30 protein-coding genes and 2 pseudogenes are annotated in these 43366 nt (G+C 67.2%); 15 read left to right on the top strand and 17 right to left on the bottom strand.

Annotation, left to right across the window (positions count from 1 at the left end; genetic code table 11):
* Positions 1-140 precede the first annotated feature (140 nt).
* The 6 genes and pseudogenes from AIIKEEIJ_RS32770 (at position 141) to AIIKEEIJ_RS31000 (ending at position 8623) form a co-directional block, all read left to right on the top strand.
* On the top strand, positions 141-1625 hold the full coding sequence (locus tag AIIKEEIJ_RS32770; RefSeq protein WP_050036188.1) for an amino acid permease: 1485 nt from the start codon (positions 141-143) through the stop codon (positions 1623-1625).
* A 158-nt stretch (positions 1626-1783) separates the two neighbouring features.
* Complete coding sequence (locus AIIKEEIJ_RS31020) at positions 1784-3244, top strand: AMP-binding protein (RefSeq protein ID WP_161996507.1); 1461 nt, start codon at positions 1784-1786, stop codon at positions 3242-3244.
* An 87-nt stretch (positions 3245-3331) separates the two neighbouring features.
* Positions 3332-5130 (top strand): annotated as a pseudogene (locus AIIKEEIJ_RS31015) (DUF3556 domain-containing protein).
* The gene (locus tag AIIKEEIJ_RS31010; RefSeq protein ID WP_161996506.1) at positions 5127-6554 is read left to right on the top strand and encodes an FAD-dependent oxidoreductase; all 1428 of its coding nucleotides are present in this window, start codon (positions 5127-5129) and stop codon (positions 6552-6554) included. Before AIIKEEIJ_RS31015 ends, AIIKEEIJ_RS31010 begins: the two are co-directional and overlap by 4 nt.
* A complete protein-coding gene (locus AIIKEEIJ_RS31005; RefSeq protein ID WP_050036186.1) occupies positions 6547-7842 on the top strand; it encodes a PucR family transcriptional regulator in 1296 nt (431 codons plus the stop codon). Before AIIKEEIJ_RS31010 ends, AIIKEEIJ_RS31005 begins: the two co-directional genes overlap by 8 nt.
* A gap of 61 nt (positions 7843-7903) precedes the next feature.
* Entirely contained in the window at positions 7904-8623 is a 720-nt protein-coding gene (locus tag AIIKEEIJ_RS31000; RefSeq protein ID WP_161996505.1) for a haloacid dehalogenase type II, read from the top strand.
* Positions 8624-8675: 52 nt separating this feature from the next.
* Here AIIKEEIJ_RS31000 and AIIKEEIJ_RS30995 read toward each other — a convergent pair whose 3' ends face one another.
* The 4 genes from AIIKEEIJ_RS30995 to AIIKEEIJ_RS30980 form a co-directional block, all read right to left on the bottom strand.
* Entirely contained in the window at positions 8676-10751 is a 2076-nt protein-coding gene (locus AIIKEEIJ_RS30995; RefSeq protein WP_161996504.1) for an alkaline phosphatase PhoX, read from the bottom strand.
* A gap of 193 nt (positions 10752-10944) precedes the next feature.
* A complete protein-coding gene (locus AIIKEEIJ_RS30990) occupies positions 10945-11952 on the bottom strand; it encodes a VOC family protein (RefSeq protein WP_029546735.1) in 1008 nt (335 codons plus the stop codon).
* Positions 11949-12812, bottom strand: a complete 864-nt coding sequence (locus tag AIIKEEIJ_RS30985; protein WP_161996503.1) for an alpha/beta fold hydrolase — start codon at positions 12810-12812, stop codon at positions 11949-11951. Before AIIKEEIJ_RS30985 ends, AIIKEEIJ_RS30990 begins: the two co-directional genes overlap by 4 nt.
* Positions 12809-14407 carry a bifunctional 3-(3-hydroxy-phenyl)propionate/3-hydroxycinnamic acid hydroxylase gene (locus AIIKEEIJ_RS30980; RefSeq protein ID WP_161996502.1) on the bottom strand — a complete coding sequence of 533 codons (1599 nt, stop codon included), beginning with the start codon at positions 14405-14407 and terminating at the stop codon, positions 12809-12811. Before AIIKEEIJ_RS30980 ends, AIIKEEIJ_RS30985 begins: the two co-directional genes overlap by 4 nt.
* 149 nt (positions 14408-14556) lie before the next feature.
* Between AIIKEEIJ_RS30980 and AIIKEEIJ_RS30975 the strand changes: the two genes are divergently transcribed.
* Positions 14557-15183 (top strand): TetR family transcriptional regulator, encoded by a 627-nt coding sequence (locus AIIKEEIJ_RS30975; RefSeq protein ID WP_161996501.1) that lies wholly within the window; start codon positions 14557-14559, stop codon positions 15181-15183.
* A gap of 70 nt (positions 15184-15253) precedes the next feature.
* On the opposite strand, the gene AIIKEEIJ_RS30970 is transcribed toward AIIKEEIJ_RS30975, so the two are convergent.
* The 6 genes from AIIKEEIJ_RS30970 to AIIKEEIJ_RS30945 all read right to left on the bottom strand — a co-directional run bounded on the left by AIIKEEIJ_RS30970 (position 15254) and on the right by AIIKEEIJ_RS30945 (position 22491).
* The gene (locus AIIKEEIJ_RS30970; protein ID WP_065923277.1) at positions 15254-15997 is read right to left on the bottom strand and encodes an amino acid ABC transporter ATP-binding protein; all 744 of its coding nucleotides are present in this window, start codon (positions 15995-15997) and stop codon (positions 15254-15256) included.
* Between the two features lie 3 nt (positions 15998-16000).
* Positions 16001-17803, bottom strand: a complete 1803-nt coding sequence (locus AIIKEEIJ_RS30965; RefSeq protein WP_050036180.1) for an ABC transporter substrate-binding protein/permease — start codon at positions 17801-17803, stop codon at positions 16001-16003.
* Between the two features lie 50 nt (positions 17804-17853).
* Positions 17854-18795 carry a winged helix-turn-helix transcriptional regulator gene (locus tag AIIKEEIJ_RS30960; protein WP_202917376.1) on the bottom strand — a complete coding sequence of 314 codons (942 nt, stop codon included), beginning with the start codon at positions 18793-18795 and terminating at the stop codon, positions 17854-17856.
* Between the two features lie 10 nt (positions 18796-18805).
* Complete coding sequence (locus AIIKEEIJ_RS30955; protein WP_161996500.1) at positions 18806-20323, bottom strand: carotenoid oxygenase family protein; 1518 nt, start codon at positions 20321-20323, stop codon at positions 18806-18808.
* A gap of 10 nt (positions 20324-20333) precedes the next feature.
* Positions 20334-21560: an acetyl-CoA acetyltransferase gene (locus tag AIIKEEIJ_RS30950; protein WP_161996499.1), complete on the bottom strand. Its 1227-nt coding sequence runs from the start codon at positions 21558-21560 to the stop codon at positions 20334-20336.
* Positions 21561-21696: 136 nt separating this feature from the next.
* Positions 21697-22491: an LLM class F420-dependent oxidoreductase gene (locus AIIKEEIJ_RS30945; RefSeq protein ID WP_029546728.1), complete on the bottom strand. Its 795-nt coding sequence runs from the start codon at positions 22489-22491 to the stop codon at positions 21697-21699.
* A gap of 92 nt (positions 22492-22583) precedes the next feature.
* Between AIIKEEIJ_RS30945 and AIIKEEIJ_RS30940 the strand changes: the two genes are divergently transcribed.
* Positions 22584-23087 carry a nitroreductase family deazaflavin-dependent oxidoreductase gene (locus tag AIIKEEIJ_RS30940; protein WP_161996498.1) on the top strand — a complete coding sequence of 168 codons (504 nt, stop codon included), beginning with the start codon at positions 22584-22586 and terminating at the stop codon, positions 23085-23087.
* Here the strand turns inward: AIIKEEIJ_RS30940 and AIIKEEIJ_RS30935 are convergent.
* Complete coding sequence (locus AIIKEEIJ_RS30935) at positions 23068-23706, bottom strand: TetR/AcrR family transcriptional regulator (RefSeq protein ID WP_006932215.1); 639 nt, start codon at positions 23704-23706, stop codon at positions 23068-23070. The genes AIIKEEIJ_RS30940 and AIIKEEIJ_RS30935 overlap by 20 nt on opposite strands.
* Positions 23707-23909: 203 nt before the next feature.
* Here AIIKEEIJ_RS30935 and AIIKEEIJ_RS33415 point away from each other — a divergent pair, with 203 nt between their 5' ends.
* A complete protein-coding gene (locus AIIKEEIJ_RS33415) occupies positions 23910-24482 on the top strand; it encodes an acyl-CoA dehydrogenase family protein (RefSeq protein WP_161997251.1) in 573 nt (190 codons plus the stop codon).
* Positions 24483-24505: 23 nt separating this feature from the next.
* On the opposite strand, the gene AIIKEEIJ_RS30925 is transcribed toward AIIKEEIJ_RS33415, so the two are convergent.
* The 4 genes and pseudogenes from AIIKEEIJ_RS30925 to AIIKEEIJ_RS30910 all read right to left on the bottom strand — a co-directional run bounded on the left by AIIKEEIJ_RS30925 (position 24506) and on the right by AIIKEEIJ_RS30910 (position 32097).
* The gene (locus AIIKEEIJ_RS30925) at positions 24506-27520 is read right to left on the bottom strand and encodes a Tn3 family transposase (RefSeq protein ID WP_039583599.1); all 3015 of its coding nucleotides are present in this window, start codon (positions 27518-27520) and stop codon (positions 24506-24508) included.
* Positions 27521-27669: 149 nt separating this feature from the next.
* Positions 27670-28996, bottom strand: a pseudogene (locus AIIKEEIJ_RS30920) (IS1634 family transposase); the annotation flags it as partial.
* 117 nt (positions 28997-29113) lie between these two features.
* Positions 29114-30685 (bottom strand): IS1634 family transposase, encoded by a 1572-nt coding sequence (locus AIIKEEIJ_RS30915; protein WP_029547282.1) that lies wholly within the window; start codon positions 30683-30685, stop codon positions 29114-29116.
* 218 nt (positions 30686-30903) lie between these two features.
* Positions 30904-32097, bottom strand: a complete 1194-nt coding sequence (locus AIIKEEIJ_RS30910; protein WP_161996236.1) for a cutinase family protein — start codon at positions 32095-32097, stop codon at positions 30904-30906.
* A gap of 323 nt (positions 32098-32420) precedes the next feature.
* Between AIIKEEIJ_RS30910 and AIIKEEIJ_RS30905 the strand changes: the two genes are divergently transcribed.
* The 3 genes from AIIKEEIJ_RS30905 to AIIKEEIJ_RS30895 all read left to right on the top strand — a co-directional run bounded on the left by AIIKEEIJ_RS30905 (position 32421) and on the right by AIIKEEIJ_RS30895 (position 35714).
* On the top strand, positions 32421-33248 hold the full coding sequence (locus AIIKEEIJ_RS30905; RefSeq protein WP_161996235.1) for a hypothetical protein: 828 nt from the start codon (positions 32421-32423) through the stop codon (positions 33246-33248).
* A 302-nt stretch (positions 33249-33550) separates the two neighbouring features.
* Positions 33551-34537 (top strand): transglycosylase domain-containing protein, encoded by a 987-nt coding sequence (locus AIIKEEIJ_RS30900; protein WP_338020972.1) that lies wholly within the window; start codon positions 33551-33553, stop codon positions 34535-34537.
* A 181-nt stretch (positions 34538-34718) separates the two neighbouring features.
* On the top strand, positions 34719-35714 hold the full coding sequence (locus AIIKEEIJ_RS30895; protein ID WP_161996233.1) for an ISAs1 family transposase: 996 nt from the start codon (positions 34719-34721) through the stop codon (positions 35712-35714).
* A gap of 284 nt (positions 35715-35998) precedes the next feature.
* On the opposite strand, the gene mobF is transcribed toward AIIKEEIJ_RS30895, so the two are convergent.
* Positions 35999-40429 (bottom strand): MobF family relaxase, encoded by a 4431-nt coding sequence (gene mobF, locus AIIKEEIJ_RS30890; protein WP_161996243.1) that lies wholly within the window; start codon positions 40427-40429, stop codon positions 35999-36001.
* 249 nt (positions 40430-40678) lie between these two features.
* On the opposite strand from mobF, the gene AIIKEEIJ_RS30885 reads away from it, so the two are divergent.
* From AIIKEEIJ_RS30885 to AIIKEEIJ_RS30875, 3 genes are all read left to right on the top strand, one after another.
* Positions 40679-41113: a hypothetical protein gene (locus AIIKEEIJ_RS30885; protein ID WP_161996232.1), complete on the top strand. Its 435-nt coding sequence runs from the start codon at positions 40679-40681 to the stop codon at positions 41111-41113.
* A 225-nt stretch (positions 41114-41338) separates the two neighbouring features.
* A complete protein-coding gene (locus AIIKEEIJ_RS30880) occupies positions 41339-41647 on the top strand; it encodes a hypothetical protein (RefSeq protein WP_301916389.1) in 309 nt (102 codons plus the stop codon).
* Positions 41648-41932 (top strand): hypothetical protein, encoded by a 285-nt coding sequence (locus AIIKEEIJ_RS30875; RefSeq protein ID WP_161996231.1) that lies wholly within the window; start codon positions 41648-41650, stop codon positions 41930-41932. It abuts the gene before it with no gap.
* 230 nt (positions 41933-42162) lie between these two features.
* Here the strand turns inward: AIIKEEIJ_RS30875 and AIIKEEIJ_RS30870 are convergent, their stop codons facing one another.
* Entirely contained in the window at positions 42163-43167 is a 1005-nt protein-coding gene (locus tag AIIKEEIJ_RS30870; protein WP_161996230.1) for a DUF4192 family protein, read from the bottom strand.
* Positions 43168-43366: the final 199 nt, after the last annotated feature.

Raw genomic sequence — 43366 nt, 5'->3', positions numbered from 1 at the left:
TGACACCGGCCCCTGTACGCGGCGGCCATGCCGTGGGTCACATCACGGCCATAGTGTTCTCCCATCCGAGCGACAGCGCCGCCGTAACGCCGGAACCGGCACACGACGGCGGCCGCACATCAGGTCTCGAAGGGAGTGCCGTGCATACCGATCCACCGGCCGAAAGGTCCGACACCCTGGGCCACGCGCTGAAGAAGCGCCATCTCACCATGCTGTCCATGGGAGGGGTGATCGGGGCCGGGTTCTTCGTGGGGATCAGCGCGATCATCGGTCAGGCCGGCCCCGGCGCCATCCTCACCTGCCTGATCTGTGGGCTCATCGTCTTCCTGGTCATGCGCATGCTCGGGGAGATGGCCGTCGCCAAGCCCTGCACCGGCTCGTTCACCGAATACGCCCGCGACGCCATGGGCAACTGGGCAGGCTTCGCCACCGGCTGGCTGTTCTGGTACTTCTGGGTGGTCGTCGTCGGGATCGAGGCCGTGGTCGGGGCCACCCTGCTCGCCCGCTGGCTCCCCGGCGTGCCGCTGTGGCTGATGGCCGCCGGCCTGCTGCTGATCATGACCGTCGTGAACCTGTTGTCGGTCGGCAACTTCGGCGAGGCCGAGTACTGGTTCGCCGGGATCAAGGTCGCGGTGATCATCGCGTTCCTCGTCCTGGCCGGTCTCTACGTGCTGGGCGTCTGGCCCGGGGCCGAGCTGTCCTTCGGCAACCTGACCGCACACGGAGGCTTCCTGCCCCACGGCTTCACCCCCGTCATGGTCGGGGTGGTCGCCGTCATCTTCTCGATGACGGGGGCCGAGCTCGTCACGATCGCCGCGGCCGAGTCGAAGGAGCCGGCCGCGGCGATCCGCCGCGCCACCAGCACCGTCGTGTTCCGGATCCTGGCGTTCTTCGTCGGCGCGACGTTCCTGCTCGTGACCATGCTGCCGTGGGACAGCTATGTCGTCGGCGAATCCCCGTTCGTGGCCGCCCTCGACGTCCTGGGCATCCCCGGGGCCGCCGAGATCCTCAACTTCGTGGTGCTGGTCGCCGTGCTCTCGTGCCTGAACTCCGGGCTCTACACCGCCTCGCGCATGCTGTTCGTGCTCGGTGCCCACCGCGACGCACCCGCGTGGATGACGGCCGTCAACTCCCGCGGTGTCCCGCTGAAGGGCGTGCTGTCGTGCACGTTCGTCGGATACGTGTGCATCGTTGCGGCCTACGTCTGGCCCGACACGATCTTCCTGTACCTGGTCACGTCGTCCGGTGCGATCTGCCTGTTCGTGTACATCATGATCTGCCTGTCGGAGCTGGTGCTGCGCCGCCGCTGGGAACGCACGTCGCCGGAGATCCTGCAGTTCCGGGTGTGGCTCTACCCGGTCCTGCCGGTCGTCGTCACGGCGGTCATAGTCGCGATCCTCGTCGGCATGTGGTTCACCGGCGCCCGCGCCGAACTGGTGCAGTCGCTGATCGCGCTCGCGGTCATCGTCGCCGCGTACCACCTCAAGACCCGGTACCTGCGCCGGCGCGGCGGCGAACGGGCCACCCCGCCGGAGGAGAGGGCGCTGGCCCGGGCGATGCACGTCGACGCGGAGCCGCGACCCGGCGGGCCGCAGCCCGCGCCCTCGGGCAATCCGGCCCACTGACGATCCGCTCCGCGCCGCCGGCTGCAACGACAGCCGGCGGCGCGGTGTTGTGCTCGGAGGACAACACCCCGTCGGAACTCGAGCCCGCGAGGCCGTAGTCGGGACGTGATCCCCGTCACTACCGTTGTGGTCAGCCGAAGAGAAAAGGACCGACGGTAGTGACGATCGAATATCTGGTGTGGCACCGCGAATCGGACCGGCCCTGCGTGCGGGACGACGACCGGGAACTCACCTACGCCGAATTTGCCTGCAGAGTAGACGGTTTCGCGGCGCAACTCCAGCAGCACGGGATCGCTGCGGGTGACGTCGTCGCGGTGATGCTGCCGAACCGGGCCGAACTCCTCGTCGCCCTCATGGCGGCGTGGCGGCTGGGTGCGACGGCCACCCCCGTCAATCCCGCGTTCACCGCGACCGAGGCCGAGTACCAGATCGACGATGCGGGAGCCGTACTCGTCCTGGGCGCCGGTCCCGACACCCCGTCGGGCGGCCGCCCGCTGATCCACGTGGACGACATGGCTACCGCCCCGCCGGCCGGATGGTCGGCCGGCGCCGATCCCCGTCCCGACGACACCGCCCTGCTGATCTACACCTCCGGCTCGACCGGCCGCCCGAAGGGCGTCCAGCTCGCCCACGCGAACCTGCAGTTCATGGCCGACTCGTTCCGCACGCACCTGCAGCTGACCGAGGCCGACCACTGCCTGCTGATCCTGCCGCTGTTCCACGTCAACGCGATCGCGGTCAGCTTCCTGGCGCCGATCCTGGCCGGGGCGCAGCTCAGCATCACCGGCAGGTTCTCCCCGGCCCGGTTCTTCGACGACGTGGCACGGCTGCGGCCGACCTACTTCTCGGCCGTGCCCACCATCTACGCCCTGCTCGTCTCCCAGCCGCTGGACACCCCGGTGGACACCTCGTCGCTGCGCTTCGCGATCTGCGGCGCGGCCCCGATCTCGAAGGAACTTCTCGATCGGGTCGAGCAGCGCTTCGGCCTGGTCGTGGTCGAGGGCTACGGGCTCACCGAGGGCACCTGCGCGTCGGCGTGCAACCCGATCGACGGCCCCCGCAAGCTCGGCACCGTCGGCCCCGCGCTGCCCGGCCAGCAGATCGCCATCGCCGGACCCGACGGGCGGCACCTGCCGGCCGGCGCCACCGGCGAGGTGCTCATCAAGGGGCCCAACGTGATGCGCGGCTATCTCGGCCGACCCGAGGAGACCGCCCGCACCGTCGTCGACGGCTGGTTGCACACCGGCGACGTCGGCCGGCTCGACGAGGACGGATACCTCACCCTCGTCGACCGCATCAAGGACATGATCATCCGCGGCGGGGAGAACCTGTATCCCAAGGAGATCGAGAACGCCCTGGCCACGCACCCCGCGGTCCTCGAGTCCGCCGTGATCGGCGCGCCGCACGAGGTGTACGGCGAGGTTCCCGTCGCGTACGTCGTGACCTATCCCGAGCGGACCGTCACCGACTCCGAACTGCTCGCCCACCTCGCCGAGCGGCTGACGAGGGTCAAGGTGCCCGCCGAGGTGCACGTCGTCGCCGCCCTGCCGCGCAACCCCGTCGGCAAGATCGACAAACCCGGCCTGCGGCGCAGCCACGGTGCTCCCGTGCACGCCTGACCGCTCCCGAGGACACCACACGCTCCACCCCGACTCGCCGGCCCCGGGCCGGTGGGGCGGCAACCCCTACCCGAAAGGCGAATTCCCATGGGTTTCAAGACCGGCCACTTCCCGGAAGTGGACCCCGCCACGTTCCGCGACCTCCCGTTCCGGGATCGGTTGCGGGCCATGTCGACCCACTGGGTCGACTACGGATTCGGCACGCCGAAAATGGTGCACACCGTCTACATCCTCAAGCTGCTGTTCCTCTACATCGGCGCCGGCACCGCCCTGGCGACGCTGACCTCGGGCCTGTCGTGGCTCGACGTCTCGTCGTGGTGGAATCAGCCGATCGTCTACCAGAAGCTGATCCTGTGGACCGTGCTGCTCGAGGCGCTCGGTCTCGCCGGGTCGTGGGGTCCGCTCGCCGGTCACTTCAAGCCGATGACCGGTGGCTTCCGGTACTGGCTCAAGCCCGAGACGATCCGGCTCCCACCGTGGCCGGGCAAGGTGCCCGGCACGTCCGGTGACCGCCGCACCGTCGGCGACGTGGCGCTCTACGCCCTTCTGATCGTCAATCTGATTGTCGCCGTGGTTCTTCCGGGTGTGCATTCCGCCTCCGTCGACGCGCTCGTCGCCGACAACGCCGGCCTCGTCCGCCCCGCGGTCGTGGCGCCGCTGATCGTGTTGCTGATCGTGATCGGCCTGCGGGACAAGGTCATCTTCATCGCCGCCCGCAGCGAGCAGTACCTGCCGGCGATGGTGTTCTTCACCTTCCTGCCCTTCGTCGACATGATCGTGGCCCTCAAGCTGCTCATCGTCACCGTCTGGGTCGGCGCCGGCGTCTCCAAGTTCGGCCGCCACTTCGCCATGGTGGTCCCCCCGATGATCAGCAACACCCCGTGGATGCTGTCCAAGCGGGTCAAGCGCATGCACTACCGCAGCTTCCCGAACGACCTGCGGCCCTCGCACCTCGGCAGCGGCGTCGCCCACGTCCTCGGCACGTTCGTCGAGATCGTCACCCCGCTGGTGCTGCTGTTCTCCACCAACCGCACGCTCACGCTGCTCGCGGTGCTGCTGATGGTGGCGTTCCACTTCTTCATCGCCTCGACGTTCCCGCTCGCGGTGCCGCTGGAATGGAACCTGCTGTTCGCCTACGCCACGGTCTTCCTTTCTGGGGCTTCCCCGCCTGGGACGGCTACGCCGTGACCGACATGTCGTCGCTGTGGCTGGCGGGCGCGATCACCGCCGCGCTGTGCTTCTTCCCGGTCCTCGGCAACCTGCGCCCCGACCTGGTCTCGTTCCTGCCGTCGATGCGGCAGTACGCCGGCAACTGGGCCTCGGCCACCTGGGCGTTCGCCCCGGGTGCGGAGGAGAAGCTGAACCGGCACATCGTGCGGGCCGCCGAGAACACCCGCACCCAGCTGCTCGCGACCTACCCCGCCGACGTCGCGGACGTCGTGATGCACCAGCTCCTGGGCTGGCGGTCCATGCACAGCCAGGGCCGGGCGCTGATCTCCCTGATGATGCGCCACCTCGGGGACGACATCGACACCTACGACCTGCGCGAGGCCGAGTTCTCCTGCAACTCGATCGTCGCCTTCAACTTCGGTGACGGGCACCTGCACAACGAGCACCTGATCGCCGCGATCCAGCGGCGCTGCAACTTCGCGCCCGGCGAGTTCGTCGTCGCCTGGATCGAATCCCAGCCGATCCACAAGGGCACCCAGGAATACAAGGTGATCGACGCGGCCCTCGGCGTGATCGAACGCGGCACCTACAGGGTCGCCGACGCCGTCGCCGAGCAGCCCTGGTTGCCCAACGGGCCCATCCCGTTCGACGTGGAGTGGACAATGGACCGCGAGGGCGCCCACCGGGCAGCCGCACAGCGGGAGGTCACAGCGTGAGTACGGCGGTCGTGGTCGGTAGCGGACCCAACGGGCTCGCTGCCGCCGTCCACCTCGCCCGCAGCGGCGTGGACGTCCAGGTTCTCGAGGCAGCCGACGAGATCGGTGGCGGCACCCGCTCCGGCGAGCTCACCGTCCCCGGCCTGGTCCACGACCACTGCTCCGCCTTCCACCCCATGGGTGCCGGCTCCCCCTACCTGCAGACCCTCGGCCTCGATCGCTACGGGCTGCGGTGGCGGTGGCCGGAGATCGACTGCGCCCATCCCCTCGACGGGGGCGAGGCAGCCCTGCTGCACCGATCCCTCGACGTCACCGCGGCCGGCCTCGGCGAGGACGGCCCGCGGTGGCGGCGGATGTTCGCCGACCTCGCAACCGGGTTCGACGGGCTCGCCGCGGACCTGATGCGGCCGGTGCTCAACGTCCCGCGGCACCCGCTGCGGCTGGTGGCGTTCGGGCCCCGGGCCCTGCTGCCCGCCACGGCCTCGGCCCGCTGGTTCCGCACCCCCAAGGGACGTGCCCTGTTCGGCGGGGTCGCCGCTCACGCCTACCACCGGCTGGACCGGCCCGCCACGTCCGCCGTGGGTCTGATGATCACCGCCGCCGGCCATCGCTACGGGTGGCCGGTGGCGGAGGGCGGCTCCGCCGCGATCGCGCGGGCACTGACCGCGCAGCTCGCGGAGCACGGCGGCAAGGTGCACACCGGGGTCCGGGTCCGCCGTGCCGCGGATCTGCCGCCCGCGGACGTCGTGCTCCTCGACGTCGCCCCCGAGGCCGCCCTCGGCATCCTGGGCGACGCGGTACCCGCGCGGATCGCCAAGGCCTACCGCAGGTTCCGCCACGCTCCCGGCGCCTTCAAGGTCGACTTCGCGATCGACGGTCCCGTTCCGTGGGCCGACCCGGAATGCGGGAAGGCCGGCACCGTCCACCTCGGCGGCGAGTTCGCCGAGATCGCCCGGGCCGAACGGGACGTCGCGACGGGGCGCATGCCGGAGCGGCCGTTCGTGCTGCTCGGCCAGCAGTACGTCGCCGACCCGACCCGCTCCCACGGCTCCGTGCATCCGCTCTACGCGTACGCCCACGTCCCGGCCGGCTACACCGGCGACGCGACGGACGCGATCGTCGCCCAGATCGAGCGGTTCGCCCCGGGGTTCCGGGACCGCATCGTCGCCACCGCGGTCACCGCGCCCGCCGACCTCGCGCGACAGAACCCCAACCAGGTCGGCGGTGACATCATCGGCGGCGCCAACGCTGACCTGCAGGTGGTGTTCCGGCCGCGAATTGCGCTGGACCCCTACAGCACCGGGGTTCCCGGGGTCTACCTGTGCTCGGCCTCGACCCCGCCCGGGGCGGGCGCGCACGGGATGTGCGGCTACAACGCCGCGGAATCGGCGCTGCGGCACCTGCGGAGCGCCGGCCGTGGCTGAGCCGGTGGTCTCGGGGCGGTCGACGGGCGCACCGTCGGCCGCCGACGAGGTTCAGCGCGTCGTCGCCGAGGTCGCGCGCCGGTTCGACGCCCGCCAGCGGGAGATCACCCGTTCCATGACCGCGATGATGGCGCGGGAGATCGCTCACCTCGACGAGGATCCGCATCTCGTCGAGCTGCTCGAGGCGAGCGTGCACGGCAACATCGCGACGATCATCCACGTGCTCACCAACGAGATCCCCGCCGAACACCTCCAACCCACCACGGCGGCAGTGGAATATGCGTTGCGGCTGGCGCAGCGCGACGTGCCGTCGCACTCGCTCGTCCGTGCGTACCACATGGGACAGAACGACCTCATGCGGCTGTGCTTCGACGAGGTGCGGTCGATGAACCTCCCGCCGCAGGTGACACTCGACGTCATCGAGCACATCTCCGCGGTGGTCTACCGGTACATCGACTGGATCACCCTGTACGTGTTCGACGCGTACGAGAAGGAACGGCGCCGGTGGTCGGCCGTGCGCGGCAACGTGCACTCCGCCCTCATCCACGGCCTCGTCGACGGATCCGAAACCGACGTCGCGGCGTTCGAGGCGGAGACCCGGTACCGGCTCGACCGCTGTCATGTCGGGGTGATCGTCTGGACTACAACCGAATCCGCGGACGGCGCGATCAATCCCCTGGACCGGCTGGTGCGCGCGGTGGCGGTGCACCTCGGGTCGGATGCCCCGCCGATCCTCACCGCCATCGACCGGCGCACGGTGTGGGCCTGGCTGCCGTTCGATCGGCACCGGCCGACGATCGACACGGCAGCACTCGATTCCGTCGTCCGATCCCATCCCGCCGGCCGCCTCGCGCTGGGCCTGCCCGGCTCCGGCCTCGCCGGTTTCCGTCGCTCGCACGAACAGGCCGAGGCCGCGTATTCGATCGCGGTGGCCCAGGCCACGTGCACCCGGCGGGTCATCGGGTTCGGGGATCGCGGCGTCGCCGTGGTGTCGCTGCTCGCCCGCAACCTCGACGCCGCGCGGGCGTGGGTGGGCGAGATCCTCGGCCCGCTCGCCGACGACACCGAGCAGGCCGCGATGCTGCGGGTCACGCTCGGCACCTACTTCGCCACCGGTGAGAGCCACCTGCACACCGCCGAACGGCTGAACCTGCACCGCAACACCGTCAAGTACCGGATCAACAAGGCCCTCGGCGACCCGACCCGCGCGCCCGCGGTGCACGACAAGCTGGACATCGCGCTGGCGTTGCAGGCGTGCGAGTTCCTCGGGGAGGCGGTGTTGCGCTGACGCGCCGGGTATCCCGACTGTGACAACATCGGCACGGTCGGTCGATTCCAGGAGGCACCGTATGAGCATGCCCGGCGTGAAGGCACTCGTCTTCGACGTGTTCGGCAGTGTGGTGGATTGGCGCACCAGCATCGCGCGCGCGGCGGCACCGTTCCTGGTTCGTCACGGGAGCAGTGCCGAACCCGCGGAGTTCGCGGATGCCTGGCGCGCGCGCTACCAACCGGCCATGCAGGCGGTACGCGAGGGCAGGCGGCCCTTCGTGCGCCTCGACGTGCTGCACCGGGAGAACCTGGACGACGCCCTGCGCCGCTGCGGCATCGACCCGGCGGGCATACCGGGGCACGAACTCGATCAGCTCAACCGTGCCTGGCACGAACTGGATCCGTGGCCGGACGCCGTCGAGGGGCTCACGCGGCTGAAGCAGCGCTTCGTCGTCGCGCCGCTGTCGAACGGCAACGTCAGCATGATGGTCGATATCGCCAAGCGCGCGGGTCTGCCCTGGGATGCCATCCTCGGTGCGGAGGTCGCCCAGGCCTACAAACCCATGCCCGAGGCCTATCTGCGCACGGCAGACATCCTGGGCCTGGAGCCGGGCGAGGTGTGCATGTGCGCCGCCCACAACGAGGACCTGGCGGCCGCGCGCGCCTGCGGCCTGAAGACCGCGTTCTTCGCGCGACCCACCGAACACGGCCCGGCCCAGACCACGGACCTGCACGCCGAACACGACTGGGACGTGATCGCCGACGACCTCGTCGACCTCGCGCGCCGCCTGGGCGCCTGACGGCGCCCGTGCGCGCTTCTGGTAGCGGCTACTACCAGAAGCGCGCACGGGGTCAGGCGCCGATCAGGCCGTCGGACTTCCAGGCCGCGACGACGGCCGGGCGCGGTTGGGCGGTGCCACCGTCGGGCCAGCGCGACGACGGGGCGTCCCACGTGGCGTCGTCGGTCTCGCCCGGGTGCTGCACGCACACCACGACGCGGTTCTCCTGCACGATCGGCCCGCACGTCTCCGCGCCGACGGGGACGGTGAGGAACTGCCGGGTCTCGCCGCGGCGCGGACCGTCGAGCACGACGCTGAACAGCCCGTCGTTGGACTTCAGCGCGTTGCCGTCGGTGGAGATCCACAGGTTGCCGTGCGGGTCGAACGCCAGGTTGTCCGGGCACGAGATCGGGCTGACCTGAGCCTTGTCGAAGCCGCCGAAGTAGGTGTCGGCGGCCTCCGGGTCGCCGCAGACCAGCAGCAGGTTCCATGTGAACGACGTGCCCGCGTGGTCGTCGTCGAGTTCGAGCACCTGCCCGTTCTTGTTGTTGTTGCGGGGGTTCGCCACGTCGGCCGCGGCCTTGCCCTCCTCGCCGCGCTTGGAGTTGTTGGTCAGCGCCACGTAGATCTTGCCGGTGACCGGGTTCGGTTCGAAGTCCTCGGGCCGGTCCATCTTGGTGGCCCCGACCTTGTCCGCGGCCAGGCGGGTGAACACGGCGACCTCCTCGGCGGTCATGCCGTCGACCAGGGACTCGCCGCGGCCGTCCTCGGCGGTGCGCAGCAGCGGGATCCACTCCCCCGTGCCGGTGAACGTGCCGGAGGCGGGAAGCGTACCGCTGCCGTCGATCTCGTCCGGCGCATCACCGGTCAGCTTGGCCACGTACAGGGTTCCGGCGTCGAGCAGCGTCATGTTGTGCCGCATCGCGGCCTGCGACGTGCCGCTCTGCATCGTCCGGGAGGAGACGAACTTGTACATGTAGTCGAAGCGTTCGTCGTCGCCGCTGTAGGAGACGACGGTGCCGTCGCCGGTGACGTGGATCGTCGCGGCCTCGTGCTTGAACCGGCCGAGCGCGGTGTGCTTGACCGGCACGGACGTCGCGTCCCACGGGTTCACCTCGACGACCCAGCCGAACCGGTTGACCTCGTTGGGGGTAGCGACGATGTCGAAGCGCGGGTCGAAGCGCTCCCACAGCCGTTCCGAGGCGCCGCCCTCGAGGCCGTACCGGGCCAGTCGCTCGGCGGCCACGGGATCGGTGACGTTCTCGGCGTTCGCGAAGTACTGGTTGAAGTTCTCCTCGCCGGAGAGCACGGTGCCCCACGGGGTGAGACCGCCGGCGCAGTTGTTCAGGGTGCCGAGCACGCGGGTTCCGGTCGGGTCGGCGGCGGTCTTGACCAGGTCGCTTCCGGCGGCGGGACCGGTGAGGGCGAACTCGGTCAGGCCGGTGATCCGGCGGTTGTACGGGCCGAATTCGGGTGTGAGGCGCCCGGATCCGGCCTCGCCCTTGACCTGCACGACGGACAGCCCGTGGTTGGCCCAGCCGATGCGCACCTGCTCCTCGGTGGGGTTCTCGGCGTCGTAGCCGGCGAACATGAACGGCTCGGACGTGTACTCGTGGTTGACCACCAGCAGGTAGGTGTTCGGCACGCCGTCGACGGGCAGCAGCCCGGCGAAGTCGTTGTTGTAACCGAACTGCTTCTCCTGCGCGGCCGCGGTCTGGTTGCCGATGTCGAAGGCCGGCGCGTCGGGCAGCACCGGGTCACCCCAGCGGATCACGACGGCCTGGTCGTAGCCCTCGGGGACGGTCACGGCGTCGTCGGTGTTCGGCGCGACGGCGGTGAAGTCGGTGCCGGTGGGCACGGGGCCGAGGTCCGCCGGGCCCGACGTCGTGGCGCCGCCGGTGCTGCCCGCGTCGTCGGAACACGCGGCGAGCACGCCGCCCGCACCGACCGCGAGAACCGCCATCGCGCCGCCGCGCAGCACGCCGCGCCGGGTCAGGGCGGTGCGCACGATGTCGCCGAAGTACTCGCCCCCGGAGGTGTTGGGCACCGCGTGGGAACACGCGTTGCCGCACTTGTAGCGGCAGGTGACGGCGGCGCGCGACGATGTGCCGTCGTGCGTGACGATCAGCGGCAGGGGCTTCGGACTCACAGGTACTCCCTCGTCGAATCGGTTCAACGCGGGCACCGTAGGAGACCGAAACCAGGTAAAGGGAACGAGAAGGTGAACGGGCGGTGAGCCCGCCCCTCGGCACATCCGCGCCCCGCCCGGTCAGCCGCGACATCGGACTGCTGTCGCGACCGACCGGGAATCGTGCGGATGCGGAACCCTCACCGAGGAGCGATCAGTCGTCGGCGATTCCGGTTCCGCTGAGCGCGGGGACGGTCTGCTCGGGGCGGCGCAGCGACAGTGCGGCCGTCTTGAACTGGACCAGCTTGTCGACGACGGTCTGCCCCTCGGGGGTGTGGCCCCAGATGCTGATGCCGCGATGCGTGGTCGGCTCCCAGGTGGATTCGTCGACCACGATGGGGTTCCAGCCGACCTCCCACTCGAACCCGGACGGTGTGCGAGCGTAGTAGGACAGCTCGCGATCGTTTGTATGCTGGCCGACGCCGAGGGCCATGTCGAAGCCGAGTTCCTTGACACGCTGGTAGGACCGGGTCATGTCGTCGAGCTCGGTGACCTGGATGTTCAGGTGCTGGATCCGGGTGCGGACCGGGTCGACGGGAAGACCGCGCACCGCGGCGATCGCCACCGAGTGGTGGCGTTCGTTGACGCGCAGGAAGCGGATCTTGAGTTTGGCACCGCTGATGGTTTCGTCGATGTAGTCGGACAGCCGGGCGTCGAAGACGGTGCCGTAGTAGCCGTGCAGCGTGTGCGGCCGGGTCGAGGTGATCGCGACGTGTCCCATTCCCGATGCGCCGGTGACGAATCCGGCGTTGCTCATCGCCAGCGGCGTGGTGGTGGTGCGGGCGCGGGTGAAGATCTCCTGGTCGATGCCCTTCGGCCCGGGGAAGCGCAGCAGGCGTTCGACGCCGCGCAGGGCCGCCTCCTCGTCGGTGCCTTCGGTGACCGGGACGCCGCGGTCGCGCACCCGGGCGACGATTCGGTCGAACGATCCGTGATCGTCGATCTCCCAGCCCAGGGCGGTGACGTCCTCCGCGTCGCCGCGTTGCAGCAGGAACCGGCATTCGTGGTCGTCGAGCCGAAATCGCATGGCCTGGGCGGAAAGCCGGTCGGCGTGCAGGCCGATCGCGTCGCGGCCGAAGCGGTGCCAGTCGGCGAACTTGTTCGTCTCGATGACGACGTAACCGAGGTGGACGGAGCCGAACAGCGAGTCCGCGGTGGTCATCGGGTGCTCCCGGTGAGGAAGGCCGTGGTGACGGCGTTGAAGAAGTCGGCGCGTTCCCACTGCACCCAGTGGCCGGTGTTCGCGGCGAGCAGCAGGTCGCAGTTGGGCATGGTGTGTGCCAGCATGCGGCCACCACTCGGACGATTGACCTTGTCGTCGGCGCCCCAGATCACCAGCGTGGGGGTGGCGAGCCGGCGCAGTCGCCGGTCGCGGGTGAAGTCCATGCCCCACAGCGTGCGCAGGGCGCCGGGCCCGGAGGGACGGCGCAGCGGCGGATCGGCCACCACGGCCGGATCGATGCTCGACCGGTAGCGTTCGTCGATCACCTCGTCGGGTACGGTGGCCCCGTCGAAGACCAGGTACTTGCGAATGAAGCCTTCGAGCTTGTCGCGTGAGGGACCGTCGCCGGTGTAGTACGACAGCAGCGATTGCAGGCCGGGAGTGGGCAGCCCGCGCGTGGTGCCGATGCCACCGGGGCCCATGAGCACCATCTTCTCGACCCGTTCCGGGGTGTCGAGAGCCAGGCGGAGGGCGCAGGCACCGCCGTAGGAGTTGCCGACCAGGTGGGCACGGCCGAGGTTCAGGGCGTCGAGCAGTCCGCGGATGTTGTCGGCGAGGTAGCCGAACGGATCGGACCGGTCGACGCCCTTGCTCGAGCGTCCGTAACCGGGCAGGTCCGGCACGATCACCCGGAACTTCCGGGCGAGCTCGTCGATGTTGCGGGAATAGTTGGACGCCCCGGAGGCGCCGGGCCCGCCGCCGTGCAGCAGTAGTACCGCCGGCCCTTCTCCGGTTTCGGCGAAGAAGATGTCCTTGCCGGCGACGGTCACGGTGCGTTCGGTCAGCGCTGTGCGGGTCATGCGAGGGTCTCCGTTTCCTCGGAAAGGCGGATGGATGAGGGGGCTTTCATTCCCGGCGGGGGCGGCGCGAGGTTGGTGTCGGGTCCGGCGGCGGCGTAGACGACCCCGTCCGGCCGCAGGGCCAGGACGGTGGCACCCTTGGCGCGCATCCACCGGATCAGGGTGCCGTTCGTGTCGACGACGGTGTCGGCGGCCGGGGCGGCGCCGGGACCGGCCAGACGCACGGTCGGTACGCCGGCGGTGCGCCAGCCGGGCCACGAGTCCGGCGAGCCGACATGCAGGATCGTCCATCGCCCACCGAGCACGTCGTCGAGGCGTTCGAGGCTGCCCTTCTCGTCCAGCACCCACGGCTGCGGTACGAGCCATCCCACCGCCGCCGACGCGACCGCCTTCGGGCCGGCCAGCAGGCCTCGGGGGTAGAAGGCGTCCGGGATCCACCGATTGTCGCGTAGCCATTCGGGAATCCCCGGTACCCGCATGGCAATCCGGAAGAACCGATCACGCACGGCCGCGAGTACAGGGTGCCGCTGGGTGATGAGCCGGCCCACCTTGACCGCGCGGTCGGTCACCTCCCGCACATGGGGCAGGCGTTCCAGTTGATAGCTGTCGAGGATCGATTCGGGCAGGGTGCCGTCGAGCACTGCGGCGAGCTTCCAGCACAGGTTTGCCACGTCGCGCACCCCGGCGGACATGCCCTGGCCGATCCACGGCGGCATCGCGTGGGCGGCGTCGCCGGCGAGGAAGACCCGGCCGACGCGCCAGCGGTCGGCGAAGCGCACGTGGTGGCTGTAGACGACTGCGCGGAGAATCTTCACCTGCGTGTCGGTGATGCCCTGGTTGTTGAGTACGCGCCAGATCGCTGCGTCGGTGACCAGTTCGTCCTCGTCCTCGTCGTCGCGGACCGGGAATTCCCACCGGTGGTGTCCGAGCGGTGTCGGGCAGTCCACGGTCGGACGGTCGGGGTTGCAGTGGAACCGGAGCCGATCGTGGCCCGGCCACTCCTGCAGCACCTTCGTATCGATGACCACCCACCGTTCGGCGTAGGTCCGGCCCTCGTAGCCGATCCCGAGCTGAGCACGGGTGGGGCTCGCGCCACCGTCGGCGGCGATCACGTAGGACGCACGCACGCGTTCGAAGGCGTCGTTCCGTAGGTCGGCCAGCATCAGCTCGACCCCGGCCGCGTCCTGGAGGACCCGCAGGCACTCGTGCTCGAGCAGGACATCCACGTTGGGGAATCGTTCGACCCCGCCGCGCAGCACTTTCTCGAGTGCGGGCTGGTAGATGAACTGCTGAGGCGGGTGACCGGATCCGTGGGACACCGGTGCGATCTCCGTGAACGGTGCGCCGTTCGCGTCGACGAAGGTAGCGGCGTTGCCGGCGAGCATGTCCTCCTGCAGGCGGTCCGCCAGGCCGACCTGCTGCCAGATTCGCAGCACCTCCTCGTCGGTGGAGATTGCCCTCGCCCTGCCGTAGATGTCCGGATTGCGCTCGATCACAAGCACTTTCAATCCGATCTGGCCGAGGATGTTCGCGGCGGTCACGCCGGTGGGGCCGTAGCCGATGACGGCGACGTCGTAGTGCGGGATGTCGGTCACGTCGAGACCTCTCGTCGAGCGGGGAAGGGTGTCGATCGGCGGGGTGGAATCCGGCCGCCGAAGATCAGGGATTGTTCCTGTAGTGGTCACTACAGTAAGCTGGCGTGCAGTGTGAGTCAATACACACCGTCGCAACCTGAGGAGCGCTCGTGGACGAGCAGAAGAGGACCCGGCAGCGCCGCGCGAACGGCGAGGAGTCCCGTCGCCGGATTCTGGACGCCGCCGTGGAGGTCGCCGCCGAGCGCGGCTACGAGGGCACCAGCATTGCGCTGGTGAGCAAGAAGTGCGGTCTGCCCGCGAGCTCGATCTACTGGCATTTCAAGGACAAGGACGAGCTGATCGCCGCGGTGATCGAGCGCAGTTTCGACACCTGGCTGTCCGGGTGGACCGTACCGGACGGCGACAACCCACGCGAACGCATCGTGGCCCTGGCGATGCAGGTCGCGAAGACGCTGTTGGATTCACCGGACTTCCTGCGGCTGGGGCTGATGCTCACCCTCGAGCGGCGCCCGGTCGAACCGAGCGCCCGCACGATGTTCTTGCAGGTGCGTGAGCAAGCACGCCTCCGCCTCGTCGACGCAATCCGCGACCTCGCGCCCGGCCTGTCGGACGGCTCGGTCGCCCTGCTGACCACGTACGCGATGGCCGGCGCCGACGGTCTGTTCATCGCCAAGGAGATCGGCGGCGACAGCGTCGATCTCGTCGCCCTGTTCGAACTACACGCCCATTCGCTCTACGACGCCGCGCAGCGGTTGAGCACTTCCGAAGGAGACTGACCTCGCGCACCGCCGGTGCGTCCTTTGGGCGGCTGGGGCAACCCGAAGGACGCACCGGCCGCGGAGCGGCCTACAGCACCTGCGACAGGAACTGCTGCAGTCGTTCGGTCTTCGGGGCGTCGAACAGTTCGTCGGGGGGACCGGTTTCCACGACCGCGCCGTGGTCCATGAACACCACCGTGTCCGACGCCGAGCGGGCGAAGCCCATCTCGTGGGTGACGACCACCATCGTCATGCCGCCGGACGCGAGATCGGCCATCAGGGCGAGGACCCCCTTGACCAGTTCCGGGTCGAGCGCCGAGGTGGCCTCGTCGAAGAACATCACCTGCGGGGCCATCGCGAGCGCGCGGGCGATCGCGACGCGCTGCTGCTGCCCGCCGGACAGGTTGCCGGGACGGGAGTCGGCCTTGTGCTTCAGGCCGACGAGATCGAGTTGTTCGAGGGCGAGCGCGCGGGCCTGCTCCTTCGACAGCCCCTTGAGCTTGCGGGGGCCGAGCGCGATGTTCTCGGCCACCGTCTTGTGCGGGAAGAGGTTGAAGTGCTGGAACACCATCCCGATCCGCTGCCGCAGCTCGTCGGGGTTGTCCTTCAGCACCGAGCGGTCGTCGAGGAGGATGTCGCCGGCGTCGGGTTCGTGCAGCCGGTTGAGCACGCGCAGCAGGGTCGACTTGCCCGAGCCGGACGGGCCGATGACGGTGACGGTCTTGCCGGCGTCGACGTGGATGTCGACGCCGCGCAGCACCTTGTTGGTGCCGAAGGCCAGGTGCAGTCCGGTCCCGGTGAGGGACACGCTGTCCCGGATGGTGGTCGGCATCGGTCAGCCCCTCTCCACGACGAGTTCCTGCTCGAGCGGGTCGAGGGTGGCCTCGGGCCGGCCGGTGCGCAGGCGGTGGTCGATGTAGTTCACGAGATGAGTCAACGGCACGGTGAGGATGAGGTAGAACAGGCCCGCCGCGACGAGCGGCGAGAGGTTGCCGGTCTGCGCGTTCAGGTCGCGGCCGACGGCGAACAGTTCGCGCTGGGTGGCCAGCAGACCGAGGAAGTAGATGAGCGACGAGTCCTTGATGAGCGAGATGAACTGGTTCATCAGCGCGGGCAGCACGCGCCGCACGCCCTGCGGGATCACCACCAGTGTCAGCGCCCGGCGGTAGCTGAAGCCCAGGGCCCGGGCCGCCTCCATCTGCCCCGGTTCGACCGACTGGATGCCGGAGCGGAAGATCTCCCCGATGTATGCGGCCGCGAGCAGCGCCAGCGCCGCCGCGCCCAGCCAGTACGGGTTGTTGCCCGTGGCGCCCTGCACCACCGGGCCGAGGCCGAGGCCGACGAGCAGGATGATCACCACCGCGGGCAGGCCGCGGAAGATGTCGGTGTAGACGCGGGCGGGCCAGCGCAGCCAGCGGGTGCGCGATATCCCCGCCATGGCGAGCAGCATGCCGAGGACCGTGCCGGCGAGCCCGGAGGTCAGCGCCAGGATCAGGGTGTTCGGCAGACCGGTCTTCAGCAGATCCGGGAAGGCGTGCCGGTACAGCTCCCACGAGAAGAACGTCTCGCGCAGCTGTTCGAGCGTGGACTTCGGGGCCGTGGCCGCCGGCTCCTCGCCGCTGGCGGTGTTTTCGGCGGCCAGCGCCGCGAAGTCCGGCAGGTCGGGTTCCGGCGCGGCCTTGCTGCCGGGCTTCCAGCCCTCGGGCAGTTCCCGGGGGACCCATTCGGTGTAGAGCTCGGCCCAGGTGCCGTCGGCGATCACGGCGTCGAGCCCGGAGTTGAGCGCGTCGATCAGCGCCTGGTTCTCCCGGGACACGGCCCAGCCGACGTAGTTGTTGAGGCTGAACGTGTTCTGCACGATCGACGTCGGATCACCCGGCGCGATCGCGCCCTCGGCCTGCTGCGACGGCGCCACCCACGCGTCGATCTGGCCGGTCTTCAGGTTCGCGTACGCGGTGTTGTAGTCCGGGAACTTCACCGGATCGAGACCGAGGGTGTTGACGACGTAGTCGTCCTGGACGGTTCCCTGCACGACCCCGATGCGGGTGGACGCGTTCAGGTCCCCGAAGCCACGGATGGGACTGCCGTTCTGCACGACCAGCGAGAAGTAGCCGAAGTCGTAGCCGTTGGTGAAGCCGACCAGCCGGCGACGTTCGTCCGTGGTGGTGATCGACGACGAGCCGACGTCGAAGCGCCGGCCGGCCACCTGGGCGAGCAGGCCCGCGAACTCGGTGCCGACGAACTCCACGCGGAGACCGAGTTTCTCGGCGATGGCCTTCAGCAGTTCGTTGTCGTAGCCGGTGAACTCGCCCTGGGAGTTCACGCAGATGCTCGGTGGCGCGTCGGAGAGCGTGCCTACGGTGAGCACACCGGGGGTGATGAGGTTCAGCCCGGAAACGTCGATCGACTCGAGCGGCACCACGCCCGGGGTGGTGTAGCGGTCCTCCGCGGCGGCGGCCGACGTGTCGAGATTGGTCGGTGCGGCGGAGGCCCCGCCGACCCCGGGCGGGGAACACAGGTCCTGGGGAGCCGACGGTCGACCACCGCCCGAGGAACAGGCCGTCGCAGTCAGCGCCAGGAGCACCGCCAGGAGCAGCGCCGCCACGGTGCTCCGTTTCGCCATCACGGATTCGGGCATGGTGGGAGCCTAATCCGAATCGCGCCGTCCGACGGGTGTGCCGGGGCGGGTCAGCCGCCGGTGGGTTCGATCGAGACCGTGGAGGCCCGCAGCCGCCCCCTGCAGTGACTGCACGTCAGTGCGGGTGCGAAGGTGTGGCCGCAGTGGCGGTGACGCAGGACGATCGCCGGTCCCTCCGGTGCGCGGAACCAGCGCAGCCCCCAGTCGATCATGCAGGCGACGACGGGGAAGAACGCCCGCCCCTTGTCGGTGAGGTGGTAGGTCACCCACGCCGGGCGGTCGGGATTGGGCAGTTCCTGCAGGACGCCCAGCTCGGTGAAGCGCCGGAGCCGGTCGGCCACCACCGTCGGAGGTGCCCCCATGCGCTCGGCGAACTGCCCGTAGCGGGTGGCGCCGAGGAACGCCGCCCCGAGCAGCGCCGCCGACCACCGGTCGCCGAGCAGTTCCATCGTGTGCGGCAGGATCTCCGGCGCGCGAGCACGGCCGGACCGTCGGCGACCGGTCGCGGCCGGCACGCTGCGCGGCCACTGTCCGCTGGGGCCGAGCTGCGCGTCCACGTCGGGTGCGCCGGTGGGCCGGTCGCAGTGGCCGCAGACGAGCACCGGTGTGAACCGGGCGCCGCAGACCGCGTGCCGCCTGGCCGGGAGCTGTCCCCGGTGGTCGGGCGCCCACTGCTGTTCCCACGCCCACATGGTGAGCAGAACCGGCCACACGCCGTGGCCGCGGGCCGTCAACCGGTACTCGTGTCGAGCCGGCCGCTCCTGGTACTGCACCCGCTCGAGGAGTTCCGCGTCGGTGAGGCGGGCCAGGCGCGCGGTCAGCACCGCGTTGGAGATCTCCCCCCGCTCGATCCAGTCCCGGTATCGGCGGTCGCCCTGCAACGCGTACCGCAGAATCCACAGGTTCCACTCGTCGCCGAGGATGCCGAGGGTGACCGCGATCGCGTTGTCACCGCCCGGCTCGAGTTCGGTGACCGTGCCGGAACCTGCCATCGACAGCTGATCATAGGTTCAGGACGTCGCCTGCCCGGTCCGCGTCCCGCCACCCCGGGAGGTCCGAGCCCGCCGCCCAGGTCGAGTGGGTGCCGCTCGAGACCCGTTCGGGGAGTCCGATCCGCGCGAGCGGTCCGTCCCCCGGTTGCCGCGCGTCGAAGACCAGGCATTCGGACCGGTCCCGGTTCATGTCGGTGGTGATCGTGATCAGGTAGCCGTCGTCCTCGGCGGCCGACCCGGTGCGGGGCGCCATCACGGTCTCGCTGCCGAAGACGCCCTCGCCGAACGAGTAGTGCTCCTCCGCCCCCGTCTGCACGTCGTGTTTGACGAGGCCGTCGAAGAGGAACCAGCCCGGCACCCCCGTCGCGGCGTAGGTGTAGCGGTGGCGGACGCCGCCGTGATGCGGATTGATCATCCCGAATTCGGTGACGGACTCGGACAGCCGTTCCTCGGTGAGCGAGCCGGTGCGCAGGTTCAGCCGCCAGCGGTGCAGGTGGGTGCCCATGCGGTCGAGTGCCAGCGAACGGAACAGCCGCCGGTAGATCGGTCCGGTGCCGTCGTCCGGCGGTTCCGGTGTCTCCTGATGGAATCCCTCGAGCACGATCTCGTCGCCGTCTTCGTAGGCGTTGGTCCAGTGCAGCACGTAGGTCGGGTCGGCGTCGAACCAGGTGATCTGGTCGGGACGGCCGCGCCGGGGAATCACGCCGAGCCGCATCGGCAGGTCGGGGTGGTAGCGCGGCACGTACTTGCCGCGCGCGAGGGCCTCCGGGATCCAGAACAGGGGGCAGTCGTTGAGGATCGCGTAGTTCTCGGTGAACGCCATGTCGTGGGGCAGGCGGGGGCCGGGCAGGGGGATGTCGACGTAGTGCACCAGCCGATCGTCGGCGTCGACCACGCCGTAGTGCAGGTACGGGGCGTCGGTGCCGTAGTTGAAGAACAGCAGTTCGCCGGTGCGGGCGTCGACCTTGGGATGCGCGGAAACGCCCCAGTCGGAGGGGAATCGGCCGTCCCACGTCGCCTTGCCGAGGGTCTCGAGCGTGGTCGGGTCGAGGCGGTAGAGGTCCCCGCACTGCCAGAAGCTGGTCAGGGCGACGCCGCGATGCACGGTGACGTCCGTACTGGAGGCATCCTTCATGCGGCCGCGGGCGCCCCAGCCGTCCTGGCGGATCGAGTTCTGCGGCCGTTCGGCGATGCCCGCCCACAACGGGCCACCGGCCTCCTGTTCGGCCAGGAAGCCGTCGGTCTTCACGAATCTGTTGCGGTAGAAGACTTTTCCGTCGCGAAATCCGACGACGTGAATCATGCCGTCACCGTCGAAGGGATGATAGAGACCTTCGAGTGCCGGGTGCGCCGGGTTCTCGGTGTTGCGCAGGTACACGCCGTCGAGATCGGCCGGCAGGTCGCCGATCACCTCGAGGTCGTCGGCGCGCCGCTCCGTGTGCTGCGGGCGCCACGGACCGGTGCGGTACGGGTGGTCGTCGTCCGCGGGCAGGGTGGACAGTGCCCGTCCCAGAATCTCGAGTTCCATGGATGTCCTTTCAGCCGACGACGAAACTGACCGTGGTGGTCGTACTTCCGCCGATGTTCAGGGTCGCGGCTCGCGTGGCGCCGGGGACCTGGTAGTCGCCGGCGCGGCCGGTGATCTGGCGGTGGCAGTCCAGCAGCATCCGGACTCCGGTGGCGCCGACCGGATGCCCCCCGCCGAGAAGCCCCCCGCTGGGGTTCATGGGGATGCGGCCACCGATCTCGAGGTCGCCGTTCTCGATCGCCTGCCAGCTCCGGCCGGGGGAGGTGATCCCGAAGTGGTCGACGGCCAGGTATTCGCTGACGGTGAAGCAGTCGTGTGTTTCGATCAGGTCGAGGTCCCGGACGCCGCCGATGCCGCTCCGCTCGAACGCGTCGACGATCGTGGCGCGCACGTGCGGCATGACGAGGGGATCGTCGCCGTCGCGGGCGAGCTTGCCGGACAAGGACAGTCCGACCGTGCGGTGGCCCCAGCCGAGGATGCGGGACATGTCGTCGACGGTGCGTGGGTGCCGGCTCAGGTAGCGGTTGCTCAGCAGCACCACGCCCGCGGCGCCGTCCGTCAGCGGACTGCAGTCGGTCCTGCGGAGGCGTCCCTCGACCACCGGATTGGCGGCCTCGTCCGGGCCGAAACTGCCGGGTCCGTAGGTCCGGTTGCGGGTCTGCGCATTCGGATTGGCGCGGGCGTTGCGGATGTTCAGTTCCGCGATCGCCCTCAGGTGCTCGTCGTCGAGGCCGTAGCGGCGGTCGTACTCGTCGGCGATCTTGTCGAACATGTACGGCCACATGTACTTCGCGTCGGCGCCTTCCTGTCCCACCCAGGCCGCGGCGTTCATGACCCGGGTGCCGGCGTCGCCGGGGACGCACCGTTCGAGTTCGACGCCGAGCACGAGGGCGCAGTCGTAGCGACCGGCCTCGAGATCGGCCATCGCGGCGAGCACGGCAAGGGAGCCGGACGCGCAGGCCCCCTCGTGCCGGGTGGCCGGGATCCCCCACAGCTCGGGCAGCACGGAGGCCGGCATGCCGCCGAGGTGTCCCTGGCCGGTGTAGAGCTGTCCGAAGGCATTGCCGACGTGGATCACCCCGACGTCGGCGACGTCGATGCGGGCGTCGCGCAGCGTTTCCGTCACCGTCTCCGCGACGAGGTCCGCGATGTTCCGGTCCTCCCGGGTCAGGTTCCGCGCGAAGTCGGACTGGTATCCACCGGCGATCCACACGCCTTCAGGGTTCACGCCGCTCACCGCCTTCCGCGGGGGTCGACCATACGTGGCTTCAACTACAGTAAACAGAGTGACCAGGCGGACGCAACGACGATGTGCGCGCGGGCAGCCGGGAACCGGACCCCGGTTGCCGCGTCCCGGCCCTGGGGTAGCCCGGTCAGGCCAGCCCGGACAGCGGCGGTGCGGAGTTCTCGTCCCGCCACCCGATCGCCTCGAGGAGGCCGCTCAGGTCGTAGTCGGGACCGCCGACACCGACGGTGAACAGGGTGACGCCCGCATCGACGAAGGCGGCCGCGTGCGCGGTTCCGGGCCACGGCACGGACCGCTCGACCTCGTTCGGTGAGCGGCCGGCGTCGGCGCAGCGCGCCGCGAGGATCTCCGCCTTCTCCGTGTGGGTGTCGAGGTCCCCGAAGCTGTGCCAGATGTCGGCGTACTGCGCCACCAGCGGGATGGTCTTGCGGGGTCCGCCGCCGCCGATGAGCAGCGGGATGTGCCGGGTCGGCGGGGGGTTGAGCTTCGCGAGCCGCGCGGTGATCCGGGGCAGGTATTCGCCGAGCAGTTTCAGCCGGGAACCCTTGGTGCCGAAGTCGTAGCCGTACTCGACGTAGTCCTTCTCGAACCAGCCCGCGCCGATGCCGAGGATGAGCCGGCCGCCGCTGATGTGGTCGACGGTGCGGGCCATGTCGGCGAGCAGATCGGGATTGCGGTAGCCGCCGCCGGTGACGAGCGCTCCGATCTCGACGCGCTCGGTCTGTTCCGCCCACGCGCCGAGCATCGTCCAGCATTCGAAGTGGGCGCCGTCCGGGTCCCCGGAGAGGGGATAGAAGTGGTCCCAGTTGAAGACGATGTCGGCGCCGGCGTCCTCGGCGCGGAGCACGGTGTCGCGGATCTTCCCGTAGTCGGGCTGATGCTGGGGCTGGAGTTGAAGACCGATGCGAATGGGACGGTGCATGAGTCAACGGTAGGGCCGTCGCGCCGGTCCCGCAGCCGATCCGTGTGGGCGTCCCGGTGGTGCAGCGGACGGATCGGGCGCACAGTGAAGGAATGCGCATCACCGAGCCCGCCGCACCACCGACCGGACTGCGCCGCCGATTCCTGCGCGCTCCGATCCACCTCTACCGGATCGGGCTGGGGCGGGTGCTGGGCCGCCGGTTCCTGCTGCTGCACCACGTCGGCCGGCGCAGCGGACGGCCGCGGCAGACGGTGCTCGAGGTGGTGAACCACGAGGACACGTCCGGCGGATTCGTCGTGGCCGTCGGCTTCGGGAAGCAGACCGACTGGTACCGCAACCTGCGGGCGCATCCCGCGGCGCGGATCGAGTCGGGCCGCGAACGGGTCGCGGTGGCCGCGGAGTTCCTCGATCCGGAGGAGGCGGCGGAATTCATGGCGCGGTACGGGCGCCGGCACCCGAAGGTCGCGCCGCGGTTGTGCGCGGCGATGGGCTTCGACGTCGACGGCAGCGAGGCCGACTACCGGGCGGCGGGCCGGCATCTGCGGTTCGTGCGGTTGCACCGTACCTACAGACCGGTCAGCGGTCCGCGCCGGTGAGGCTCGCGAACCGCTGCGCCAGGCCCTGCAGGAACGACTCGAGCGCCAGCTCGAAGCCGTCGCGGTCGATCTCGTCCGCGTGCTCGCGCAGCCGGTGTGCCTGGGACAGATGGGGATAGCGCTCCCGGTAGATGGTGAGGTCGTCGAGGAAGCCGCCCGAGAACGAGGCGATGGCCGAGCCGACGACGATGTACTTGATCGACGCGCCGATCAGGGTCGCGGTCCGTGGCGGCCACCCGGCCCGGGTCAGGCCGCCGTGCACGGCGTTGGCCTGATCGAGCGCGACCTCGCGCCGGCCCGGGCTGCGCGCGAGGAACGGTACGAGGTTCGGGTGCTCGGCGAGGGCGGCGCGGTAGGACCTCGCCCAGACGCGCAGCGCCTCCTGCCAGTCGTCGGTGTCGAACCCGCTGATATCGACGGACTCGCCGACCTGGTCGGCGATGTCGTCGAGCAGCTCGTCCTTGTTCGAGTAGTGGCTGTACAGCGACGGCGCGCTGACATGGAGCTCGGCGGCGATCTTGCGCATGGACAGTTCGTCGAGTCCGTGCGCGTCGACGAGGCGCAGGGCGGTCTCGCGGATGAGCGGGCGGCTGAGCAGCGGGGTACGGGGTCGTGCCATCGGCGCTCCTTCCTCGGCGTCGGTCCGGGGGTCGGTCCCGGGGTCGGCCTGGACAACCTAACAGTGTCAAGTTACAGTACGGGTGTACGCAGCACCAGGGCGAACGAGCCCCCATCCCTCCGCGAATCATGCAGCGTGAAAACGGGATCGGGCCGTGGTTCCATGCTGCGCTCGCACAGGCACAACCGTGACGGAAGGCCCCCATGAACCTGAAGCTCACCGACGAAGAGCTCGCGTTCCGCGACGAACTGCGCACGTTCTTCACCACCGAGTTCCCCGCCGAGATCCGAGAGAAAGTGGCTGCCGGCCGGCACCTGGACCGCGACGAGGTCGTCCGGAGCCAGCAGATCCTCAACGCCAAGGGTCTGGCGGTGCCGAACTGGCCCGTCGAGTGGGGCGGCAAGGACTGGACTCCCGTGCAGCGAAACATCTGGCTCAACGAGATGCAGCTCGTCACCCTGGCCTGGCTGGCGATGGGTTCCATCGGCGAGGACCACCCCGACCCGGCCGCGGTCACCTCGCTGCGCGCGCGCGTCATCGAGCAGTACCGCCACCCGTTCGACCAGATCCTCACCAGTCCCGAGGCCCGCGCGATGCTCGGCGAGCTCGACACCACCTTCGCCATCATCGAACTCCTCGGCCCGATCGTGTTCGCCCGTCTCACCGGATTACGCAGCATCGACCACGACGACTGCACCCGGCTCGTCGACAACTTCCTCACCGCCCACCGAACACCCACGCCAGCAGACACCGCTATCGACATCGCCACGCCGTAACCACGGGCCCCGGTTCCGCGCGGTCAGAACAAGGTGTCGCGCACCCGCAGCGGCCGGTACCCGGTCGGGCCCAGCTGGGCCAGCTCGGCGTCGATGTCGACCTCGATCGCGCCGAAGAAGTTGATGTTGGCACTGTGGGCCGGGCTGATGTGGGCCAGGACCTCGTCATCGATACGCTGCCCGGTCCGGCGCATCTGCTCGACAGCGAACCCGTAATACTCTGTGGTCCAGGCGATCACAGCGTTGGTCGTCAAGGTCAGGCACCAGGCCTGCTCGGTCTGGTCCTCGAGGTGGCGCGCCCGGATCATCCCCTCATGGGCATAGAGCAGGTCGCGGCGCAGCGCGTGCAGCGACTCGCCCTTGTTGAGCTGCCGCGAGATCTTGCGCCGGTAGTCCGGATCGGAGAGGTATCTCGCGGCGTAAATGGTGCGCCGCAGCGCCCCGTACTCCTTGAGCGCCGCGGCCAGGGTGTTCTGCCGCCCCGACGCCGACAGCTTGCCGACCAACAGCGACGCGGTGGCGTGCCCGAACTTCAGCGATCCGGCCAACCGCAGCAGATCGTCCCAGTGCTCGGCGATCAAACCCAGGTTGGCCTTGCGGGTCATCAGCGGGCCCGCGTGCGGGAACCGGGCCTCGGCCTCGGCGCGCGGGCCCGGCCGGTACAGGGTGATCCGCCCCAGATCCCGGATCCGTGGCGAGAGCTGCATCCCGAGCAGGTCGAACAACCCGAAGTTGACCAGGGTGACCCCGTGGGTGTCGGTGGCGTGCTCGGTGATCGGCAGATCGGTGGCGTTGCCCAGGATCTCATCGAGCACGTAGTGGGCTTCGCGTTTGGTCGCCACGATGACCTTGGTGCCGTAGGTGGCGTGGGTGTCGCTGACATGGGTGTAGGTCGACAGGCCCTCGCTGGCGAAATAGCGGCTCAACGGCCGCGCCGTGGTCGACTTACCGCGCGTCGGGAAACGCTGCCCGTCGCTCGACGACAGTGTTCCGGCGCCGAACACCGCGGTCAGCGGCAGCCGCTGGTGGTAGCCGACCAGTACCAGGTTGGCCGCGCGCAGGGTCTCCTCGCGCACATACCACTCGTCGGTCCAGGCCAGGATGTCGTAGGTGATTCCGCACGCCTCGGCCATCCGGGTCAACCCCAGGTTCGTCGAGTGCGCCAGCAGTACCGCGATCAGGTTGCGTTTGAGCTCCGGCGTCCGGGTGGCCTGACCGCCGGCGTGGGTGAAGCAGTCCAGGTAGCCGGTGCGTTTGTCCAGCTCGATCAGCAGCGACACGATCGGCGCGAACGGCAGCATTTCGGTCAGCTCGGCCTTGAGCGTGATCGCCTCGGCGGGAACATCTTCCGCGCTCAGCGGCGAGATCACCAGATCCCCGCCCTCGTCCAGCCGGACCGGGCCGTCCCCGCCGGCCAGCACCTCCTCCAGCTCACCGAGAGCGTCGTGCAGTTCGGCGACCACGGTGGCCAGCGCGACGCCAGGATCGGCGGATCGCCCGACCAGGCCGCAGAACTCAACGCGTTGCGGTTCCCACTGCCCGGTGGTGAGCAGGTAGGCGGCCGGGTCGGCGTAACGGCGCGAGCCCGGCACGAACACATCCCCGCTGCGCAACCCGTCACGCAATCCGAGCAGCACACACAACTCCCAGTAGTGCCGATACGCGGTCGCGCTGCCGGATTTGCGGGCCTCGTCGAGGTAGCCGCGCCACTTCATCGGCACGAACCCGGTCGGGGCGTCATCGAAGACCTTGCGCCGCCCGGTCGCGTTCAACTCGCGCAGCATGTTCACCGCGATCAGCAACTCGGTCGCGGCGGTACCGCCGCAGAAGCGCACCGCTTCGAGCACCGCGGGGGTGAACTGACGCAGGTAGTTGTAGGAGGAATCCAACGCCGCCAGATGCCCGTGATCACGCGGCAACCTGGGCTTGGCCTGGGCGATCGCCGCGCGCAGGCGCTCCCACCCGATCTTCTCGCCGCGGATCAGCGCACCGATCTCCTCATCCGGAACGCCGGGGTCGGTGACGATTTCCAACAGATCGTCCAGCAGCGCCTGACGGTCCTCTCCAGTCTTCCCTCGTTCGGCCAGCCGCTGCTGCATCTTCCGTTCGGCAGCACCGAATTTCACCGAGATCGCCTGATCGAACAACGCCACGACCTCATCGAGGACATCGGTGCCGGACTGGGCCAGCACCGTGAGCAGGATCGGATACCGGCGTTGCGGATCCCGACGTTGCAGCGCTTGCGGACTCAGGCGCCGGCCCATCGTGGCCAAAAACCGGCGCCGCTCGGCGGGCAGCACCGACATATCCAGCCGATCAGCGCCCAACCCGCGCAGGAAACCCAGCTTGTCGACCTCGGCGCGGACCGCGGCCGCCGAGGCCTCCACCGGCCCGGTCGACAGCCACCGCAACCGCGAGATCCCCAGCGAAGCGTCGGTGACAAGCAAGCCGTCCAACTCCGCGCACCGCGCCGCAGTGAACTCGTGAGCGAGCCGGTCATAGGTTTCGGTCTGGGCCTGGTGGCGGGCGTGGGCGACCCGCTCGACCACGGTGACCGGGCCTGGCCGGATCACCTTCGCCGAGATCAGATACTCACACGCCAGCCGGAACAGCAGAGTCGGGGAATCGTGCTCCATCGCCCGCGCGAGCAGGAACTCATCGAGCTCCTTGAACTCGAGCGCACCGACCGCACGCCATCCCAGGTACCGCGCGGCCAGGCGCACATGCTCGGTGCGGGTCTTGGCTCGCCTGCCGTAGGCACCGATCACCACCGGATCCAACCGCAACTGCTCGGCGACACGAGCCACCGCCACCGGCGGAGCCGTGACCAGCCGATCCGGCACGAATCCCAGCCACGGCAGCGTACACAACGCGATCGCCAAGCCCAGCCGCTCGGCTGGGCCCCGGCCCCGGCCCGGATCCACGAACGCCAGATCCGCAGGCGTCAGCGTGAAGTACCGGAACAGCTCCTCGCGGCTGATCTCCGGGAATCCCCGCAGTCGTTCCAACTCCTCGTCCGCGAACATCCGCGTCGCCACGACCCCAGCCTCCACCAGCACCGACCAACATCATCATCGGCAGTCAAGCACCAACCAGTCGACAGCGCATGCCGAACTCGAAACCCCGTGCCCACCAGTCGGATACGCCAAATCCGCCCGATTTCCGGCGGATGCTACGGCTACCCCTACTTGCCGATCACCTCACCCGGTTCCATCAGCGTGACCGGAATGTTGGTCACGTATCCCTTCAGGCCGACGAGGGACCGGGCCCTGCCCAGGGCGGCATCATCGAGTTGCTGACCGGCCGTGGTGGTCTTGACGAACCGAGTGGCCTTGGCCTTCTTCGTGCCGTCGACGACCGCCTTCGCCCGCGCTTCCTGCGCATTGAGGGTTTGGTTGTCGCGCACGGCGCGTTTGCGGGTGTACTGCCAGATCGCCCGCCACGAGGTGGGGTGCCGCACCGGATCCCAGACCGGTTCGGCTCGTCTCTTCACGGTGTTGACGACACTGCGTGCGTGCCGGGGTGTGACGGTGTCGATGATCTGCCCATCGGTGAACACATCCGCCGTGCCAATGGAAATGAGATGTCAGATCGCCCGGGGCTTTCGTGACGCGGGATCCGACGATGAACTTCAGACCCGCCTCGTCGAGCGCGGTCAGGTTCGAGGCGGAGAGCATGCCGGCGTCGGCGGCGATAACCATCTCCACACCGTCGATGCCGTGGCGGGTCTGGAACTGGCGCACGATCGGGATCAGGGTGTGGGTTTCGGCCTTGTTGCCCTCGAAACAACCGATCTCCAAGGGGAAGCCGGTGCGGTCGACGAGCAGTCCCACCACGATCTGTGGATCGACCCGCCGCTCCTTGCTGTAGCCGACTTTGCGGAGGTCGTCTTCCTTCTCGGCCTCGAAGTACAAGGTCGTCACATCGAACAGCAACAACCCCAACCCGCCGGTGGCGGCGGCGTACTCGAAGCATCGGTGGGCGATCCGATCCCGGTAGTCACCGGTGAGGATCTGCGCGAGATGGCGTTGAATCGTTTTGTACGACACGGTGTCCGCGCCGAGGTCGTCGAGGACACGCAGGGCGTCGATCTTCGAGGTCGGTTCGACGATGCGTGCGATCACCAGATCCTTGAACACCGCATCGTCGAGGACGTCGAAGCCGAGCCGGTCGTAGACCGAGGCGAGTACGTCGTAGAGCAGCCGGGCGGTGGTGCGCACGGTCCGGCCCGGACCGGCGACCTCCCGACCCGCCGTGGGCGGCGACACGGATAGCTGTCCGGTGCGCCAGTCGGCGACGTCGGTGATCTGCTCGACCGGTGACGGTACGTCGAGCTCGAGCATGCCTTGGTCACCGTGCAGGAGGTTGCGGGATCTTTCGAGGAGGATGCCCAGCTCGACGTCGGTGTGCGCGGATCCGACGTGCGCGATGATCTCGTGCCGGCCCCGATGTTTGCGCACGACCTGCACCGCGACCGCGCCGGATGCGGTGCGCACTTTCCGCACGAATGCCACCGCCCGAACCTACCCGCTTAGTGTCCCGATCGGCTTTCGCGGGATCACGAAGGCGCAGGTGACGAGCCTGCCGAGCTTTCTACTCGCCAGTAATGTCCTAACCTGAGTTGCACCAGTTTAGTGTGCCAACCCTGATCGACGATTCGAGATTTCGAGGGAATCGAGGATGCTCGCGGCGTCGGCGGTGAGTGGATCGAGGGCGGTGTGCTCGTGGCCGGCGATCGAGATTGTGATTTCCTGCAGTGGACGCAGGGTCCGCACGATCTTCCGGATGGACATCCCGGTCTCGTCCTGCAGATAGCGTGAGATCGCCAACGCAGCGAACACGATGGTCAGGTGCGCCTCGATCGCATCCCGGGTGTGACTGAAGATCGGCCGGGCCCGCAGGTCGGTCTTCGACATCCGAAACGACTGCTCGACCTGCCACAGGTCGTGATACTTCGCCATCACCTCATGCGGGTTCATCACGTGCGCAGGAAGGTTCGTGGCGTAGCCTTTGAGCCCGACAAGGGAACGGGCCCGGGCGATGCCCGCCGTATCGAGGGTCTTGCCCTTCGCGGTGGTCTTGACGAACCGCGGCGATCGTGCAGCTCGGGTGCCGTCGATGACGGCCTTCGCCCGAGCTTCCTGAGCGTTCAACGTCTGGTTGTCCCGCACGGCGCGTTTGGCCGAGTACGCCCAGATCGCTCGCCACGCTGACGTGTCGGCGGGGTCCCACACCGGCTCGGCACGACGGTTGACATCGTTGACCACGCTCTTTGCGTGTCGCGGGGTGACCGTGTCGATGACCTGGCCGTCGGTGAACACGTCGCCGTTCCAGTGGAAATGACTGGCCAGATCCGAGGGTGCTTTCATCACCCGGGAACCGACGATGAACTTCAGTCCGGCAGCATCGAGGTCTTTCAGATTCGAGGCGGACAGCATGCCGGCGTCGGCAGCGATGACCATCTCCACGCCCTCGATATTGTGACGAGCCTGGAACTGGCGCACGATCGGCACGATCGTGCGGGTCTCGGCGTGGTTTCCTTCGAAACAACCGATTTCCAAAGGGAATCCGGTGCGGTCGACCAGCAGCCCGACGACGATCTGCGGGTCCACCCGACGTTCCTTCGAGTACCCGACCTTGCGCAGTTCGTCTTCCTTCTCTGCCTCGAAGTACAAGGTCGTAACGTCGTAGAGCAATAGGTTCAGGTCGCCCGCGGCGGCGGCGTGTTCGAAGCAGCGCTGCGCGATCCGGTCACGGTAGCCATGCTCGGTGCAGCGCTGCAGGGTCCGCACGAACGTGTTGCGGTGTGCGGGGACGATGCCGATCTCGCCGAGCACGCGACCCGTGTCGCTGACCGAGGTCGCTTCGACGATGCGGGCTGCCACCAGCTGGAAGAACGCCTCGTTGTCGATCACATCGAACCCGAGGTGCTGCCACGCGGTGTCGATGACCTCGATCAGCCAGCGGGAACGCTTGCCGGTGATCACCGATGCCCCGCCGGTACCCGCCCCCAGGTCGAGATCGAGTTGCTGCTGGCCGGCAAGAAGTTTCTCGCGGGCGGTCTCGAGCAGAGCGGCGAGTTCACTGTCGGTATGCGCCGAGCCGAGGTGCTCGAGCACCTTGTCTCGGCGGCCTTGCTTAGCTGCGATCTGCACCGCGGTCGCGCCCGACGCGGTGCGGACTTTGCGGATGTAGGCAGCCACAGAGCGGGAGTCTACCGAGCCGTTAGTGTGCCATTTCCCGAACCCGCACCGCTGTCACCAGCACAAACGCCGGATCCGTCCCGAGAATCGGCCAACCTGGTGCAACTCAGGCCTAACTCAGGGTAGACATCGGCAAGCGGTACGCAGTCAGAAGTTTAGGGCATATCGGATACATTTGATCTGATATGCCCTAATCTGAGCCTGCGGTTCCCGGCTCGTTAACTTCCGGTGTACGTACTTGCGATCATGCTGCCCGCGAACTGCGCCAGACTCTCAACGCCCCATTCCAGGATCGGTGCGTCGTCGTAGATTCCGTGGACATTCGAAGGCGGACCCTCGCCTTGTGCGCCCAGCATCGCATCCAATGGAGCATGTATGAACACGTGCGTGCCCTCCGCTGGAAGGTTGAGAGCACTCAGGTTGCACACAGGATCTGATTGGATGCATACCGAGAATACACGCGCGTCCGACGGAAATGCGGCTCGAGTTCCCAGGCTTCCAGTTATATCCTGCGAATCCACCGGTGAGTACGACAGCGCTGAGCCATTAGCGACAAATTCTTCCGCTCCAGGGGACGAAGAGTTAAACGCGGGATCAGCGAGTAGCACGACACCAGCGATCCGGTTACGGTCAACGGGTCCGCCCTCGTGGTAAATCGTCTGTGCCACGTCCCCTACGATGTGCGCGCCCTGCGAATATCCGATGAGAAAGAACTTCGAGTTGGGGCATTCCCGAGCGAGAACCTTCAGTAGGTCGTAGGTAGCGCTGTATCCCTTGTCCTTTGATTCCTTGTAGGACGAGAGGTTGTACATAGCCTTGGCGGTAACTGTATTGAGTAGTGCGGGATAGGCGACGGCCGCAACACCGAGCTCCAGGCCCTCGGCCCGCATAGCTTCGACCACAGCGTGAACTTCAGGACCTAGCCGCGACTGCTCGTCGCTAGAGCCCAAGTTCTCCTCCTGCAGTGCTCCTTGATGGGATCCGGGTACGCCCACAACGATGTACGGCACGCATCCCGGTTGGGTCGATTCCTCGTTTGACGTCATCTCGCCGCAGTCGGGTACGTTTGGCGTCCATCCGTCGTAACCGGTGTTGATCCACGCGGTCGGGAGCCAACCGTATTCGGTAAGAGCCCAGACGTCGATCGTTTCCTGCCCGTTGTATACGGGTTCGCCGGCCACCTCACAAATGTGGCTGACAAGGGTTCCGTCCATGAGCGCGGGACCGGCATGCTCCGCGGACATCGCCGGTGCCTGGCGGGGGTGGATGCCGATGTCTGTCCAATCGATCGGAAACCGATTGGCTGGTTCGGCCTGGGCAGGGCCTACGCCGAACAGGACGAAGAGTGTCGCCAGTAGGCTTGAGATCAGGACAAAGGCGACAGTCCGCGTGGCCTGTGGAGCAGCAGTCATTTCAAGTCCCCCTCTATGTAGGGCCATCACTGGGCTAGATGAACTGTCCCTATAGGGAAGTTCGCCAACTGCGGTGCCGAGGAGTAAGGACTCGTCTGCGCCGGTCGTTCTATTGCGAAGGGCTACTGCCGTAGGCTACAGATACTAAATGACGTCTCCAAGTAGGTCAACACCGGACACCGGACACGGTGTCTCAACGAGGGGTATCGATGAACAATCCTATGGATCCCAGTTCGCGTGGCACCAAGCGGCGTAGCTCTGCACAAGTCCGACACGAGATGCTGAGCACTGCAACCGAGATGGTTCGAACCCACGGGCTCACAGTGAGCCTTCAACACATTTCGCTCGACTCGATCGCCTTCAGCGCGGGAATACCAAGGAGTGCTGTTTATCGGGTATGGCCAAATCGTGAGGATTTTTTTAATGAGTTGCTATATGAGCTTGGAGGGTCTCAGTCATCAAACCCTGCCGTGTTCGATGGAGATACGCTCGACGTTGCTCTGGACACACTGAAAAACGAGTTGCGCGAAAACCCTAATATCTTGGAAACTATGCCAGGGCGGTACGCAGTTATGGTGGAAGTATGCCGCCGGGGGGCCACAGTAAACTATAAGAACCTAAAGGAAAATAATCGCTGGAGAACCTATCTCGCCCTCGCCGCGACAGCAATTTCGTACCCTGAACCTGTTAAAACCAATCTACAATCAGCCATTGCCCAGTCTGAGGGTGATTACTTAACAGCACTGGCGACATTCTATGAATCCATAGGGAAAGTCCTTGGCAGGCGCATCCTGCCTGAATTCCAAAGCGACCCCGAATCTGGACGCCACCCATATGCATATCTTTCGGCAACCGGAGCCGCCGCAATGGAGGGGCTAGTAATCAGAGGGGCGAACTTTCCGAAGAATGCAGATGCCGGGCGATCGCCTGACCTGGATATACCCGCACGGATGACCGATCCATTCCATACAGGACGCAAGAAGGAGTGGAACTCTGCCGCAGTGGCATTTACCTCTATATTTATGACCATGACCGAGGCCGTATCTGATGAAGAATTTAGATACAAAACTAATCATATCGACGATATGATCGATGAATTGGAAAATCGTGCGCGCCAATTGAAAAAATCCGAAGCGGTCGGAATCGAATAGTTTTTTTCAAACTTTCAAATCGACACTACCTGCGCTGCTGCGGGTCGATGCATCCTCAGCGAGGCCGGCTCGCTCTCTTCTCGTTCACGCAATATATGAATACAATTGTTCCGCTCACACCTAATCACCTGGTTGAGCGGGCGTTAAATTTTAACTTTTGACCATCAAGTTCGCTACCGGTCCCGGACCTCATTGGAACTATTGTGAATCATTTTCCAGAATCTAACGAGATCCCCCCTTCGCAGCGAGGAGAATTCGACCCGTTCGCTGTCGTTCCTCCCAGAGAAACGAATCCTCTCCCAATGTCTCAACCAGTGGTTCAGGACCCCCCTCGTGAACCACTGAGCCCGTCAACCCCAGATATCCCATACCCGCCAACGGGACAGCGGAGTCGCCTACCTCTGCCAAGGCAGGGAAAGTTTTGGCGAGCAGTCAGAAAAGCTGCTACTTACGCCCTAAAGGCACTATTAATATTCTTTATCGTAATTAGTATTATTGCCGGCTTCTACCGTTATGTGGCGCCGCCGCGCACCACATTTATGCTCTCTGACGAGGCACCCGGAGAAACGGTGTATGAATATGTCCCTTTGGAATACATTAGCAGGTACTATGTGGCAGGCGTTCTATTCCACGAAGATACCGAATTAGGGCATCGAGTAGGACCGTTTCACGTGGGTGACTTCATAGAACGGATTGAGGCGTTCCTGGACGATATCCCCGACAATGACCCGCATGGCTCGAGCATTCCGCAGCAGCTTGTGAAGAATATTTTCATGATCCGCGGCGATTCGACATTTGTCCAAGCTTCAAGGAAAGGCGTTGAAGCCGTACTTTCTTACCCCTTCAACCTGATCCTTGGCGATAAACGACAACTGGAATTGTATCTTAACTACGCACAGTTTGGTCCTAATTTGTACGGCATCTGCGCGGCTTCCTGGTACTATTTCAATAGACCTCCATGGGACGGCAGTGTTAAAACTGCGGCGTGGATTGCCGGCCTACTCCCGGCCGGTGAAGACGCAATTCGCGCGCAAGGCGGGGGAATCGACACTAATATTAACTTTGTCGATATAGACTTACTCGAAACTATATGGCGGGCCCATGCTGTTATTCCATACTCCTTTGAGTATATGGGAGGATGGGAAAACATGACCGCCACAGTAGGAATTACCGATTCGGCGTCCGACAATTACCCGTCCATCCATGAAGACAGTTGTTCGACTATGCCTGAAAGTGTCGCACGCCGTCTTGCCGCAGAAGGCGCGCGTTGGAGCACCGAGTACGAGTAGCCGATAACTGATAATTGACCTGATTACCTAACCCAGGGCGCCGTAGTTGTTGACTACCGGCCCCGTGACCTGGGGGCTTCGGTCTATGGGACGTGCTGTCCGGGCCGGTTGAGCGGGCATGGGGACAGGGATTGATCATGGGTGTGTCTTACGCATCCAGATCGTCCACGAGGAGTCACCCATGCCCGCCGGGACAGTGTCCCCGATCGACCCCTGTCTTGACCAGCTGGCCCGGTCGAGCCGGGTCGTCGCCGACGACATGCGGATGTCGGAATTGCTCGTCGCGCTCGAGGAGGTGCCCGATCCGCGTGCTCGGCGCGGTCGCCGCTACCGGTTGCCGTCCCTGATCGCCGTGGCATTGTGCGCGGTCGCCGCCGGTGCCCGCTCGTTCTACGCCATCGCCGACTGGGCGGCCGCTGCACCCCAGAAGGTTTTGCAGCGGTGCGGTATTCGATTCCGTGTTCCGAGTGAGGCCACGATCCGTCAGGTGTTCGGCCGGATCGACGGTGACGCTTTGGACCGAGTGCTCGGCCGGCACCTGGCCGCAACCGCTGGCACCGAGGGCGGAAGAGTGGTCGTGGCGGTGGACGGCAAGACGGTCCGCGGCGCCCGCACCGCGGACCGGGTGGCTCCGCATCTGGTGTCGGCGGTCACCCACGGCGACACCGTCGTGCTCGGACAGTGCCGCACCGCCGACAAGAGCAACGAGATCCCCACGGTCCGACAGCTGGTGCGCGGACTCGATGTCGCCGGAGCGGTGGTGACCATGGATGCGATGCACACGCAGAGGGCGACCGCCCGGTGCCTGCGTGAGCAGTGCCGGGCCGAGTACGTCATGGTCGTCAAGGCGAACCAGCCGGGCCTGCTCGCCCGGGTTCGGGACCAGCCGTGGGAGCAGGTGCCGGTGGTGTGGTCGGATCCGGTCGAGCGCGGTCACGGCCGGGAGGAGCACCGCAGCTACAAGATCGTCACCGTGACCCGGGGTTTGCGGTTTCCGTACGCGCAGCAGGCAATTCAGATCACTCGGCGACGGCGCGTACTCGGTGGCGGCGTGTGGAAGGTCGAGGTTGGTGTACGCGATCTGTTCACTGCCGTGCGAGCAGGCACCTCCGAAGCTGCTGGCATCGTGGATCCGCGGGCATTGGCACATAGAGAACAAACTCCATTACGTGCGTGATGTGACGTTCGATGAGGACCGGTCCACCGTCCGCACCGGTCATGGTCCGCAGGTGATGGCGACGTTGCGGAACGTGGTGGTCAGTCTGCATCGTCGGGCCGGGCATACGAACATCGCCCGGGCCTGCCGGCGGCTGGCGGCCAACCCTCATCGCGCGGTCGACCTGGTCTTGAGAGCTTGAAGATGCTGGTCACGGCTGCGGAAGTCAACAACTACGGCACCCTGGGCCCCGTACAACCATCCCGGTAGAGCGAGCGGTGCACAACCGCTGGCAGACCTGGCAACTACACCCGTCGCGGACGTTGTTCGACGTGCCCGAGGTCGACCTGCGGTTCGGGTTGCCGACGGCGCCCTACGTACCGCGTGTTCTGCGAACGTTCTTGCTGTTCACGCAGCTGCGTGTGCTCACGCTCGACGTGGACCCAGTCGAGTGCGGCGCGGCGATCCTTCGGTCGACCCCCGGCGAGGGTGTCCTCGTCGGTGACGTGGTGGGCACTGCGGTAGGCAGCCGCGTCCGCGATGGTGGCCCGCCACAGGACAGCGTGCTCGGGATCGTTGGGGCAGGCACCGAGGCTCGAGTGCGCCCAGATCGGTGCGGTGTCGTCGGTGAGCTGGTCGCGGTAGTCGCGGTGGAGTTCGGCGATGGCCTGGTAGTCCTCGCGGATCGTGGCGGCGAGTTCGGGGGCGATTTGGTCGGCGTCGGACACGGGTGCGACGACCCATTTGGGTGCGTCGGGGTTCGTGAGGTCTCGGCCGTCGGCGGCGATGCGGTCGAGTTCGGCGAGCAGCGTGGTCGCTAGGGCGGTGGCTCCGGCCCGCTCTGCCAGGTCGGCCACGACTTCTTCGATGCTCGTTCCGCTGAGGTGGTGGAGATGTTCGATGCGTCCGGCGATGGTCTGGGCGCGTTCGTCGTCGGTCTGCAATGCGAGCGTGGGCAGGTGTTCGGCGATGGTCTCTTCGTGTTCGGTGAGCCATGCGGTGTTGCGGCGGGCGATCAGCTCGGTCAGGGGTTTGGCCATGTCGGATCGCAGCGCGGCCGCGGTGGTGTCGACGCCGTTTTCGGCCAGGCGTTCGTGGTGCCAGGTGAGCAGGTTGATCGGGTCGACGCCGGCTTGGGCGGCGCGGTGGAGCTGGCGGGCGAGCAGTCGTGCGGAGGATTCTTCGGCGATGCGGGCACCGAGTTCTTCTCCGAGTGCAGCGGTGGCGAGGGTGCGAACTCTCTGCGTCTCGAGGAGTGCGGAGGTGTCGCGGTAGCGGCGGATGACTTCGCCGATGCCGGTGTCTGCGGTCGCGGCGCGGTCGGTGGTCTCGGTGTAGCGGCGGGCGCATTCGACCGCGAAGTCGTGCATTTCCGCGTCGGTGTGGAGCGGGTCGCGAATCGGTAGCGGCGGCAATGTCGGGTGTTCGGTGAACTGGCCGACAATTGCGCGGGTGCGGTGGGCGAGGACCGATCCGATGTCCTTCGCTCCGGCGAGGGGGCCTTCGGCGAGTGCGTGTCCGAGTAGTGTGCGGGTGCTGTGGCCGTGGTCATGGGCGTCGGCGAGGACCTGGCGAAGCTGTGCCCATCCCTCGGTGCCTTCGATGGTGGCCGCGATGTGTTCGGGCAGGGTGCGGCGCATCTCGATCTCGAGTGCGCCGTCGCGGAGGCGGCGTTGGGCGGCCAGATATGCCTCGCGCAGCCGCTCCGGGTCGGTGGCGTGGGCGGCTTGTTCCGCGAGTTCTTCGGTGGCGGTGCGGTGGCCGTTGTCGGTGGCGACGACGGTCTCGAGGATCATCCGGCCGGTGGAGACGTTCTTGTCTTCCAGGTGCGGACGCTCGGTGTCGAGACCCACGGGCACGTCGACCGGGACGTAGATCCGGTTGTCGGTCCGGGCGCGGGTGACGGCCACATACAGCCCGGAGCGGTCCATGTCGGGGGTGATGATGGCGTGGGCGGTGTCGACCGTGACGCCCTGGGCGCGGTGCACGGTGGAGGCGTAGCCGAGTTGCACGTGGCTGCTGATGTAGTCGGCCGGCAGGGTGATGACGCCGCCGTGTTCGAGGTGCCGGACGGTCAGAGCGCCGCGGTCGGACACGACATCGAGCACTTCCCACAGATCACCGTTTCGCACGAACGCTCCGGCTTTCTTTCCGCCGGAGGGGTTCAGATCGCGGCGGTTGCTGCGGGTGAGCACGATGTCGCCGCGGCCGGCGGTGAGTTCGTCGGCGAGGGCGACGGTGGTGGATTCGTCGCTGGTTCCGTCGTGGCGGCGCACGGCCTGGACTTGGATGTTGGCTGCCGTGACGTCCTCGCGGGTGGGCAGCATGACGATGGATTCTTTGCCGTCGGCGAGGTCGTGGAGGTAGTTCTCGACGGCCTGGCCGATCATTTCTTCGCGCGTTCCTTCGCGCACGAGATCGCGTTCGTAGATCAGGTCCAGGCCGGTGGAGTCACCGGATCGCAGCAGCATCGAGTTTTCGGCTTGGGCGGTGTCGTTGCCGAATCGGACCACGGTGTCGAGTTCGGGAGCGTCGGTGTTCTGCGCCAGATAGCGCAGAATTCCGCCGGTCTCTACAGCGTCGAGTTGGGCCGGGTCACCGAGCAGGCGGACGACTGCGCCACGTTCCTTGGCGATCTCGACGACGGCGGCGAGGTCGAGGGTGGAGGCAAGGGATGCTTCGTCGACGAGCAGCATCGTGCCCGGTGCGATGTCGATGCCGGCCGGAAGTGTGCCGGGGCGACTGCCGACGAGACCGCGCCAGGGGTAGGTCAGGGAGGCCAGGGTCAGGCCGGTGACGCCGACTTCTTCGCCGAGTGTTTCGGCGGCGACCGCGGAGGGTGCGAGGGCTATGACGCCCCGGCCTTCGCTCTGCCATGCCTGCACGACGGCTTTCATGCTGGTGGTCTTGCCGGTTCCTGCGGGTCCGACACCGACGGCCAGCAGTGCCCCGGATTGCAGGAAGTGCTCGGTCAAGGTGCGCTGGCCGGCGTTGAGGTTGCGTCCGGTCTCGGCGCGCATCGTCTCGTACACCTCGTGGATCGAGGCGGTGCGGGCGGTGAAGACGGTGGGTTCGCTGGTGGCCGATACGAGCATCGTTTCGGCGTCGAGGATGCGCTGGGAGCTGTGCTTGTGGCTGCCGTGGTGGGACAGAACGAAGTCGCCATTACGTCGGCGCAGACGCCTCGGGATCGCGGGCAGTTCGACCCGTGGGGTGGTCACCGACAACTCCATGACCCGGCTGGTGAGTCGATCGACTGCCGTCCGGTAGGTATCCAGGTCGGGGAACGTCTCGCCGCCGAGGTGGGCCTGGACAGCGGAGGCGATATGCGGCAGTTGCCACCGCGAGCGCTTGGATTCGAGCTTGGTAATCACGTCGTGTGCGTCGTCGTCGAGGCCGCGGCGCTGGGGCATCGGGGCGTGACCGGCAGCCAAGGCGTCGCGGACGAGCTGATCGACGGCCTCGTTTCCGCCGAGGATTTCGGCGGCTTTCTCGCGCCATTCTGCGCGCATCTCCGCGAGTGATTTCGCGTCGGCCTTGCCTTCTCGGGTGTCGAGAGTGGCCTGCTGATAGAGCTGATACATCGTCTTGGCGGCGGGCATCCGCTGGTACTTGGCGCGGTACTCGGCCACGAGTTCGTCGCGGCGGGCCTCGATGGCGCTGCGGCGGGAGCTGAACATCTCGAGCATGTTGCGGGGAATAGCGGCCAGTTCGACGACGGGTTGCTTGCCCTGCTCGATCTCGCGGTGGGTCAGCTCGAGGCCGAGTTCGGTGCTCAGGCGTTGCATCACTTCGGCGTTGAATCGCTGCGAGGCGGCGACGGCGAAGCGGAACATTGTCGATCCGTCGACGGCTCGCCACTTGCCGTCTTCGGCACCTTGGGTCTTGATCGACACGACCGCGTGGGTGTGCAGGTTGGGGTCCCCGCAGCGGGAATCGAAGTGCTTGTAGAGGGTGGCGACGAAGCCGTTGGTGTCGATCTGCTCCTCGCCGTTGCGGCCGACGCGGGTGAAGCAGGCGTTCTCTTCGAGCCACCGGAGGGTGTCTTTCACCGTGGCATCGACGATGCGCTCGATCTCGATGCGCGTCTCGTTCGGTGCCAGTGCCCACAGGCTCGACACGCTCTTGGGCGGTGTGAACACCAGGTCGTGGCCGGCTACCGGGTGGCGGACTTTACCCTTCTCGTGAGCGATCCAGTTCCGCAATTCGGCCTCGTTCGCCACCGGCCGGCCGTGCTTGTCCTGGAACATTCCTCCGGCGATGCGGTCGAGGATCGCAGCGGATTCGTCCGGGCTCGGGGCGTGTCCGTGGGTGTCGGTGTACTCGGCAATTTCGGCCGCATGTCGGTCGAACAGCTCGACGTTGTTTTTGAAGGTCGGGAACTTCCGTCCGAGTCGGGCGAGCCGGATTGCGTCCTCGGAGGGGACGCCCCGGTCGATGAGTTCGGCGATCAGGGCGTCGGCATTCGGGTGAAGTCCTTCGCCGAACAGGGCCTTCATCTGCGCCTCGGTGACGACATCGCCGACGGAGGTCCGGTCGGCGTTCTCGACGTGGATGTCGTCGAGAAGGTCGTTCAAACCGTCGACTCCCGAGCCGAACCATTCGCCGGGCGGTGTGCCGTGCGCGGTGTAGTAGTCGGTCAGTTCTGCTCCACGTTCACGCTCGCGGTCGGCTGTGGCGACCTGACGTGTCAGGTACTCGTAGCCGTCCGCTGCGTGCAGGACGTGGAGGGTCATCACGGGCTCGATCTTAGCGGTATGAACGCGCAGGTTGAGAGAGGGAATCCCGAATGTCAGTAAAACTGCAAGAGGTGTGTCCCCCTTCTTCTGTTGCTGGTGCCCGAATACGGTGCGATGTAGATCGGTGTAGCTGGCGGTCGCAGACCGCTCCGGCGAAGCGACGGGGTTGGTCGGGTTGCTGGTTTAGACTCGGCGTGAGTTGTTGTAGAAGGGAAGGGTGTCGCAGTGAGTGGTTCGGGGGATGCGGTGCACAACGAGACCAAGGTGATCTCGGCACGCAGTCAGGCACGGTCGAAGCTGTCGGAACGGCGCGCTGAATTGCTCAAGCGGATCAGTGACAACCAGCGCGACCTCGAGCGCGCGTTGGCGTCGCTGGAGAAGGTGGACAAGGCCGCTGTTCGTCGTGATGCGGCGATCGCCAAGGCGAACGAGGAGTTCGAGAAGAAGAAGGCTGCGGCCGAACTCGCGGCGGGCAGGTCGCTGGCGCAGGTTGCTGGACGGGGCGAGACCGCGACCTCGATCTCCGAACTCGTCGATCTGGACGTGGCGATGGTGCGCCGGTTGGTGAAGCTGGCCGAAGAGAACAACGACTCGACGCCTCCCGTACAAGGATCGAGCGAGGGCGGCAGTGAGGCGAAGGAACCGACGCCCGACGTGCCTGTAGCTGCTTCCGGCTCCTGATCGGGCTGCAAGCACCGGCGCGAGGTCAGAGACGGAGCCACTGTGCGGTGGGAGCCAGGAGACGAGATCGAACGGACTCGCTTCTTCCAACGCGTGGTGTACGGACCGGACTTGGATTCCTGTCACCTCTGGGTGGGTGCACTCGGTGACGACGGCTACGGACGGTTCTGGATAGCTCGAGACGGTCATCAGATCGTGGTGCGACCGCACCGTTACGCGCTCGCTGTGGAGCTGGAACGTGGCCTCGACGACAACGAAGTGGCGATGCACCGGCGTTGTGACAACCCGCTGTGCGTCAACACGGGCGACGGTGATGCCTTCGCTGCCCATGTGGTGCTCGCGTCGGCCGCTGAGAACATGGCGGACATGGGGCGTAAGGGTCGCGGCGGGGGCCGGCGGTTGTGGTTCGGCGCCGACCGTGCCGAACGTGCTCGACGCTCACGAGCGGTGCGCGAGGCGGTCTTGCGATATGGCTGGGATCAGCACGCGATCGAGACAGCCCTGTACGACGGGGCGCAAGGAACGCTGTGGTAGTTGGCAGGCGATCGTCTTCTGATGTGTCGAGGCGGTTGGTTCGGCCATGGTGGATATTCGATGATGAGAGTTGGCCGTTGCACGCAAGTCGGGGCGGTTTCGGAGACGTTAGGGGTTCTTATGCAGCGCAGTGAAGCGGAAGCGGCCTTGCTCGGTGCCGTGCTCGAGGTGATGCCGATTTCGGACCTGGCCCTCGATGCGGCGGTCGCCGGCATACCGGTGTTGGACGTACCCCGCACTCGCGGCATCGACATCTGCTTCTCGGATAAGCCGGACATTCTCTGACGGCTCGCCTGAATCGCACCGTGACGATGCACGGTCGTCGCACTGCGGTTGGGTGTCGTCCCGGCGCGGTGGCGCGGATCCGTGCGCGAGCTGCGGGAGAAGTCGGGCGAAGGGGCTCGATGCCCTGAGCTCGGCCCTGCGCGCTGCGGAAGGTGCGGGCGGGTTCGTTGGTGAGTTGGAGATAGGGCGAGGCCCCGCACCGGTCGGTGCGGGGCCTCGTGGGGTGTTTGTCAGTCCTCGGGGGTGAATCCGAACTCGGGGAGGACGTTTCGACCGGCCTCGAGGACTTCTTGCACTCCTTTGGCGTGCAGGCCGTGGTCGACGACTTGGCGGATGAGAAGCGCGAGCTTGGGGATCTGGGTCTCGTGGGCTACTCCGTTCTCGATGGCGTCGAGGGCGACGGCGGCGCGGACTCCGTAGCCGTGTGCGTAGGCGACGGCGGCGAGGACGGACAGGATCGTAAAGCGGGCGTAGCCGGAGGTCTTGCGGGCGGCGTCGGTCAGGATGGCGACGGCGGCGACGTTGCGGGAGAAGTACAGGGCCACGTCGCGGGCGCGGGGGTTGTCGGTGAGGGTGATCGCGACGGCGACGGCTTCGGGATAGGTCAGCTCGCGGGGTGCTTCGATCGCGTCGCGCAGCGTCTCGAGGTTCGCGGCGTCGGTGATTTCGGGAGCCTGGGCGCGGGCCTGGCGCGCGTCCCACTGGCGCTCGAACAACACTCCGAGGTCTTCGGCGGGTGCGAGTTCGGCGGCGAGCGCGTCGCGGCTGGGGGCAATGGGTGCGCGGCCGTCGATGACTCCGAGGACAGCAACGGTGCTCGCGAGGATGTCGCCGAGTTCGCCGGATTCGGCGCTGGGGAAGTTGAAGAAGGTCTCACCGGCGGTGTACTCGGGCAGGACGGCGGCGATGGGCACGGCCAGACCGAGCGTGTAGGCGTGGCGGGTGGCGGCGAGAAGGGTTTCCTCTGCGGTGTCGCCGTTGGGGTGGATGCTGACGAGCGCGGCGATGGTGGCGTTGAAGTCGGCGGATTCGGCGGCGGCCATGAGCTTGTCGAGAGCGACAATGGCGGTGGCGTTGTCGTGGTCGAGGCGGGCGAAGGGGCCGGTCGTTCCCTGGGGATCGAACAGGGCGATGACGAGGGATTCGTTCGGGACCATGCCGAGGAAGGCGGGGATGCCTTCGATGAACTGGGCGGTGTTGAGGCGGGTAACGGGGCCGTTCTCGTTGTTGTTCATGCCTCTAGTTTACATCTGTGTTGATGCTTTTTCGATGTTTCATTGGTGCTTTTCCGGTGCTTTTCTGGTGATGCTGGTCACACGTTTTTGGGGTCTGACCTGCGGTTTTGCGGGTGTATCGGGGTGGTTCGGTGGCGGTGGTGGAGCGGGTACCTCGGTCGGTCGGTGCGCCCTGGTGAACCGGGCGCGGTGACTGCCG

The sequence above is a fragment of the Rhodococcus sp. YH1 genome (assembly GCF_009939605.1).
Classification (GTDB): domain Bacteria; phylum Actinomycetota; class Actinomycetes; order Mycobacteriales; family Mycobacteriaceae; genus Rhodococcus; species Rhodococcus aetherivorans.
Note: the sequence above shows the minus strand (reverse complement) of the source record. Positions and strands in the feature narration are given on the sequence as shown.

Coding starts and splice junctions, on each gene's coding strand:
- AIIKEEIJ_RS31000 (WP_161996505.1), top strand. CDS start 7,904: ATGAGCATGCCCGGCGTGAAGGCACTCGTCTTCGACGTGTTCGGCAGT.
- AIIKEEIJ_RS30990 (WP_029546735.1), bottom strand. CDS start 11,952: ATGACCACCGCGGACTCGCTGTTCGGCTCCGTCCACCTCGGTTACGTC.
- AIIKEEIJ_RS30985 (WP_161996503.1), bottom strand. CDS start 12,812: ATGACCCGCACAGCGCTGACCGAACGCACCGTGACCGTCGCCGGCAAG.
- AIIKEEIJ_RS30970 (WP_065923277.1), bottom strand. CDS start 15,997: ATGCCGACCACCATCCGGGACAGCGTGTCCCTCACCGGGACCGGACTG.
- AIIKEEIJ_RS30965 (WP_050036180.1), bottom strand. CDS start 17,803: ATGCCCGAATCCGTGATGGCGAAACGGAGCACCGTGGCGGCGCTGCTC.
- AIIKEEIJ_RS30960 (WP_202917376.1), bottom strand. CDS start 18,795: ATGGCAGGTTCCGGCACGGTCACCGAACTCGAGCCGGGCGGTGACAAC.
- AIIKEEIJ_RS30955 (WP_161996500.1), bottom strand. CDS start 20,323: ATGGAACTCGAGATTCTGGGACGGGCACTGTCCACCCTGCCCGCGGAC.
- AIIKEEIJ_RS30945 (WP_029546728.1), bottom strand. CDS start 22,491: ATGCACCGTCCCATTCGCATCGGTCTTCAACTCCAGCCCCAGCATCAG.
- AIIKEEIJ_RS30940 (WP_161996498.1), top strand. CDS start 22,584: ATGCGCATCACCGAGCCCGCCGCACCACCGACCGGACTGCGCCGCCGA.
- AIIKEEIJ_RS30935 (WP_006932215.1), bottom strand. CDS start 23,706: ATGGCACGACCCCGTACCCCGCTGCTCAGCCGCCCGCTCATCCGCGAG.
- AIIKEEIJ_RS33415 (WP_161997251.1), top strand. CDS start 23,910: ATGAACCTGAAGCTCACCGACGAAGAGCTCGCGTTCCGCGACGAACTG.
- AIIKEEIJ_RS30910 (WP_161996236.1), bottom strand. CDS start 32,097: ATGACTGCTGCTCCACAGGCCACGCGGACTGTCGCCTTTGTCCTGATC.
- AIIKEEIJ_RS30900 (WP_338020972.1), top strand. CDS start 33,551: ATGTCTCAACCAGTGGTTCAGGACCCCCCTCGTGAACCACTGAGCCCG.
- AIIKEEIJ_RS30895 (WP_161996233.1), top strand. CDS start 34,719: ATGCCCGCCGGGACAGTGTCCCCGATCGACCCCTGTCTTGACCAGCTG.
- mobF (WP_161996243.1), bottom strand. CDS start 40,429: ATGACCCTCCACGTCCTGCACGCAGCGGACGGCTACGAGTACCTGACA.
- AIIKEEIJ_RS30870 (WP_161996230.1), bottom strand. CDS start 43,167: ATGAACAACAACGAGAACGGCCCCGTTACCCGCCTCAACACCGCCCAG.